This is a genomic window from Microbacterium deferens, assembly GCF_045517775.1.
In the GTDB taxonomy this organism is placed as follows: Bacteria; Actinomycetota; Actinomycetes; order Actinomycetales; family Microbacteriaceae; genus Microbacterium.
The window spans coordinates 447,918-505,588 of record NZ_JBEUWT010000001.1 but is presented as its reverse complement, the minus strand read 5'-3'; the positions used below and the strand labels follow the sequence as shown (position 1 = coordinate 505,588).

Annotated in this window: 53 protein-coding genes and 2 tRNA genes (2 of these 55 cut by a window edge); 27 read left to right on the top strand and 28 right to left on the bottom strand. The window is 67.5% G+C overall.

All coding sequences use genetic code 11. The features are described from left to right. Positions 1-613 carry the final stretch of an ATP-dependent helicase gene (locus ABTU82_RS02565; protein WP_407171530.1) on the top strand. It extends 1,145 nt beyond the left edge of the window, so only the last 613 of its 1,758 coding nucleotides appear in the window; its start codon lies beyond the left edge, outside the window; it ends in the stop codon at positions 611-613. A 775-nt stretch (positions 614-1,388) separates the two neighbouring features. On the opposite strand, the gene ABTU82_RS02560 is transcribed toward ABTU82_RS02565, so the two are convergent. Next, a complete protein-coding gene (locus ABTU82_RS02560; protein WP_407171529.1) occupies positions 1,389-2,798 on the bottom strand; it encodes a zinc-dependent metalloprotease in 1,410 nt (469 codons plus the stop codon). Positions 2,799-2,922: 124 nt separating this feature from the next. Between ABTU82_RS02560 and ABTU82_RS02555 the strand changes: the two genes are divergently transcribed. Further along, a complete protein-coding gene (locus ABTU82_RS02555; protein WP_407171527.1) occupies positions 2,923-4,047 on the top strand; it encodes a YlbL family protein in 1,125 nt (374 codons plus the stop codon). A 57-nt stretch (positions 4,048-4,104) separates the two neighbouring features. Further along, a complete protein-coding gene (locus tag ABTU82_RS02550) occupies positions 4,105-7,029 on the top strand; it encodes a UPF0182 family membrane protein (RefSeq protein ID WP_407171525.1) in 2,925 nt (974 codons plus the stop codon). A gap of 171 nt (positions 7,030-7,200) precedes the next feature. Here ABTU82_RS02550 and ABTU82_RS02545 read toward each other — a convergent pair whose 3' ends face one another. From ABTU82_RS02545 to idi, 7 genes are read right to left on the bottom strand one after another with little or no spacing between them, the layout of a single operon-like run. After that, positions 7,201-8,091 (bottom strand): prenyltransferase, encoded by an 891-nt coding sequence (locus ABTU82_RS02545; RefSeq protein ID WP_407171524.1) that lies wholly within the window; start codon positions 8,089-8,091, stop codon positions 7,201-7,203. Beyond that, positions 8,088-8,396 (bottom strand): lycopene cyclase domain-containing protein, encoded by a 309-nt coding sequence (locus tag ABTU82_RS02540; RefSeq protein ID WP_407171523.1) that lies wholly within the window; start codon positions 8,394-8,396, stop codon positions 8,088-8,090. The genes ABTU82_RS02545 and ABTU82_RS02540 overlap by 4 nt, the downstream gene beginning before the upstream one ends. Continuing rightward, positions 8,393-8,728, bottom strand: coding sequence for a lycopene cyclase domain-containing protein (locus ABTU82_RS02535; RefSeq protein WP_407171521.1), 336 nt, complete (start codon positions 8,726-8,728; stop codon positions 8,393-8,395). The genes ABTU82_RS02540 and ABTU82_RS02535 overlap by 4 nt, the downstream gene beginning before the upstream one ends. A gap of 4 nt (positions 8,729-8,732) precedes the next feature. After that, positions 8,733-10,280, bottom strand: a complete 1,548-nt coding sequence (gene crtI, locus ABTU82_RS02530) for a phytoene desaturase family protein (protein ID WP_407171518.1) — start codon at positions 10,278-10,280, stop codon at positions 8,733-8,735. Continuing rightward, positions 10,277-11,140 carry a phytoene/squalene synthase family protein gene (locus ABTU82_RS02525; RefSeq protein ID WP_116646259.1) on the bottom strand — a complete coding sequence of 288 codons (864 nt, stop codon included), beginning with the start codon at positions 11,138-11,140 and terminating at the stop codon, positions 10,277-10,279. Before ABTU82_RS02525 ends, crtI begins: the two co-directional genes overlap by 4 nt. Beyond that, entirely contained in the window at positions 11,137-12,207 is a 1,071-nt protein-coding gene (locus ABTU82_RS02520) for a polyprenyl synthetase family protein (protein ID WP_407171513.1), read from the bottom strand. Before ABTU82_RS02520 ends, ABTU82_RS02525 begins: the two co-directional genes overlap by 4 nt. Further along, entirely contained in the window at positions 12,204-12,755 is a 552-nt protein-coding gene (idi, locus tag ABTU82_RS02515; RefSeq protein WP_407171511.1) for an isopentenyl-diphosphate Delta-isomerase, read from the bottom strand. The genes ABTU82_RS02520 and idi overlap by 4 nt, the downstream gene beginning before the upstream one ends. A gap of 72 nt (positions 12,756-12,827) precedes the next feature. On the opposite strand from idi, the gene ABTU82_RS02510 reads away from it, so the two are divergent. After that, positions 12,828-13,298: a MarR family winged helix-turn-helix transcriptional regulator gene (locus ABTU82_RS02510; RefSeq protein ID WP_407171508.1), complete on the top strand. Its 471-nt coding sequence runs from the start codon at positions 12,828-12,830 to the stop codon at positions 13,296-13,298. An 11-nt stretch (positions 13,299-13,309) separates the two neighbouring features. On the opposite strand, the gene ABTU82_RS02505 is transcribed toward ABTU82_RS02510, so the two are convergent. The 3 genes from ABTU82_RS02505 to ABTU82_RS02495 all read right to left on the bottom strand — a co-directional run bounded on the left by ABTU82_RS02505 (position 13,310) and on the right by ABTU82_RS02495 (position 16,786). Further along, positions 13,310-13,849, bottom strand: coding sequence for a hypothetical protein (locus ABTU82_RS02505; protein ID WP_407171505.1), 540 nt, complete (start codon positions 13,847-13,849; stop codon positions 13,310-13,312). 998 nt (positions 13,850-14,847) lie between these two features. Beyond that, on the bottom strand, positions 14,848-15,684 hold the full coding sequence (locus ABTU82_RS02500) for a DUF6988 family protein (RefSeq protein WP_407171504.1): 837 nt from the start codon (positions 15,682-15,684) through the stop codon (positions 14,848-14,850). Positions 15,685-16,558: 874 nt separating this feature from the next. Further along, positions 16,559-16,786 (bottom strand): helix-turn-helix domain-containing protein, encoded by a 228-nt coding sequence (locus ABTU82_RS02495; RefSeq protein WP_407171502.1) that lies wholly within the window; start codon positions 16,784-16,786, stop codon positions 16,559-16,561. A gap of 105 nt (positions 16,787-16,891) precedes the next feature. On the opposite strand from ABTU82_RS02495, the gene ABTU82_RS02490 reads away from it, so the two are divergent. Next, a complete protein-coding gene (locus ABTU82_RS02490) occupies positions 16,892-18,610 on the top strand; it encodes a hypothetical protein (protein WP_407171500.1) in 1,719 nt (572 codons plus the stop codon). Between the two features lie 561 nt (positions 18,611-19,171). Here ABTU82_RS02490 and ABTU82_RS02485 read toward each other — a convergent pair. Further along, positions 19,172-19,792, bottom strand: coding sequence for a dual specificity protein phosphatase family protein (locus tag ABTU82_RS02485; protein ID WP_407171497.1), 621 nt, complete (start codon positions 19,790-19,792; stop codon positions 19,172-19,174). Between the two features lie 113 nt (positions 19,793-19,905). Between ABTU82_RS02485 and ABTU82_RS02480 the strand changes: the two genes are divergently transcribed. After that, the gene (locus ABTU82_RS02480) at positions 19,906-20,544 is read left to right on the top strand and encodes an RNA polymerase sigma factor (protein WP_407171494.1); all 639 of its coding nucleotides are present in this window, start codon (positions 19,906-19,908) and stop codon (positions 20,542-20,544) included. Positions 20,545-20,559: 15 nt separating this feature from the next. On the opposite strand, the gene ABTU82_RS02475 is transcribed toward ABTU82_RS02480, so the two are convergent. The 8 genes from ABTU82_RS02475 to ABTU82_RS02440 form a co-directional block, all read right to left on the bottom strand. After that, positions 20,560-21,135, bottom strand: coding sequence for a hypothetical protein (locus tag ABTU82_RS02475; protein WP_407171492.1), 576 nt, complete (start codon positions 21,133-21,135; stop codon positions 20,560-20,562). Between the two features lie 20 nt (positions 21,136-21,155). Next, entirely contained in the window at positions 21,156-21,416 is a 261-nt protein-coding gene (locus tag ABTU82_RS02470; RefSeq protein ID WP_407171489.1) for a helix-turn-helix domain-containing protein, read from the bottom strand. A gap of 25 nt (positions 21,417-21,441) precedes the next feature. After that, positions 21,442-22,494, bottom strand: a complete 1,053-nt coding sequence (locus ABTU82_RS02465) for a tyrosine-type recombinase/integrase (protein WP_407171488.1) — start codon at positions 22,492-22,494, stop codon at positions 21,442-21,444. Positions 22,495-22,822: 328 nt separating this feature from the next. Then, positions 22,823-24,364 (bottom strand): SIR2 family protein, encoded by a 1,542-nt coding sequence (locus tag ABTU82_RS02460; RefSeq protein WP_407171487.1) that lies wholly within the window; start codon positions 24,362-24,364, stop codon positions 22,823-22,825. A 119-nt stretch (positions 24,365-24,483) separates the two neighbouring features. Beyond that, a complete protein-coding gene (locus ABTU82_RS02455) occupies positions 24,484-25,455 on the bottom strand; it encodes a hypothetical protein (RefSeq protein WP_407171486.1) in 972 nt (323 codons plus the stop codon). Beyond that, positions 25,455-28,007, bottom strand: a complete 2,553-nt coding sequence (locus ABTU82_RS02450) for a coiled-coil domain-containing protein (RefSeq protein WP_407171484.1) — start codon at positions 28,005-28,007, stop codon at positions 25,455-25,457. The genes ABTU82_RS02455 and ABTU82_RS02450 overlap by 1 nt, the downstream gene beginning before the upstream one ends. 243 nt (positions 28,008-28,250) lie before the next feature. Further along, on the bottom strand, positions 28,251-29,222 hold the full coding sequence (locus tag ABTU82_RS02445) for a DNA-methyltransferase (RefSeq protein WP_407171483.1): 972 nt from the start codon (positions 29,220-29,222) through the stop codon (positions 28,251-28,253). Positions 29,223-29,486: 264 nt separating this feature from the next. Beyond that, positions 29,487-29,560 (bottom strand) — tRNA-Met (locus ABTU82_RS02440). Positions 29,561-29,653: 93 nt separating this feature from the next. Here ABTU82_RS02440 and ABTU82_RS02435 point away from each other — a divergent pair. Together ABTU82_RS02435 and ABTU82_RS02430 are read left to right on the top strand one after the other, a co-directional pair. Next, on the top strand, positions 29,654-30,160 hold the full coding sequence (locus tag ABTU82_RS02435; protein ID WP_407171481.1) for a DUF6328 family protein: 507 nt from the start codon (positions 29,654-29,656) through the stop codon (positions 30,158-30,160). Continuing rightward, positions 30,157-30,963 carry a carbon-nitrogen hydrolase family protein gene (locus tag ABTU82_RS02430; protein WP_407171479.1) on the top strand — a complete coding sequence of 269 codons (807 nt, stop codon included), beginning with the start codon at positions 30,157-30,159 and terminating at the stop codon, positions 30,961-30,963. The genes ABTU82_RS02435 and ABTU82_RS02430 overlap by 4 nt, the downstream gene beginning before the upstream one ends. Here ABTU82_RS02430 and ABTU82_RS02425 read toward each other — a convergent pair whose 3' ends face one another. Beyond that, positions 30,964-32,166 (bottom strand): aminotransferase class I/II-fold pyridoxal phosphate-dependent enzyme, encoded by a 1,203-nt coding sequence (locus ABTU82_RS02425; RefSeq protein WP_116646264.1) that lies wholly within the window; start codon positions 32,164-32,166, stop codon positions 30,964-30,966. Positions 32,167-32,264: 98 nt separating this feature from the next. Between ABTU82_RS02425 and ABTU82_RS02420 the strand changes: the two genes are divergently transcribed. Further along, on the top strand, positions 32,265-33,842 hold the full coding sequence (locus tag ABTU82_RS02420) for a S1C family serine protease (protein ID WP_407171475.1): 1,578 nt from the start codon (positions 32,265-32,267) through the stop codon (positions 33,840-33,842). Between the two features lie 63 nt (positions 33,843-33,905). Here ABTU82_RS02420 and ABTU82_RS02415 read toward each other — a convergent pair whose 3' ends face one another. Continuing rightward, positions 33,906-35,246, bottom strand: a complete 1,341-nt coding sequence (locus ABTU82_RS02415) for a maltokinase N-terminal cap-like domain-containing protein (RefSeq protein ID WP_407171473.1) — start codon at positions 35,244-35,246, stop codon at positions 33,906-33,908. A 9-nt stretch (positions 35,247-35,255) separates the two neighbouring features. Beyond that, positions 35,256-36,233: a hypothetical protein gene (locus tag ABTU82_RS02410; RefSeq protein WP_407171472.1), complete on the bottom strand. Its 978-nt coding sequence runs from the start codon at positions 36,231-36,233 to the stop codon at positions 35,256-35,258. 113 nt (positions 36,234-36,346) lie between these two features. Between ABTU82_RS02410 and ABTU82_RS02405 the strand changes: the two genes are divergently transcribed. From ABTU82_RS02405 to ABTU82_RS02395, 3 genes are read left to right on the top strand one after another with little or no spacing between them, the layout of a single operon-like run. Continuing rightward, positions 36,347-38,074, top strand: a complete 1,728-nt coding sequence (locus tag ABTU82_RS02405) for an ATP-binding cassette domain-containing protein (protein WP_407171470.1) — start codon at positions 36,347-36,349, stop codon at positions 38,072-38,074. Positions 38,075-38,085: 11 nt separating this feature from the next. Continuing rightward, positions 38,086-39,609 carry a hypothetical protein gene (locus ABTU82_RS02400; RefSeq protein WP_407171468.1) on the top strand — a complete coding sequence of 508 codons (1,524 nt, stop codon included), beginning with the start codon at positions 38,086-38,088 and terminating at the stop codon, positions 39,607-39,609. 40 nt (positions 39,610-39,649) lie between these two features. Next, positions 39,650-39,916, top strand: a complete 267-nt coding sequence (locus ABTU82_RS02395) for a DUF3039 domain-containing protein (RefSeq protein WP_116646268.1) — start codon at positions 39,650-39,652, stop codon at positions 39,914-39,916. Positions 39,917-39,918: 2 nt separating this feature from the next. On the opposite strand, the gene ABTU82_RS02390 is transcribed toward ABTU82_RS02395, so the two are convergent. Further along, positions 39,919-41,244: a nicotinate phosphoribosyltransferase gene (locus ABTU82_RS02390; protein WP_407171467.1), complete on the bottom strand. Its 1,326-nt coding sequence runs from the start codon at positions 41,242-41,244 to the stop codon at positions 39,919-39,921. A 59-nt stretch (positions 41,245-41,303) separates the two neighbouring features. On the opposite strand from ABTU82_RS02390, the gene murI reads away from it, so the two are divergent. The 5 genes from murI to ABTU82_RS02365 all read left to right on the top strand — a co-directional run bounded on the left by murI (position 41,304) and on the right by ABTU82_RS02365 (position 45,509). Continuing rightward, a complete protein-coding gene (gene murI, locus ABTU82_RS02385) occupies positions 41,304-42,188 on the top strand; it encodes a glutamate racemase (RefSeq protein ID WP_407171465.1) in 885 nt (294 codons plus the stop codon). A 60-nt stretch (positions 42,189-42,248) separates the two neighbouring features. Next, positions 42,249-42,995: a ribonuclease PH gene (rph, locus tag ABTU82_RS02380; RefSeq protein WP_116646270.1), complete on the top strand. Its 747-nt coding sequence runs from the start codon at positions 42,249-42,251 to the stop codon at positions 42,993-42,995. Then, positions 42,985-43,599 (top strand): RdgB/HAM1 family non-canonical purine NTP pyrophosphatase, encoded by a 615-nt coding sequence (gene rdgB / locus ABTU82_RS02375; protein WP_116646271.1) that lies wholly within the window; start codon positions 42,985-42,987, stop codon positions 43,597-43,599. Before rph ends, rdgB begins: the two co-directional genes overlap by 11 nt. Positions 43,600-43,638: 39 nt before the next feature. Beyond that, positions 43,639-44,517, top strand: coding sequence for a glycosyltransferase family 2 protein (locus ABTU82_RS02370; protein ID WP_407171463.1), 879 nt, complete (start codon positions 43,639-43,641; stop codon positions 44,515-44,517). Positions 44,518-44,585: 68 nt separating this feature from the next. Beyond that, complete coding sequence (locus ABTU82_RS02365; protein ID WP_407171461.1) at positions 44,586-45,509, top strand: cation diffusion facilitator family transporter; 924 nt, start codon at positions 44,586-44,588, stop codon at positions 45,507-45,509. Between the two features lie 2 nt (positions 45,510-45,511). On the opposite strand, the gene ABTU82_RS02360 is transcribed toward ABTU82_RS02365, so the two are convergent. Further along, positions 45,512-47,992 carry an ATP-dependent DNA ligase gene (locus tag ABTU82_RS02360; protein WP_407171459.1) on the bottom strand — a complete coding sequence of 827 codons (2,481 nt, stop codon included), beginning with the start codon at positions 47,990-47,992 and terminating at the stop codon, positions 45,512-45,514. Positions 47,993-48,259: 267 nt separating this feature from the next. Here ABTU82_RS02360 and ku point away from each other — a divergent pair, with 267 nt between their 5' ends. Continuing rightward, complete coding sequence (gene ku / locus ABTU82_RS02355; RefSeq protein ID WP_116646787.1) at positions 48,260-49,132, top strand: non-homologous end joining protein Ku; 873 nt, start codon at positions 48,260-48,262, stop codon at positions 49,130-49,132. A gap of 18 nt (positions 49,133-49,150) precedes the next feature. Here the strand turns inward: ku and ABTU82_RS02350 are convergent, their stop codons facing one another. Together ABTU82_RS02350 and ABTU82_RS02345 are read right to left on the bottom strand one after the other, a co-directional pair. Beyond that, positions 49,151-49,930 (bottom strand): DedA family protein, encoded by a 780-nt coding sequence (locus ABTU82_RS02350; protein ID WP_407173279.1) that lies wholly within the window; start codon positions 49,928-49,930, stop codon positions 49,151-49,153. A 54-nt stretch (positions 49,931-49,984) separates the two neighbouring features. Further along, a tRNA-Leu gene (locus ABTU82_RS02345) sits at positions 49,985-50,066 on the bottom strand. Between the two features lie 180 nt (positions 50,067-50,246). Between ABTU82_RS02345 and ABTU82_RS02340 the strand changes: the two genes are divergently transcribed. After that, positions 50,247-51,377, top strand: coding sequence for a zinc-binding dehydrogenase (locus tag ABTU82_RS02340; protein ID WP_407171456.1), 1,131 nt, complete (start codon positions 50,247-50,249; stop codon positions 51,375-51,377). A gap of 111 nt (positions 51,378-51,488) precedes the next feature. Here the strand turns inward: ABTU82_RS02340 and ABTU82_RS02335 are convergent, their stop codons facing one another. Further along, the gene (locus ABTU82_RS02335) at positions 51,489-51,929 is read right to left on the bottom strand and encodes a winged helix-turn-helix transcriptional regulator (protein ID WP_407171453.1); all 441 of its coding nucleotides are present in this window, start codon (positions 51,927-51,929) and stop codon (positions 51,489-51,491) included. 251 nt (positions 51,930-52,180) lie between these two features. Between ABTU82_RS02335 and ABTU82_RS02330 the strand changes: the two genes are divergently transcribed. The 8 genes from ABTU82_RS02330 to ABTU82_RS02295 all read left to right on the top strand — a co-directional run. Continuing rightward, positions 52,181-52,537, top strand: a complete 357-nt coding sequence (locus tag ABTU82_RS02330) for a nuclear transport factor 2 family protein (RefSeq protein ID WP_116646790.1) — start codon at positions 52,181-52,183, stop codon at positions 52,535-52,537. 106 nt (positions 52,538-52,643) lie between these two features. Further along, on the top strand, positions 52,644-53,801 hold the full coding sequence (locus tag ABTU82_RS02325) for a TadA family conjugal transfer-associated ATPase (RefSeq protein WP_240606766.1): 1,158 nt from the start codon (positions 52,644-52,646) through the stop codon (positions 53,799-53,801). Beyond that, the gene (locus ABTU82_RS02320) at positions 53,798-54,655 is read left to right on the top strand and encodes a type II secretion system F family protein (RefSeq protein WP_116646277.1); all 858 of its coding nucleotides are present in this window, start codon (positions 53,798-53,800) and stop codon (positions 54,653-54,655) included. The genes ABTU82_RS02325 and ABTU82_RS02320 overlap by 4 nt, the downstream gene beginning before the upstream one ends. Further along, positions 54,652-55,518: a type II secretion system F family protein gene (locus ABTU82_RS02315; protein WP_407171451.1), complete on the top strand. Its 867-nt coding sequence runs from the start codon at positions 54,652-54,654 to the stop codon at positions 55,516-55,518. Before ABTU82_RS02320 ends, ABTU82_RS02315 begins: the two co-directional genes overlap by 4 nt. A 79-nt stretch (positions 55,519-55,597) precedes the next feature. Then, the gene (locus tag ABTU82_RS02310; RefSeq protein ID WP_407171449.1) at positions 55,598-56,488 is read left to right on the top strand and encodes a hypothetical protein; all 891 of its coding nucleotides are present in this window, start codon (positions 55,598-55,600) and stop codon (positions 56,486-56,488) included. A 55-nt stretch (positions 56,489-56,543) separates the two neighbouring features. Further along, positions 56,544-57,140, top strand: a complete 597-nt coding sequence (locus ABTU82_RS02305) for a hypothetical protein (protein ID WP_407171447.1) — start codon at positions 56,544-56,546, stop codon at positions 57,138-57,140. 175 nt (positions 57,141-57,315) lie between these two features. Further along, positions 57,316-57,624: a hypothetical protein gene (locus ABTU82_RS02300; RefSeq protein ID WP_407171444.1), complete on the top strand. Its 309-nt coding sequence runs from the start codon at positions 57,316-57,318 to the stop codon at positions 57,622-57,624. A 10-nt stretch (positions 57,625-57,634) separates the two neighbouring features. Then, positions 57,635-57,671, top strand: the 5' portion of a protein-coding gene (locus tag ABTU82_RS02295; protein ID WP_407171441.1) for a hypothetical protein. Its footprint extends 239 nt past the window's final position; the window shows 37 of its 276 coding nt (coding positions 1-37); it begins with the start codon at positions 57,635-57,637; its stop codon lies off the right edge, out of view.

Here is a 57,671-nt window from a genome sequence, read left to right as displayed (position 1 = left end):
CCAGTCGGAGGTACGGCAGGCCGTCATGGCGCTGCGTGCGGCCTCGGTCGCCCCGCTCGAGACCGGGTTCGTTGCAACCGTTCGCGACGTGCTGCGCTCGCTCGGCCTCACCGATGAGGCGCCGCCCGCGGGAGGGGCGCTCCGAGACGCGTGGGAGGCGCGGGCAGCCCTCCTGCGCCTCGCCGAGGAGGCCCCGGCGGAGACGACGCTGCGCGACTTCACCGACCAGTTGCTCGCCCGAGCGAAGGACCAGCACGAACCGGCCACGCGCACGGTCACGCTGTCCACGCTGCACGCGGCCAAGGGCCTCGAGTGGGACCACGTGCACCTCGTCGGCATGAGCGAGGGGTTCCTGCCGATCTCGTACGCGAGCACGTTCGAGGCGGTCGACGAAGAGCGCCGGCTGGCCTACGTCGGCATCACGCGGGCCGCGCGAACTCTGTCGGTGAGCTGGTCGCGGTCGTCGGGGCGATCCGAGCGATCGCCGTCGAGATTCCTTCAAGAGATCGGCAACCGCACGCTGCGTGCGGCGGATGCTGCCGCCACCGCCGGTGGGGGGAGTCGACGCGCAGGCGCACCGACGAGCGCACGGGGCCGGGGTCGGGCTCAGTGATCAGGTGCAGGGCGACGCGCGCGGCCTCCGAGGCGAGCACGGACCCGGCGACGGGGGAGTGCCGGGCGACCAACTGCGAGGCGACCAGCGGCCAGGCGGCGTCGGCGTCGCGCGCATGAGCGTCGCCGCAGGCGAGACAGGCGGTTCGGCCGGGTTCGATGACGGGGCCGACGAGAGCGCCGGCCCCGTCGAGCATGAGCGGCAGATGGCGCACGTCGTCGCGCATCAGGGCTGACGCCCGGCGCGGCTCGACGAGGTGCGTGGCCAGCAGCACGACGGTCGTCCGAGGGGGCGGCGCGGCAGTGGCCGTGCCCGCCCAGGGGCGATGTTCGGCGGCGGCCCCGGCGCGCCGCATCGCGGCCACGACCCTGTCGACGTCGTTGGACGGCACGTCGTCGCTCGCCTGTACGACAACCGGGACGGGCGGCGGGTCGTCACGCAGCACGGGCTGCAGCTCGGCGAAGAATGCGTCGGCGCGTTGCTCGTCGACGTTGTGAGAGCGCAGGAACGCGTGAACCCCGGAGGGCGACGCACCCCGCGTGAGCTGGTCGACGAGGAGCTCCTCCCACGGCTCGGGCTCGTCGAGCCTCGCCGCGTCATCGACGCCGAACTGCAGGCACGTCGCGCTCCGCCAGAGCGGGGGGTGGGCCGGATCGATGCGGAGCATGGCCCGATTGTCCCGCGCCCGCCGCCCCGCGCCCCCGCGCTGTCCACAGGCTTCGGCCCGCGAACGCCGCGGGCTCAGGCTGGGGAGGAGAGCGCGGGACCGACCGTCTCAGACGGGTCGCGGGTCTTCGGGGTGGTCGCCGCTCGGGCCGCCGTCGTCGTCGCCCGATGACGTGGCGGCGTCGTCGGTGCGATCGTTCTCCTCGGCGAGCAGTTGAGCGAGCGCGTCGTCCATCGCGTCCTGTGCGGGCAGCTCGCCCCGAGCGGTGGCCTGCAGCCGGGCGACGAGCGCGGCGGGATCGTCGATGTCTTCGGCGGTGGGCATGAGGTCGGGGTAGTCCCAGAGCGCGTCGCGTCCGGCCACGCCCGCAGCATCCGTCACCGCCCGCCACATCGCTGCGGCCTCGCGCATGCGGCGCGGGCGCAGCTCGAGTCCGACGAGCGACTTGAGCGCCTCCTCGGCGGGTCCGCCGACGGCGCGGCGACGACGCACGGCCTCGGCGATCCTGCCCGCGGACGGGAGCCGGGAGGTGGCATCGTCGGTGACGACGTCGACCCAGCCCTCGATCGTGGCGAGGAGGTTCTCGAGTCGCACGAGAGCCGCCGTCTGGGCCTCGGAGCGCTCGGGGAGGAGCGCTCCCGTTTCGAGCGCGCGACGCAGCTCGTCGGGCTCGGACGGGTCGAAGCGCGACGCGAGGTCTTCCAGGGCGCCGGTGTCGACGTGGATGCCGTGTGCGAAGTCGCGCACCTGCGCGATGACGTGCAGGCGCAGCCATTTCGCGTGGCGGAAGAGCCGGGCGTGGGCGAGCTCTCGGGTGGCGAGGTACAGCGCGAGCTGGTCGTCGGGGATCTCGAGATCCCGTCCGAAGTCGGCGAAGTTCTGCGGCAGGATCGCCGCGTCACCGGCCGGCATGACCGGGATCCCGACGTCGCCGCCGCTGACGACCTCGGTCGCGAGGCGTCCGACCACCTGGCCCAGCTGCGTCGCGAACAGCGATCCGCCGACGGCGCGCATCAGACGGCCGGCGTCGGCGATCATGCTCTGCATGTCGTCGGGCGCCTGCTCGCTGAGCGCGGCGGTGAGGGCGTCGGCGATGCTGGTGGCCACCGGCTCGGCGAGCTCCTGCCAGACCGGCAGCGTCGCCTCGACCCAGGCGCCACGCGTGATGGTGCGGCCAGGGGTGGGCAGGTCGGCGATCGTCGTCGCTTCACCGAGCCACAGCGCGGCCAGCGAGAAGGCCTGATCGAGGTCGCGTCGCTCACCCGTCGTGACGCCGAGGTCGCTCTGATTCGCGATGTGCAGGGCCTGGCGCTTGGCGAGGTCCCACGAGATGCCGTCGTCGGAGCCGGCGAACGCCCCCTGGAGCTGCTGCATCATCTGCTGCATCATCGCGGGGTCGATCTGCATGCCCGAGAGGCGGGAGAGCTGCTCGGGGTCGATAGCTCCGGTGTCTCCCGAGAGCAGCCGCCGCAAGAGCTCCTGGAACTCCTCTTCGGGGTTCCGGTCGTCGTCTGCCACTTCAGCCGCCTTTCAGCCGGGGGATGTGCGTGCGATCTACGCTAGTCGCACGGATTCATCGCACTCCCCGGCACGGCCATCGCCCTGTACGCCGGTCGCGAACGACCAGGCAAGGTAGGTCCCTGTGACGCTGTTCGACGAGAACACGACGGTCGAGCCTGCCCCGCGTCAGCGGTGGGGGCGGCGGACGACCGCGGGGGCGTGGGCGGTGTGCGTGGCGCTCATCGTGTTGCTGGTGATCAGCTTCCTGCCCACCGCCTACGTGATCCAGCAGAAGGGGCCGGTCTACAACACGCTCGGCACCGCGCAGAACGCCGATGGCGAGGACGTGCCGCTGATCTCGATCGAGGATGCCGAGACCTACCCGACGGCCGGCTCGCTCGACCTCCTCACCGTGCAGGTGGTCGGAAACCGGGAGCGCACCCCCTCCTGGTACGAACTCGCCGCCGCGTGGTTCGATCCGTCTCGCGCCGTGGTTCCCATCGACAGCATCTTCCCCGCGGGCCAGACCACCGAGCAGCGCAACGAGGACAGCGTGCGGCTGATGGTCGACTCGCAGAAGGAAGCCACCGCCGCCGCACTGAACGAGCTCGGCTACGACGTGGAGACCCACCCGTCGGTGTACTCGGTCTCGCCCGGCTCGGCCGCGGACGGCCTGCTCGAGAAGGGCGACCTCATCCTCACGGTCGACGGCGAACCGGCGTCGCAGCTGACCGACGTGTCGGATCGCATCGCCGCCGGGGGCGGAGACCCCGTCGAGATGACGATTGAGCGCTCGGGCCAGGAGCAGGCGGTGGAGATCACCCCGCGCCAGGAGGACGTCAACGGCGAGCAGCGCTGGATCGTCGGCATCCAGCTGATGACCGACTTCGACTTCCCGATCGACGTCGACCTCCAGCTGAACAACGTCGGCGGCCCGAGCGCGGGCATGATGTTCGCGCTGGGGATCATCGACGTGCTCACTCCCGGCGAACTCAACGGCGGGCAGCAGGTCGCCGGTACGGGCACCATCGACGCGAAAGGCGTCGTGGGCCCCATCGGGGGCATCCGACAGAAGCTGTACGGCGCCAAGAATGCCGGGGCCCAGTACTTCCTCGCACCGGCGACCAACTGCAACGAGGTCGTCGGCCACGTGCCCGACGGTCTCCGGGTGTTCTCCGTCGCCGCGCTCGACGACTCCCTCGCGGTGCTCGATGCGATCCGCGACGGCGGCGATCTCGACGCACTCGCGACGTGCGAAGCATCCTGACCGTCTGACCTGAAGGGTCACGGCATTCCCCCAGAACCACGCGCCTAGACTGGGAACGTGACCACGACCTCGACGCCGAACCAGGCCACGCCGAATCGTTCCCGCCGAATCATCACCATCTCGCTGGCGGTCATCGCCGCTCTGGTGGTGGGGTTCTTCCTCTTCGCGAACCTCTACGCCGACTGGCTGTGGTTCGACCAGCTCGGGTTCCTCGGCGTGCTCACCACCCAGTGGCTCGGCCGGGTCGTGATGTTCGTCGTCGGCTTCCTCGCGATGGCCGTTCCGGTGTGGGTCGCGATCCAGCTCGCCTACCGGCTGCGACCGGTCTACGCGCGCCTCAGCTCGCAGCTCGACCGCTACCAGGAGGTCGTCGAGCCGCTGCGTCGCCTGGCGATGTGGGGGATCCCGGTCTTCTTCGGCTTCTTCGCGGGCTTCGCAGCCTCGTCGCAGTGGGAGGTGACCTGGCTGTGGTTCAACGGCGTCGCCACGACCGTCACCGACCCGCAGTTCGGTCTCGACACGGGCTTCTACCTCTTCGCCATGCCCTTCTACGGTGCGGCGCTCGGCTTCGCCTCGGCCGTCATCCTCATCTGCCTGCTCGTCACGGCGGTCGTTGCCTACCTGTACGGCTCGGTGCGAGTCGGGCAGCGCGAGCTGCGGATCTCGAAGGCGGCGCGCATTCAGCTCGCGGTCCTCGCGGGTCTCTACCTCCTCACGCAGGCGGCGAGCCTGTGGCTCGACCGCTACCGCAGCCTCATCGAGGCGAACGACCGCATCACGGGCCCCGGCTACGTCGGAACCCAGATCGTCATCCCCGGTCAGACCATCCTGGCGATCATCGCGGTGCTCGTGGCCGTGCTGTTCTTCGTCACCGCCGTGATCGGTCGCTGGCGGTTCCCGCTGATCGCCACCGCGCTGCTCGTCGTCTCGGGCCTTGTCATCGGCGTCGCGGTGCCGTGGGTCATCAACACCGTGCAGGTGCGCCCCAACCAGCTCGCGCTGGAGAGCCAGTTCTACCAGCGCAACATCGACATGACCAAGCAGGCCTACGGCATCGACGGTCTCGAGAAGCAGAACTTCCAGACCGAGACGACCGCCGAGGCCGGGCAGCTGCGCGAAGACGCGGCGACCACCGCGCAGATCCGCATCATGGACCCCGCGATCATCGGGCCGACCGTCCGTCAGCTCGAGCAGTACCGCGCCTACTACCAGTTCCCCGGCGTGCTCGACGTCGACCGGTACGAGATCAACGGTCAGATGCAGGACACCGTCGTCGGCGTCCGCGAGCTCGACATGACGCAGCTCGGCGAAGCGGCCTCGTGGCAGAACACGACCACCGTCTACACGCACGGCTACGGAATGGTCGCCCTCGCCGGCAACGAGCGCACGACCGACGGAGACCCCGTCTTCCTCGAGCAGGGCATCCCTGCCACCGGGTTCCTCAGCGACCAGGAGGACTTCCAGCCTCGCGTCTACTTCGGCGAGCAGTCGCCCGAGTACTCGATCGTCGGCGCGCCGGCCGACACCGAGCCCGTCGAGCTCGATTACCCCATCGGCGCCGAGAGCGGAAACGTCACGCGGACGACGTTCGACGGAAACGGCGGCCCGAGCGTCGGCAACGTCTTCAGCCGTCTCATCTACGCCTTGAAGTTCCAGTCGGAGCAGATCCTCTTCTCCGACTCGGTGAACGCCGATTCGCAGATCCTGTACGACCGTGACCCGCTCCAGCGCATCAGCAAGGTCGCGCCCTACCTGACCCTCGACAGCGACCCGTACCCCACGGTGGTCGACGGTCGCATCAAGTGGGTCGTCGACGCCTACACGACCAGCGCGAGCTACCCCTACTCGAGCAGCGTCAGCCTGTCGCAGGCGATCGCCGACACGAACAACACGCAGCCGCGCTTCGCACTCGACAACATCAACTACATCCGCAACTCGGTCAAGGCCACCGTCGACGCCTACGACGGCTCGGTGACCCTGTACGCCTGGGACGAGGAAGACCCGCTCCTGCAGGCATGGCAGAAGGTGTACCCCACCACGGTTCAGCCCATCTCGGCGATGTCGGCAGACCTGATCAGCCACGTGCGCTACCCGACGGATCTGTTCAAGGTGCAGCGCGAGAAGCTCGGCATCTACCACGTCGACGACGCCGGCTCGTTCTACCAGCAGGACAACCGTTGGGCGACGCCCGACGACCCGCAGAACGAGACGCGGTTCCAGCCGCCGTACTACCTGACGATGCAGATGCCCGGCCAGGAGGAACCGACGTTCTCGATGTTCTCGAGCTTCATCCCCGCCTCGCAGGGCAACGCGCGCAACGTGCTGACGGGTTATCTCGCGGTCGACGCCAACGCCGGCGACCAGGCCGGCGTGAAGTCCGCCGACTACGGCAAGCTGCGCCTGCTGGAGATCGACTCGGCGACCACCGTTCCCGGCCCCGGTCAGGTGCAGAACACGTTCAACTCCGACACGGCGGTCTCGTCGCAGATCAACATCCTGTCGCAGGGGCAGTCGGAGGTGCTCAGCGGAAACCTGCTGACACTCCCCGTCGGTGGGGGTCTGCTCTACGTGCAGCCCGTGTTCGTGCAGTCGTCGGCGGGCACGCAGCTGCCGCAGCTGCGACGCGTGCTGGTGGCGTTCGGTGACCAGATCGCGTTCGAAGACACCCTGAGCGAAGCGCTCGACGTGCTCTTCGGCGGTGACTCCGGTGCCGACACCGGCGACGAAGAGGTGACGCCGACCACGCCCGACGGCGGGGCCACGCCATCGCCCACGCCGAGCCCGGGCGAGACCTCGTCGCCCGAGCCGACGACGCCTTCGACCCCGTCGTCCGACTACCAGGCGGCGCTGCAGCAGGCCCAGCAGGCCATGCTCGACCGTGACACCGCGTTGCGCGCCGGTGATCTCGCCGCGTTCGGCGAGGCCGACGAGCGGCTGACGGCTGCCGTCGAGCGCCTGATCGAACTCGGCGACCAGGGCTGATCCGCGAGAAGGCCCCGCCCCCGATGCGTTCGGGGGCGGGGCCTTTCTACGCGCCCGATGACCGGGAGACCCGTTCTCCGCGCCGAGACCCGGGCATCATGTCGGGGTCTCGGCGCGAGGAAGCGGTCTCGCGGTCAACGTGGGCGCGGGGCCGGGGCGAGGGGCGCGGGGTCAGGCCGAGAGGAGGGCCCACCAGATGAGCAGCAGCGTCGCACCGAAGCCGGCGAGCTGGTTCACCCAGAGGAAGCGCCGCCAGCCGCGCGTGGCCGTCTCCGCGGTGTCGTCGGTGACGCCACGGAACGGCCAGACGACCACGAGGTAGGGCACGACGAGGAGTGCTGCGAGAGGACCGGGCCACGCCGAGGCGAGCATGACGAGGCCGGATGCCGCGTAGCACCCGATCGCGAAGCGCACGGTCCAGCGCGCCCCGCGAGCCGTCGCGATCGAGGAGATGTCGGCGGCGCGGTCGGCGACCACGTCTTGCACGGCACCGAACGCGTGGGAGGCGATTCCCCACAGAGCGAAGGCGACGATGATGGCCGCGAGTTGCCAGGTCCACGTCGCGCCCGCGAGCACGAGGCCGTAGACGGCGGGGGAGAAGAAGTGGATGCTGCTGGTCACCGAGTCGGCGAACGGCCGCTCTTTGAGCCGCAGGGGCGGTGCCGAGTAGAAGACGACGAAGAAGAGGCTCGCGGCGAGCACGAGCCACGACAGCGCGGATCCGACGACGACGAGGTACACCACGAACGGCAGGCACGACAGCGCCGCCGCCCACAGGGTGATGCGGTGCATCCGGCGGTCGAGCACCGCTCCGTGGGCGCCGCCCTTGCGAGGGTTGCGCAGATCCGACTCGTAGTCGAAGACGTCGTTGACGCCGTACATGGCGAGGTTGTACGGCACGAGGAAGAAGATCGTGCCGATGACGAGCGTGAGGTCGATCTCGCGCACGACGAGAAGGTACGCCGCGGCGAACGGGTAGGCGGTGTTGATCCAGCTGACCGGGCGCGACGAGACGAAGAGCTCGCGCACCACCCGCGCGGGGGTGAGGGCGGGGGAGGTCACGCGGGGTCCTTCCGGCGGGTGAGGAGTGCGAAGACGGCGGGGATCAGAAAGGCCGCGCACACGGGGTAGGAGAAGTCCTCCAGCGGGGCGAGTCCGATGCGGAGCCCGCTCAGGTGCTCAGGTGGATAGGTGAACAGGTCGAGGGCGATCATGACGTTGTCGAAGATCGCTGTCAACACGACGAGGACCACCGCGCCGAGAGCGGATGCGGCGACCCGGCGGCCGAATCCCGGACGGACCGCGCTCACCGTCGTGACGACGACCGTGAGCACGACGAACGGCAGGATCAGCAGCGGGTACGTCACGAGTGCTCCGTCCGCGCGCGACGGCGGCGCAGCATCCGTTCGGCCGCCGCCCAGGTGACGAGAGCGAGATAGCAGAGGAAGGCGAGGAAGACGGGCTCCTCGATCGGCAGGTGCGGAGCCAGCTCGACACCGATCAGCAGCGGACTGTCTCCCTTGACGAACACGCCCGTGGCAATGCCCACGAGATCCCACACGACGAAGAAGAGCGTGCCGACGACGACCGTGATCGCGGTGCGCGCCGGCGCATCGCGGATGACGAGCCGCGACCGCACGTCGATCGCGGCGATGCCGCCGAACGAGAGCAGGATCGCGAGGAGGTACAGCCCTGGCACGCGATCACACCGCCGAGCGTGCGGGTTCGGGCAGAGGTCCGGGTGAGGAGTCGCCGCGCAGGCGCTTCACGACGAGCTCGGCCGAGATGAGGCACATCGGCAGGCCGATCCCGGGGAGCGCCGATCCGCCGGCGTACGACAGGCCGGCCACGCGGCGGGAGGCGTTCTTCGGGCGGAACATGGCGCTCTGGTTCAGGGTGTGCGCGAGGCCGAGGGCGTTGCCGCGCCAGGTGTGCAGGTCGGTTTCGAAATCGCCGGGCGAGATGGTGCGCCGCACCACGATGCGCTCGGCGAGGTCGGGGATGCCGCAGGTCTCGGCGATCTGAGCGATCACCTGGTCTGCGGCCGCCTCGATGAGGGCATCGCCGTCGCCGTCGACCCCGCCGTGTCCCAGCGAGGGATCGGAGGGCACCGGCACGAGCACGAAGAGGTTCTCGAAGCCCTCGGGGGCGACGCCGGTGTCCGTGGCGCTGGGACGGCAGACGTAGAGCGAGGCCGGGTCGGGGATGCGGGTGTCTGTGCCGAAGATGGCCTCGAAGTTCGATCGCCAGTCCTCGGTGAACACCAGGGTGTGGTGTGCGAGCTGGGGGAGCTCGCCCCGCACGCCCAGGAGCACGAGGAGGGCGCCGAAGCTGGGGATGCGCTTGTCCCACCACTTCTCGGGGTAGGTGCGTTCTTTTTCGGCGAGGAGCTTGGTCTCGGTGTGATGCAGGTCGGCGGTCGACACGACGTGGTCGGCGGCGATGAACCGGCCGTCCTCGAGCTCGATGCCGGTGACCTCGCCGCCTTCGGTGACGATGCGCGACACCTCCGCCTTTGTCTCGACGCGCGCGCCGCGGGCGCGTGCGAGGCGCTCGATCGCGGCGATGACCTCGACGAATCCGCCGCGCGGGTAGAGCACGCCGTCGTCGAGGTCGAGGTGACTCATGAGGTGGTACAGGCTCGGGACGGCGTAGGGCGAGCCGCCGAGGAACACCGCGGGGTACCCGAGGATCTGCCGGAGGCGACGGTCGGTGAAGCGCTTCTCGATGTGGGACGAGAGGGTGCGAGCGAGCAGCGGCAGCAACGTCGGCAGTCGCTTCAGGAGCGCGGGGTCGCGCAGCCCCTCCGTCGTCGTGTAGGGGTCGTAGAGAAAGCGCGAGACGGCCAGCTCGTACGCATCGGCCGCCGAGTCGAGGTAGGCGTCGAGTTTGCCGCCGGCGCCGGGCTCGATCGATTCGAACAGCGCGGTCGACGCTTCGCGCCCGGAGACCACGTCGACGGGGACGTCGTCGCCGCTGTAGATGCGGTAGGCCGGGTCGAGCCGTACCAGGTCGAGTTCCTTTTCGGCCGAGGTGCCGAGCAGGTGGAAGAAGTGGTCGAACACCTCGGGCATCAGGTACCAGCTGGGACCGGTGTCGAACCGGAAGCCGTCGCTCGACCACGATCCGGCACGACCGCCGAGTTCGGAGCGCGCCTCGAGGAGTACGACGTCGTCACCCTCCTCGGCGAGAAGCGCGGCGGTCGCCAATCCGGCGATACCGCCGCCCACGATCACGGTCTTGCGGGTCATCGGGAGGCCTCTCGAGCTTTCATCATGGCGCGCAGGGCGATGGTCGCCTTCGCGGCGTCGGGCACACGCACGCGCGGTGCCCCGGGTGTGGTCGCGCGCAACCTGCGCGACAGTTCGGCGAACAAGTGGTGAGCCGTCCAGACCGCTCCGCGCACGTCTGCCGGCAGGCGGGGGATGACCGCAGCGGCGGCAGCCAGGTCGGCGTCGATCCCGTCGAGCACGTGCACCCGTCGGACCGCGTCGGCCGCGCCGTTGAGGTAGTCGCGACCGAGGCGTCCGGCGTCGTCGTCGAGGTCGCGGAGGAAGTTCACGTCCTGGAAGGCGCGGCCGAGGCGCCGGGCGCCGTCGACGAGCTGCTCGTCGGGCCTCCCCTTCGGCGTCGCATCGGCATTCACGAACACCTGGAGGCACATGAGCCCCACGACCTCGGCCGACCCGAACACGTAGGCGGCGTGTGAGGCCTCGTCGTGTTCGACGACGTCGAGGTCGGTGCGCATCGAGGAGAAGAACGGCTCGACGAGGTCGGCGGTGATCTCGCCCGCACGGGCCGACCGCGCGAAGGCGTGGACGACGAGGTTGGCGCTGAAGCCCGATGCGATCGCTGCGAGGGTGTCGCGCTCGAGGGCGTCGAGCACGCTGCGCTGCTCGTCGCGGCTGAGCCCGGCATCGCCGGCGGGTCCGTCGACGATCTCGTCGGCGACGCGTACGAGCGCGTAGATGTTGCGCACGTGAGGACGCACGCGCGGACCGAGCAGGCGGCAGGCGAGCGCGAACGATGTCGAGTACCGGGAGATGACCGCCGCGGCTGCGTCGTCGGCCGTACGGTCGTACAAGGCCAGGCCGGTCGGGGCGTGGCTCACGGGATGCGATCCTGTACGGCGTCGGCGAGCTCGAACAGCATCGCCCGCGTCGAGTCGGGGAGAAGGGATGCATCGACCGCGCCACGTGCCGAGTCGAGGGTCTCGACGACGAGCGCCTCCATCCGCGCGCGTGCGCCGGACGCCGCCAGTGCCCGCTGGGCCGCGCGGATAGCGACCGGACCGGTGTGCGCCTCCGAGAGGGCGTCGGCGACCTCCGGCCAGTGCTCGCTCTGGCGCGCGAGTGCGATCAACGGCGTCTGCTTGGCCTCGTGCAGGTCGCCGCCCTCGCGCCGCCCCGCGACCGCGGCCGACCCGAACGCTCCGATCAGGTCGTCGACCAGCTGGTAGCCGAGACCGAGTTTCTCGCCGAAGCGACGCAGCGCCCTGCGGGACTCGGTCGGCGCGCCGGCCAGCACCGCGCCGGCCTCGAGCGGGGCGGAGAACGAGTACACCGCGGTTTTGTTCGCCGTCGCGAGAAGGATCTCGTCGGCATCGAGCAGGTCGCCCTGCGTGACGGAGTTCTCCACATCGGCCAGTTCGCCGGCGGTGGAGACCAGCACGGCCTCGTCCATCAGCTCGAACAGGTCGCCACGCGTGGTCGCGTCGAGATCGGCCAGAGCGACCGTGCGCGTCGCCTCGTGCAGCAGCAGGTCGCCGGCGAGGATTCCGGCGGCGTCACCGAGCAGAGCCGCGCCCGCAGCATCCGCTCCTCGAGTGGTACCCCGCGCGCGGAACTCGCCCGCGATGTTCAGCGCACCCCGGCGGTGGGTGTCGTGGTCGATCACGTCATCGTGAACCACGAACGCCGTGTGCAGCAGCTCGAACGCGGCAGCGACGGGGAAGAGGGCGGGGGTCTCGTCGGCGCTGCCGCCGAGGGTCTCGAACGCGGCCACGACGAGCGCAGGCCGGAAGCGCTTTCCTCCGCTGGTGGCGCGTTCGATCGATGCGGCCAGCGCATCGACGACAGGATCGACGGCTGCGGCACGTTCGCGCAGTCGCCGAAGGCTCGCATCGATGGCGGCGTCGATGCCGGCTCGGGCGAGGGGAGCGTGGGGCAGGGTGATCACGGGGCTCGGAGGCTATCTATCTGGTGGGCGAGGAGAGGGAGTTGCTCGGCCTGGAGGACGAGCCACGGGCTGAAGGCCCACGGCGTGGCGATGATCGATGAAGCGAGATCGAGGGGGTCGACCCAGCGGGTGTCGACGACCTCGTCGGGGTGGGGTTGCGGATCCACCGTGGTGAACGCGGTGTAGACCGGGCAGATCTCGTATTCGACGATTCCGGAGGCGTCGATGGCGCGGTACCGGAAGTCGGGTAGGGCGAGCTCGACGTCGTCGATGGTCATCCCCAGCTCGAACGCCGCGCGTCGATGCACCGCGTCGACGATCGCCTCGTCGGGCTGAGGGTGGCCGCAGAACGAGTTCGTCCACACTCCCGGCCAGGTCTTCTTGCTCAGAGCGCGGCGCGAGACGAGGACCTGCCCGACGCTGTTGACGATGTGGCAGGAGAAGGCGAGGTGGAGAGCGGTGTCGGTCCCGTGCACAGAGCTCTTCGGCGCTGTTCCGATCGGGTGGCCGTCGTCGTCGACCAGCACGACGTACTCGGTCTCGCTCACCGTGCCTCCATTTTGCTAGATTAGCTAGCGACTTCATTCGAGCATACAAGCGGTACGAGGAGAGTGTCCACAGTGACCGACCGGGTCTCCGAGCGTACGCCGACCGATGAGAGCGTGCGCGCAGCGCTCGTCGCCGTGCGCGCTCTGAGCGACGCACTCGATCGGATGCACGGAGGGATGAAGGACGACATGGACATGAACGCGAGCGACCTCGCGGCGCTGCGTATGTTGATCGTCCGTGAACAACGGGGTCAGTCGGTCAGCCCTCATGATCTGGCGCGTCATCTGCGCATCTCGACCGCGTCGACGACCAAGCTCCTCGACCGCCTCGCCGCGTTGGGGCACGTCGAGCGACGGCCGCACCCGCATGACCGCCGGGCGCGGATCGTGGCCCTCACCGAGGCTTCGCGGCGCGAGTTCTCCCGGCACTTCGGTGCCCACCTCGGAGCGATGCGGGACGTCACAGCCCGCTACTCCGATGGCGAGCTCGAGGTGATCGCGCGTTTCATGGGCGAGCTGGGAGAGGCCGTCGACCCGAGCTGACCGTCGGCCGGTCAGAAATACGCGATGCGCCCTCGAGGCAGCATCCGCGTCTTGTCGTGCAGGAGGACACGAAGGTTCCACGCCACCACTCGGGGGGCGCGCAGCGGAGCCGCGACCACCTCGGTGGGTACCGCCGAGCCGCCGACGGGCGTGGCTCGGTCGATGGGGGAGGCGCTGCCCGGAGCCTGCGAGATCGCCGTCGGGGTCTGCCATGTGCGCGATCGCTCGGCGCGAGCGTCGATGACGGACTGCGGTGTCCGCGTGTCCAGCGGTAGGCCGCCGGGGTAGCGGTCGTACACGGTCGGCGGCGCAGGCACGCCGGTGTAAACCGGTGCGGGCGTCGGATTCAGCGGACCCGGGGGAGTGAACTCGCCCTCCGGAACCGTGGACTGCTGCTCGGGGACGCCTCCCGCGGGGAGGCCGGGAATGTCCTCGACGGGGATCGGGGTGGCGGGCTGCGCCACCGCCGGTGCGGCGATGACCATCGTCAACGCAAGAACCGCTGCGGTGACGGCTGCCGCAGGCGAAGCGGCACCACGGATCTTCTTCATGCGGTTCCCCCCGGGCACATGTGCCGACGTCCGGCCGGGGTCAGCGTAGCAGCGCCGAGGGTGCCATCCACGAGGTGCCCCGGTTCGGGGCGCGTTCCTCGCATCGGGGCGCGGGATTACGGGCCCCGAAGGAAGAAGGGCGCCCCGAACGGGCGGAGAAACACGACCGCGAAATGCCAGAAGCCGCTTCCGGATTTCTCCGGAAACGGCTTCTGATCTGTTCCTCTTTGTTGCGGGGACAGGATTTGAACCTGCGACCTCTGGGTTATGAGCCCGGGTAACTGTTGTTCGAAGCGTTTCGGAATGCCCGCGAAAGCCCGCAGGGGCAACGCGCTGGGGGTCAGAACGGTTCCAGCTTGTTTCAGCTTCTTTCGGCGCGTTCGCTGCGGGAAGTAGTCAGATAAGTAGTCAGTACGTTCCCAGTCGCTCTATGGACCCGAGTACACGCACACTCCGGCCAAGTTCGGGCCTCACCTCGCCCTACCGGCATTCCGGTCCTTCGTCAGCTCCGGATAGTCAGCGGTGTTGCGCACGTGAGGACGCTGTCCATCGTCCGGCGTAGCCGTATCGCATGGCGACGCGAAGCGCCGTTGACGTGGGTCGATCGTGTGTCCACTTCCGCACATCCGCGGGAGGAGAAGGAAGGCAGCATCGGCGCCGCGACAGCCGTCAGCGGCCGGCCTTTGCGCGAGCCATGTCCACACTCTGCTCGAGTCGGACACGATGAGGCTGGTCACCTGGAGGACCGCGAAAGCTGCGCCAGCGCTTGAGGCCCAAAGGCCTTGAAGGCGCTGACGGGCGATCTGCATGCGCTGCTGGATGAGCGACGGTTGGGACGATCTCTGACTGTCGTCGGGGTTCGTAGTGGGCACGCTTGCATCGCCCACGTGCCGCAGCCTAACGACGTCCCTCAGTTCGCGTCGATTGTTGACCGCTTTCAGGTTCGAGATGACGCCCAAGAGGATCGGGTAGAGGACACCACGTTTTTCGGTCCGGGACTATCGGGAGGCCGCTTCTCGCTTCTTGCGTCGGGTGGCCGCGTGTCGTTTCCGGTAGACGTCGCTGAGGGCAATCTCGGAAGTGATCTCGAGTTGCGTCGCTGCGTTGCGGAGAGTGCGTCGGTAGCTGAGATTCTTGCTGAGGTATGACACCGCCCGTCCGCTCCAGACCATGGCTGCGTTGGTGAGGAACTGGAGGAAAGCGCTGTCGAGGGCGGTGTCTGGCTGCTGGCGCGGTGGCGGCATCACTTCTCCGGCTTGCGGAGGGGAGAAATATAGGTCTACGACGGGAACCCCTGCGTGGCTCAGAGAACTGAGCACCCTGTAATAGACGTAAGCGTCCGATCCTCCAGGGGCGAGATCCTCGCAGATCAGATCGAATCGCCGGACGTTGTCAGCGGAGCCGAGGTAGGCGCTCATGTCGGTGTCGGCCACGTCGACCGACCGATCGCGAAAGGTCCCCGTCATTTCACGCTCTAGCGTTGACTGCAGGCTCTTCTGCTGGCGCGTGTACTCGTGCATGAACGCTTTCACGCCGTCGTCATTCTCGCTTTGGACCAGCCACGTCGCGGTCAACGCACACTCGTAGACAAGTCGGACAAGCGGCACTGCGGGATTGCTGTGTCCGCTACTGAGGAGTACATCGATAGCCCGTGCCGTCTCGTGCACGTGTCGGGTGAGACCGATCACGCATTCCATCCGCGCGACGTCGGTCGTCGTGATCTTCTTCCCTGATCGCGCACGCGGCTGAGATATCTGTGTGGGGTGCCCTTCCGCATCCCACGCGTTCAACAGCCTGCCGGTGAGGTCTCGCAGTTCGGCTGCGTCGAGGGTCATAACGGAACCCTACGGTTCGGCGGCGCGCCTTTGACGGTGTGCGACTGCAAGAGGAGGCGCCAGGAATCCTCGGTCCTTGTTGCCACTAGTCGAGCAACTGCCCCGGTTTCGCATGTATCCCGCCCGCTGTAGGTGCCCGCGAGCCGCCCGCCAAACGCAACAACCCGAGTGTCCGGTCGGGGATCGCCTTACGTTCCAGTTTGACGTGCGTGATGGCCCTTAGCGCGACCGCAATAACCGGCGAGCTCAGGATCAGCTTGGCGTACCGCACAGGCGTCCGGTAGTCCATTCCGGTGAACCGCGCCTATGCGGTCCCACCCAGCAGGAGCCTCCCTCCTGAACGGCTACCCGCTATTAGTGTTCGTGTGCATGGGTTTCAGTCACGCGGGCCAGGCTGTCGCCTCGGTGATTAGGCTCCGACCACCCGAGTTGGTCTCGTGCAGCTGTGGTTGGTGTACTTGAAGCACTACTCCGCACAACAGTCAGGTCGCAACGCACTGGCGGCATAACACTAAATTTGTGCTCCCCTACGAGAAGCGTCCAAAAGCCTCATCGGCAGGTGCCACGCAATCCGAGACGGTAGTCGGTTCCCGGCCTTGTTGCCGTGGTTGTCAACAGCTAGAGCAATTGCGCCTAGTCGCCCGGCTAACCGCTCCGCCTTGCGCAGATCCTGACCGTTCGCTGTTACATGCCGAGGTTGGTCGTCCCTCGCCGTAGCTGTGAGCCCCGTCGCCGAGTGGCGGCATAGGACACACGTTCGCGAGCCTCCGAGGGGACTTGACGGTGCGAATCGACCTCTCAGTCCTCTTAAGGGCGCATGGACCTGTTAGTGGCGGCATGACATGACATGTGCACACCTCAAGCAGGCACAGGGCTACTGGACGTCTTGGAGAAGGAGCTCAGGCTTCACCTTCAGGGCGCGGGCCAGAAGGATGTACTTCGAGATGCCGGTGTCTGATTCGCCGCGTTCCATGCGGGCGACCTGGGCCACAGCAACGCCCGATGCGTGGGCCAGCGATTCTTGGGTCATTTCACGACGCGCACGCTCGGCTCGGATGTTTCTGCCGATCTGCTTCAGCACTGCCGTGTCGCTCTCTGCCATCGAAATAAGCCTGATGGGGAGTGAAGATCTACCACAGAGCGGATGCGATGTCGTATAGATCAAATATGTTGTCTCCCGTTCGTACTCAACCCGGGGGGCTGCACGATGACCGACGACTTCAATATTGATGAACGAACGTCCGAGCAGCTGATGTGGGTAGCGGAGCAACTTGGCCTCGATGCCGCCACGCTGCCGACTAACGAGCTGGTCGAGGCGGTGCTAGCAACGCCCGGGGGCGAGCGCCTCCTGGTTGAGGCTGACCACACCCTGGACCGCGGTCTTCGGGCGCTTTTCGTTGGGATGTCCCGTGACGACGGGTACATCGATCACGGACCGGACTGGATCGAGTTCCTGAGTCGAGACGCTCATGTGATAGCCACCGTCAAAGGTGGTCTTGAGCAGTACGGAGTCCTGAGCGTGCAAGCTCACCTGCTGGACGGAGATCATGGGCAGGTATCCGCGGCGGACGTTGAGTCGTGGGTCGCAGCGCAACCGCAGCCCGTCCTCGGGTTGCTGTCCGCCTCCCGAGTGGAAGCGGGGGACGGCCCGGGAGAACACCGACCCTTGCTCTCGGTGGATCTGCGCGTCGACGGTGTGACGAGCGAGTTTCTGACCGAGCTCATCGAGCCGTACTCCCAGGCCTGGGTGAATCGGGCAGTAGCTGTCGGTACCGCGGAGCTGGTGTTCGGCCCCGACGGGGAGCCGTACCGCGTTCCGTCCCCTGAGGGCATCGCTCCCCGAAATGCCTGGCTTCTCATGGGCAGTGAGGCAAGTTTCCTTTCGCCGGAATTTCTCGCAAGTACACGCCGCGCTGCAGATGCGGGTCTCTATGCCACGATGTGGACCGCACCGAAGAACGGCGAGGTAGGGGATCTGGCGGTCCTCTACTTCGCCGCACCGCGAAAGGCTGCGTACTTCGTGACGAGGCTTGCGTCCAGGCCGTTTTGGCGGACCGACGTGTCGGCCGCCGCGGACCGACCTGTCGTCCGGCATCAATGGTGGGCGTGGATAACGCCGCCGATCGAGATCAAAGCCATCCCGTACAACGCACTTCGTGAAGCAGCAGGCGGTTACCTCACACTGAAAGGGCGATCCGGGCATTACCTGAGTGCTGACTCGATCTCCAAGCTTGCCTTCACGGCTGCCAACGCCAAGCAGCAAGCTGATGTCGACCGCGTTGTGAAGGTGCCGGTTGGCATGTTGGAGCTGCCAAGCCCTCGCAGTACGTCGTTCGATGAATGGCGGCAGATACCGGGCGCGTTGCTTCCGCTGGAGGCAAAGGTGTCGGAGCACATAGTGGGCCCCCTCATCGATTTTCTATGGGACGCCCCGTACGCGTCGGATCAGCATCCGCCTACCGATCGCACCTTGGGGCCGGCGCTCTTGCCCGAGTACCGCGTCCCATCTGGGTACGTGGACTTCGTTGTCATGTACGGCGGGCCACCGACCCCAGCGCTCGCGGTCGAGGTGAAGCTTGCCGCCGTGCTCCCTCCATCGGGGCTGTGGGCCGATTCTGAGGACTTTCAGCAGCTAACCCGGTACATGGCGGATCTGGGTACACCAGGCCTTCTGGTGGATGCACAGCGAGTTCTTCTCGTGCGGCCTGGGGCCGACGCCCCATATGCCGAGATCGTGCGCACGGAGGCGACATGGGAGGACATCGAGCAAATCCGGCATCTGCTGCTGAAGGGCTGGGCGGGGGAACGTGCCGAGGTTGTGACGGGTGAGTCGCTCCGCGTTTCCCGACGGGTTGTGCGTCGTGGCCCATCAGTGCCGACGCAAGACGCCTCACAGGTGCCCCACCCGCCTGAGGGGCGCGAGTAGGTTCAGGTTCGCGAAGGCTCGGAGTGGGTTTCAAAGTATGACTACAAAGGGCGGCTCGCGTCGCTGACGCTTGCCAGTGTCGATGACACGGTGGGGCACCGCTTCGCATCCGTCATGCTCAGCGAGCCTCTTAGCGCCCCGAATGGCACCTTCTCGGTGTTCGCCACGTGGGGCCACTGAACGCCAGTTGTGACGAAGATCGTCGCGGCGTTGGACGACGACGGGGCGCTGCTCGAGCCTCATCCCGACTTCCGTGATGAGTTCGTCGGGAGCTACACGCTGTGGCCCCACAAGCCTGTCGGGGAGCGCTTGGGATTCGCCCACTGGATGGGCGCGCAGCAGGGATGGCCCTTCGATGGCCCGCCCCGATCGTGGGCAGACGCCAAAGGCTTGTCGCACCATCGGAAGCCGATAGACGCTTAGCGACCAGATCTGTTTCCACGCGGCTGTTCACCGGTGTTTGGTGCGAAGGCGTCTGACCCGACTGCACCCCCACGCGCGCTAAGGGTGCATCTGCCGTCAGCTGATCAGGCGGTGTCGGGATGCATCTGGTGTCTAGCTTTAGGCCGGCTCGACGAAGCCGCCCTTGTCGCTCCGTCGCGGCAACTGATTGTCGATGCGCCACTGGCGGACGCGGTCGATCTGCGCCTGGACTTCTTCGTGCGGTGCGCCGATCTTGCTGAACCACCAGTGCACTGCATCTTCGGCATACCCGATTCGTGCGATCGGTCGGGATGATCTGATGTGATCCAGCGCTTCGACTGCATCCCAACCTTGCGCGATCAAGATGGCATACGCGATCGACGGGCCGCGGTTGATGCCGGCCTGGCAGTGCGCCAGGACGACGTGACCCTGATCGATCTGTTCCAGGGCATATTCGGTTCCGTCATCGAACCAGCTGTCGGGCATGCGCTGTCCGGCGTCCTTCACGCCGATGTGTAGATAATCGATCTGCGGCTTTGCGTCCGTAACCCATGCAATGTCGTCGCGTTCGTAGCGGCAGTCGATGATGGAATCGATCCCTGCGCTGCACAGCTCCTCGAGCTGACTCCGTGCGGTCGCTGGTGCGGTCGGGTGCAGTTCCCCGCCGATCCAAAGGGATTCGGTGACGCGGACAGCGTCCGCTACTTGCAGCGGGTGTTGCCCGCCTCCGTCCGGGCCTTGAACTTGTGTGAATGGCACGTGGGTCCCCTTCCGTGGGCTTCTGAAGGGACATACGTGCCCAGCTGGCAGCGGGGGACACCCGGGGCGGCATTTGTCGTTAGAACGTCATTTGATGGCGCTACAGTGCCACCGTGGCTTTGACAGACGACTACCGCCCCCGCGGTCGGCAAGGAACCGACGTTGCGGCGCTTCGTGCAGTTCAGGACGCTGTGACCCGGCTAGTCCGCCGTAAGTGGTCCGGCTGGTCCGTCGCAGATCGTGAAGACCTGGAATCGCTTGTGCTGGAAAAATACGTTGCTGCATTCGGGCGTTATGGCTTGCCGAACGATCTGGGTGGCAACGCGGCGATCCCAATCGCCTGGCTGATGAAGGTCGTACACAACACCGGGATCGATGTTTTCCGCAAGCATGAAGCGCGCCCTGCGGTCGTCGTGGACTTCGCAAACCAGGACGGCCCGGATGTGGAAGCGCGGATGCGCACGGCTATCGAAGGCCGCCGTCGTCTATCTGTTGCCGTAGCTGACCGGGTGGACCTTCAAACTGCTTTGCACGCCCTTGGGGACGCCTACCCCGCGGACCTGGACCTGATCCGCTGGCGCTTGATTGAAGACAAGACCGTGGCCGATGTCGCTGCGCTTGCTGGGAAGTCGGAAGAAGCAGCGAAGAAGGCGATCCAACGTGCGGTCGTTCGGTTGCGTGCCCTGCTGCAACAGCCACACGCTGTAGACGCGGACGTCCTGCCGGTCCGTCGGGTTGCGCGTCGCGCGTAGACATTCCTTTCCGCCTCAGTCGAAGATGTCCAGCTCCTGTCGCTCGATCTCTCGCTGGGCCTCCGGGGTCAGTTTTCGTCGAACAGGGACACGTACTTTGCGGACCGGCTCACTGACCCGGTCTGGTCTTCTGTTCTCTTGATGATCTTCCGTTGCAACTTCACGTTTGCTCTTCTGGTGTTGGTGACCGCCATGCGTGCCGTGGTGAGCACCAACCGGGGTTGTCTTCGCTGACCGACGTGGGGGACTGGTGGGTGCCGACACGGCTGGTGTCGGCGGTTGACGTCGCTCTGCCGCGTTGGCAGCCGCCACGGGGTTGTTCGCTGTTGCAAGAGCTTTCAGCGCGGCGTATCGGATCGAGTACCAGGTGACGTCGCCTGGGTGTTCTACAACTCTGATCAAGCCGTGTTCTTTCAGAAACTTCACGACCTTTCGAAACCGCCAGTCCGTCAAACCCGTGCGCCGCATAATCAATCCGCGCGATCCGAATTCGCGGTGTTGGTGGTGGCTGGTGATGTTCCACAAGAATGCCTTCTGGTCGCTGGTGAGGCCCACTGCGTCGCGGATGGCTGCGCTGAGCTGCCATGTCATCGGTTTCGCCGCCTCGGGACTCACTTGGTGCCTCCATTGCGACTCTGGCGGGCGACGAACTCGTCCACGGACTTGTTGGAGACGAGAGTGCGCGAGCCGATTCGGACGGGCTGGATTTCCCCTGCAGCGATGAGCCGCCAGATGGTGGTGCGGCTGACTCCCAGTCGGTATGCGGCTTCGTCTTGTGAGGCAAGCTGTGGTCGCTCCCACGAGGAGCGGTCGCGTCGTGGGACGGTCGACGTGGCGATTGGCGGGAACGGTGCGTGAGGTGTGTAGTCCATTTGAGTGTCCAATCAGAGGGCGTGGTTAAAGCCCTAAGGCCTGGGCGACTTTGACAGCCGCGGCGCGGGCCGCATCGTCAGTAACGTGGCCATAGGTGTCGGCGGTGATCTGGATTGATGCGTGCCCGAGGTTGGTGCTGACCACCTTCAGGGCCACGCCGCTGAGCAGTGCAGCGGTCGCGTAGGTGTGGCGCAGCGAATGCACCGTGACCCCATCCAGGCCCGCCTTTGCGGCTGCTTCCCGGACCGTTCGCAGGACGTTTTGGGGTTCTACAGCGCCGCCGTCAGCGGTCATGAACACAAAGCCGCCGTCGCGCCACACGTTCCCGGCCCGAAGTCGCTCGGACGCCTGCACCGCCTTACGGCGGCGTAGCAGATCCACCATGGCGGGGGACAGGGCGACCGTGCGGCGGCTGGCTTTGGTCTTCACACCGGACACCACTAGCTGGTTGCCCCGTCGGGTCAGCGAGCCGTGGAGCTTCGCGAGCGCATTGTCGAGGTCTACGTCGCTCCAGCGGAGGGCCAGTGCTTCACCCCGGCGAAGTCCTGTGCCCAAGATGAACCGGAGGACGTTTCCATAGCGGTGGGATTCTGCTGCATGAAGCAGTTGCGTAACTTCAACGGCGGTGAGGAACCGTGCTTCGTGACGGCTGACCCCGGGCTGCCGGATTCGGTGCGCCGGATTGTTCGCCAGCAGTCCATTGACAACCGCGTCATCCAGGGCTTTTCGTAAAGTCGTGTAGCAGTTGCGGCGGGTTGACTCTGCCTTCTCGGCAGCCTTCATCTTCAGCAGCAGCCGGTTGATGTCGTTGACGGTCAGGCTCCCTAAAGGGACCTGCCCGATCGTTGGAACAATCCAGGCGCGGCAGTAGCCGGCGTGCATGATCTTCGTTGACTCGGCCCTGTCGCTCAGCAACAGATAGGTCTCGGTCCACTCGCCCAGCCAGTCAGCCAACGTCCGCGTCGCATCCCGGACCGGACCGCCCGCTTTGACCCGGGCACGCGCTTGATCCGCCTTCGCCCGCGCGTCTGCCTGTGTCCTGCCGTAGAAGAACTCGCGTTTCCCGTTCAGCGTCACTGTGACTGCGTACCGGTTGTCTGCCCGCTTGGTTAGACGTCCTGCCATGATTCCCCCTTGTGCTTGATGCGTTACAAGGGGATACGGGGCAGCGTCTGGAAACGGGACACTCGACAGTCGCCGATGGGGTCGCGAACGTAGTCAATTCGGTAGTCAGGGCACAGAATCAGCGCTTAACGCGCTCCGGGGTGGCTCCACAAACAAGCATTTGATCAGGGGTTCAGTGCGGATTTGCGGTGACGTGCTGGTCCGTCGACCTGTGGGTTGGATGCCCAGATAGGTCGTGCACACGTAACCCAGGTTGAGTCGCCACGATCAAAGATGTGTGTCAGGGCGTGGATGTCCCCGTGCTACCGATCGCGCCAGCAGTTGACCACTTTTTACCGACTGTCGAATGAAGTTGGCGGAAGAAATCGTCGGCGGTCCAGGTGATGATGCGGTCACCGGGGTCGTTCACCGGGAGTTGTTGATCACTCCAGCCCTGGAGGCGGGACGCACGGATGAACGCAACCACGTTTGGGTCGGCGAATGGCGATACCCATCGTTCTTGAAACTTATAGAACGTCGGATCTTTCCACACCGGGTCCAAATCGCGATCCCGCATGCTGTACCCGACGTACCACCACGGTCTGAACTGGTTTCGCTGCATAGCGGCGATCAGGCTCTGTATCGCGGCAAATCGAGCATCGTTTAGACCGGCGGACGTGCGGCTGATATTGGCGACGATGGTGTCGGGCTTGCCTATGTCACCGTGCATCTTCAGAAGGGGTACAGGTCCTCCGACAGCCAAGTACTCTTCGAGAGCTTGGGGAAACCGGCCCAGTTCTTCTTCGGTCGCGAAGGTCTGAATGTCATCGGATTTGCAGCGCGCTTCGATGACCTGATCGAAGTTCACAGTCACCAACACGAGTCGCTGCCTGAGGGCAACAAGTTGGCTCAGTGGATCATCAACAGGAGGGTCTGCACGTATCGCCGAAACTATCCGATCGTGCTGCTCAGCGAACTGCGCCAGAGAACTGGAGAACCGCTGCGATTCCTCCTGTTGCTCATGCTCGAGGACCATCTCGAGTGTGAGTGTCTCTACAAAAGAGTCTTCGCCGAGCGATTTTTCAAGATCTGTTAGCTGCTCGGCGTCTAGAAGGCTTTTCCACCAGTCGTGAGCGACGGCATCAAACGTGCTCTCATCTACAGGCCGGTCCATCAAGCGGCTGAGAACATCGTTACGAAGCTTGTCGCCCGAAGGCAGACCGAACCCGACGCTTGCCCCCGCACCTAGGAAAAGAACGAAGAGCGGCATCGCATCCGCTCGCTGTCGGGCGACCGTTTGGAGTGAAAGAGCGGACCTGGTCCAAGGGTGACGCCAAGCAATACCGTCCGCGGTGACACGAGCGAGCAGGCTTGGGTCGCCGCTGCAGTGTATTCCCGGCTTGATCTGACCCTCGCACGAAAGCACCATGACGGTCCCCGACGCCATCGCGAGCAAAGACGGCAACTGCGTTATAAGGCCCCAGATCAGTTCTACGTGGTCGTATTCGAGTGAGGTCTCCGAGTACGCGAAGGCGACGAGTTCGGACTCTCGGAGTCTCTCGCCGCACAGCGCGGTCGCTATGTCCCTGACAGTCTTCTGTGCGGCGTTTGCGGCTACGTACTCTTGAGCTCCGACAACGCGCGCGCGGTCACCGGTAATCTCCAGGCGTAACTCAGCATCGGGGTACTCGTCGTTGTACTTCTGGAGAAGGGTAGCTAGCGCAGGAGCCATGGCCGGGGCCTCACGCGCTAGATCTCCGCATGCTACCCAGTCGAGGCCAGCACCGAAGGAATCGATCAGTACGCCATCCTCCGCCTGCACAACTTCGTTGATGAGTGGCATCCACTTCGCGCGTTCCGCTAACCAGACGGCCATCAAACGTGAACTGTCCGTCGACGCTCGCGCATTATGAGCGGTCAAGGAGGTGCGTAGCCAGTCAAGGACGTCCGCAGTGTTTACGCTCACTTGGGGGCTCCTTCAACGGCCCAACCGACGAGTTCTTCCCGAAGGCGACGTGTGTACGAGGGGCGCTCGAAAGCAATGTTGAGGCCACTCAACACAGGACGAATTGCTTCGTACGCGGAGAGCGCACTGTCGATTGCCAACTCCACCTCGGGGCGGCCGACGAGAGCCTCACGGAGGCGGAGACGGGCGGCCAGTTCCCATTCGGGGTCGATCCAGATCCCCTCACTCCCTTGGTGCAGTCCCTCTCCTAGTCGTCTAGCGAGTTCCCCGAGTGCCCAGCCTCGATAGAGATCCAGGCCTCGTTCGCTCGCCTTCTCCCGGCGTGAGAGCGCGTGCGCGAACGCGAGGGTCGGAAACGCGATGGCGCGAGAAATTTCCTCCGACTCAGCTGCATTCCGCGGCGGGGGCAATCGCCGCGTTCGATCCGTGTTGCGATTGACGAGCAACACGAACAGCAGGCCGGCGGCAGTCGGCCTCAAGGTTGCCGTTTCTCCCTGAAGGAGGTCGGTAACCCCCCGGAGGCGTTGCTCGTTCCAGGTCTTGTACACCGTCGCAAGTGTCTTCAAAGCGTCCAGGCGCGATCCGGCGGGAAGTCTTGTTCGGTTGTCCTCTGGGTAGTCCCCATGCGCAAGTTGGAGGAGCCACAACACCACTACGCCCTCAGGGGTGACCAACCATCGATCTCGTCCCACCGACAGCACAAGCTGATCAGTCGAGGGCAGGGGAGTTATCGACAGTCGGGGGAGCAGGCTCACCTCGTCGCGAAGCCGCTTGCCGCTCGCGATCGGATCGAACCAGCGCTTCAGCGCTTTGAGACGGTGCTCGAGACCTTCAATGGAGACCCCAGATGCGTCCGAGATTGAAACAGTAGAGGTGCCAAGTTGTGCGTTCAGAACGGTGGCGAGGAATGACTCCAGTTCCCCCGATTGGTCGCGCGACATGTCTTCCTGCACGCCGAATAGTGACATCAGCCCGCCTCGGCCCGGTGGACGAGGGATTCAACGACGTAGTCATGCCCAACAAACTCGGCGGCGGCCATCCTGGCCTCAAACTCGGTGTCCGTGTCGCCATTGGGAAGCATCACGACAACCTGGTCAGCGATAGTCCCGAGCACGTCAGTCTGCACGTATCGCATGAGTTGCCCGAAGCGATCGCGAGCGACGAATGCGCCGAACTCGTCAAGGAAGATGAGAACGAACTTCGCCTGGTCCTTCAGCGCCCTGAGGGACTCCAGTTTCGCACGGGTGTAGGCAAAGACCTGCTCGCCAGAGGAGAACGCCTCCAGCGGGCGGCGACGACGCTTCCCTTCCTCCGATCGCCAAATCACGGATCGCGCGGTTAGGTCGTACTCGACATCCGCGGCGTTTTCGAATAGTTCGCGTCGGAGCACGTCCTGCGAGAGCAGGTGGCTCACTTCAGCCTCAACCCAGGTTCGGAGGATGCGGCCGCGGCCCGACTCGTCCAGCTGAAGGAATTGCCACGGGCGGGTATCGGTGTGGACCAGCCGAGGGGATAGTTCGTGAGATTCGCGGATGATGAAGGCTGCTGCGAGACCCCATCGGTCCCGCACGGTTGACGCGGCGTCTTCAAGGCGGTCCGCTAATTCCCGGAGCTCGGCCGCAAGCTCTAGGGCCGACTCCTCATGTGGGAACAAAGTCGGTGCGTAAGGCTCCGCCCGCATGCGCTCGACCAGAGCCGGCAAGTCCCGCAATGAGGTCCCGTGATTGCCAAGCCAGGTCTCCGCGGCCTCCCGAAGCTCCGCCCTGTCCTCACCCGCGAGCAGTGAGTCCACGAAAGTCGCGAGATCGCTACGCAGCGACCGTATCGAGACGCGAACTTCTTCTTCGATCTGCGTACTAGCAGAGAGCTCCTCGACAATCTGGCGCTGGGCGGCAGAGCAGTCATCGAGTTGCACCGTTGTCTGTTCAAGAAGCGTTGGTAGCTTCTCCGACCACCGTTCATCTACAGCGACGACGCCGTGGCGACCTATTATCTCAAGATTGCGGTCGACGACGTTGTCCACCTCGGCTCTGAGCTCGGAGGGAGCGATGAGGCGCTGATCCAATGGTTCCTCGGCGGCAGTCAGGTTGTTATCGCCGTCCTCGTCGTCCTCGTCTAGCAGGCGGTCCGCGTTGCCAGCAACAGACTCTAAGCCCGCAGCAGCGCGGAGGCCCAGTAACGCTGATAGGGCATCACTAGTGGCCCGGACTAACTGGTCTCGCTGTTCCGCCAGGTCGTCAAGCAGCGCTTCACGCTCAGCGCGGTCAGAGGCTGAAGCTTCAAAGAAGCGCTCCAAAGCGGCCTCGATTTCTTCGAGGTTCTCCCGCTTTCGATCCGCGACCCGCATGACCTCCCCGACCGACGAAAGGAGGCTAATCCGACTGTCATTTCGCTTGATTTCAGCTTCAATGCGAAGAACCGCTTCGGACTTGGGCACATCACGCAGGTTCTCGCGCCGACGGCCGAGTCCGCGTGCGAGTTCGCCTACTGTGACGTCGTGATCTAGTTCCGCAACCACTTCGCGGTGAAGATCCGACGGCAGCTCGAGCAAAGTGCGTTCCAGAGAACCGGCAGCATCTCGTATGGTCCCGGCCGCGAACAGCGTCTTCTGCTCGTCTCGGAGCTGGAGCCGTCTTTCCTGGGCATCCGAGAGAAGACGTCGTATGCCAGACATGTCCGGTCGCGAGTCTAGGTCGAGCGCACGAAGCACGGTGTTCTGATCAAACTGAGCCCGCGTATGTGCGTCTCGGCGAAGTCGCACCCTCCTCGTCAGCTGCTCAAAATCGCCTTGTGCTCCGGGGTCTCGTGAGCCGCGCGCCTCGAGCAACTTTGCTTCAGCCTTGGCAATGCGTTGTTCCAGCTGGTTCCGTTGTGCCCAAGCCTGCTCGTACGTCTCATTTAGCTGTTGAGAGTCCGCGATGCGAGCTAGCGTACGAAGGCTTTCTAGCGTGGCCTCGATGGCGTCGGACCGCTGGGCAGTGTCCTGGGCTGTCCGTATCAGTTCGCTACGGGTAGCAGCAAGCTCATTCAAATTTGCGATGAGCGAATGAGCGCGGTTGGCCGGATCATCGACTTCGAAACGATACTTGTCCCACGTCTTTGACCACGCGTCCGTGATCTCCGAAACCTTCATCCGTTCCGTCTCGACGTCTTTCGCGGTCTGGAAGAGCGCGAGACCGATAGTTTCACTCAGCGTCTCGTCTCCGGCAATTCGACGCACTTGCAAGATGGATCGGATTTCCTCCCAGCTCGCGGGCTCTCCATCGATCCGCACCTCGCCGGGATTCGCCACAGCTGATAGCTGATTATTGGGGTCCCATTCGCTACTGTCGAGCCGAACGCTGATGGACTGGGAGCCGATGTCGTCAATCTGAATATTGACCACGCCTAGCTGCTCGACAAGGCTGCTCCAAGCGAGTGGCAGCCCGACGTACGGCGGTTCGCCCGCAACTAGCTCGAGCAATCTTGCGGCGAGCGACTTGCCGATGCCGTTGCGGCCTTCGAGTTTGGCGAGCGACAAATCTGGAACTTCTGAGATGACGCGCAGACTGCCGTTCGAAGTTGAGAACCTGACGCGCACTAGATACCCGAGCGCGTGTTGAGGAGTCGCGCCAGCATGCTTGTGGCGCGTCCAGGTAGCGGTTCTCGAAGCTCGTCCAGCACCAATGTCATTGCGTCACCTGAGAGATCCGATCGCGCGGAGTCGACGACCTCTGCTCGAGACAGCTCAGCGATGACGTACTGCAGAGTCGTCCTCGTTCTGTCATCCATGCTTTGGGTCCTCCAAGATCCGGCGCTCCTTGGCTTCGCGCACGCGTCGTCGGGCCGCCTGTGCATAGGCGGTCGAGAGTTCAATACCGTGAGCGCGCCGTCCGCTCTCGACAGCCGCTTCGAGCGCGCGACCTGTCCCGCAGAACGGATCGAGCAGCAACCCACCTGGCGGACAGGACGATTCGATCCGCGGGCGAACCAAATCCTTGGGGAAGGTTGCACTGTGCCCGTCAGAGCCACGATGGGACGCGACCCGAACAACATCGTTGGCGCCGGGCTCAACCACAGAGGCGTCGTAGTAATACTTGGCGCGCCCGCTGGATGGGCGCAGCACGAAGTGGAAGAAGTGCTCGTGAGATAGACGGAGGCGGTCAGAGTTCGCGCGCGGGGGTACCCCGGTCTTGGCCCAAATCACGTCGTTTCGCAGGATCCAGCCAGCTTCCTGCATCGCGATTGCAAATCTCGCGGGGATCAGAAGGAGCTGTTTGTCGATGAGCTCCCCGCCGGATGGCGTTTTGCGCCTTGTTCGGCCGCCAGCCCCAAGACCCTGCCGGCCGTCTGACCTGATGCTTGACCACCTAGCGAAGTAGGTGTCGCCCAGGTTGACCCAGATGCTGGCGGAGGCCTTCAGGGCGGGCTTAAGCCGCTCGAAGATCTCGACTAGATGGCCGACAAACCATTGAGGGTAGGGTTCGAGCCCGAGCACGCCCCCGTTGGAGCGGTACCAGTCATAGCCGGGTGCGTGCGACGGAAGATCGCGTCTATCGATCGAAGGATGCGCTGACGCCCACTTCTCTAGTACTTCCTCGTCGTGAACATGGCCGTAGGAGCGTAGCCCCCAATATGGGGGGCTTGTAACCACGCAATCGACTGATGCCGGAGCCAGGACGGCGACCCTATCGAACGCGTCACCAACCGCCACAGTGGGCAGGGGCTGATGGACGTGCCCGCTCTTCGCTTCCATGGGAGTAGCGGTTCCCGCCTGACGCTGTCTGGCCGAGCCCATTCGACCTCCTGCGCAGTCGGCAATCAAAATCTCCAAGACTCTATCGGAGTCCAGCTGCAGCGTAGGAGAGGTTTGGACGATGCTTCGGGTCGTACATAGGTCTCCCCGCCTTCCAGCTCCTACAAGGCAACCTGTAGTCAAGGACGTAGTCAAACACTTGCCTATGCACCAGAAGCCGCTTCCGGATTTTCCGAAAGCGGCTTCTGATCTGTGTTTCTTCAGTTGCGGGGACAGGATTTGAACCTGCGACCTCTGGGTTATGAGCCCAGCGAGCTACCGAACTGCTCCACCCCGCGGCACAAGAAGTTAGCCTAGCACGGGATTCGACCGGGTGCACATCGAGGTGGCGGGGCGTTGCTCCGAGAGGGGCGACACGACAGGATCGACGGGTGAACGATCGCCGTGATTCCGCGCTTCCCGACAGTGACGAAGGCCGCGATGAAACCGTCGAAGAGCGTGCGGATCGCCGGTGGATCGAGGTGCTGCAGGAGCTCCGCGTGCTCCAGACGGGCACGCAGATCCTGACCGGGTTCCTTCTCGCCCTCGCTTTCCAGCCGGTGTTCGCCGATCTCGGCGCCGGTCAGCGCGGCATGTACCTGGTGCTGGTGTCGCTCGCCGCCCTCAGCGCCGTCATCGCGCTCGCACCCGTCGCCCTCCACCGGATCGTCTTCCGTCGGCGCGTCAAGCCCGAGGTCGTGTACTTCGGCCACGTCGCGCTCATCGCCGCGCTCGCCGCGGTGAGCCTGCTCCTCGCAGGCGTCGTAGCGTTCGTCTTCGACGTGATCATCGGTGACGGTGCGGCGTGGGTGGCGGGGATCGCGCTCGGCGCGGTGATCCTCGTACTGTGGGTCATAGTGCCGACGGCGATTCGTCGGTGGGGGAGGAACACGCAATGAGCCACCGATCGGTGGGTGTCGCGGTGGCGCAGTTCGCGCCGTCGGCCTCGAGGGAGGCGAACCTCGCGGTCATCGTCGAGTTGACCGAGCGTGCCGCGTCGCGCGGTGCGCGGGTCGTGCTGTTCCCCGAGTACTCCAGCTACTTCGTGGATCCTTTCGACGAGACCCTCGCGGCGAATGCCGAGGAGATCGACGGGCCGTTCGTCGCCGCTCTCACCCGACTCGCCTCCGCTACGGGCGTCGTGGTGACCGCGGGCCTCCTCGAGAAGAGCACGGACGGTCGACGTGTGCGCAACACCGTCGTCGCGGTGGGGCCCGACGGTCCGCTCGCGGTTTACCGCAAGCTCCACCTCTACGACGCGTTCGGACAGCGCGAGTCGGACTGGGTCGAGCCCGGCGAGATCGAGACGCCTCAGACCTTCGAGGTCGGCGGACTGCACTTCGGACTGATGACCTGCTACGACCTGCGGTTCCCGGAGGTCGCCCGCACGATCGTCGACGAGGGCGTGGATGTCGTGCTCGTCGCTGCCGAGTGGGTGCGGGGGCCGCTCAAGGAGCACCACTGGCGCACGTTGGTGCAGGCGCGCGCGATCGAGAACACGGTCTTCGTCGCGGCATCCGACCACCCGCCGCCCCTCGGGGTGGGGCACTCCCTCGTCGTGGATCCTCAGGGCGTCGCGATCGCCGCAGTCGGCACGACGACCGATGTCGCCGTCGCGCACCTCGACCTCGACGCGGTCGCCCGGGTGCGACGAGTGAACCCCGCGCTGGAGCTCCGGCGCTTCCGCGTCGTCGCCGGCTGATCAGACGCCGAGGAGCGACAGCCGACGGGATGCTTCGTCGAGCACATCGGCGCGTTTGCAGGCGGCGAAGCGCACGAGCGTGGCGTAGTCCGCCCGATTCTCGGGGCTCGCGAAGGCCGTGAGCGGGATGCCCACGACGCCCGCGCTCTCCGGAAGGGCACGACAGAAGTCCGCCGCATCCGTCGCCCCGAGGGGCGCGGCGTCGGCCACCGTGAAGTACGTGCCGCGGGGTGCCGAGACGTCGAAACCCGCGGCGGTCAATCCGCGGCCGAGGATGTCGCGCTTCTCGCGGAGCGCCGTCGCGATGCCCTCGAAGAAGGCGTCGGGCAGCCGGAGCCCGGTGGCCACTGCCGGCTGGAACGGGCTGCCGTTCACGTAGGTCAGGTACTGCTTCACGGTGAGGATGGCGGAGACCAGCGGCGCCGGGCCCGAGATCCAGCCAATCTTCCACCCGGTGACGGAGAACGTCTTGCCCGCGGAGGAGATGGAGACCGTGCGCTCCTCTGCGCCGGGGAGGGTGGCGATGGGCACGTGCGGCGCATCGAAGACGAGGTGCTCGTACACCTCGTCGGTGACGATGATCGCGTCGTGCCTCTCGGCCAGCTCGACGATACGTCGGCGCACGTCCGGGGTGAAGACGGCCCCGGTGGGGTTGTGGGGGTCGTTGACGAGGATGACGCGCGTTCGGTCGCTCACGGCGGCAGCCAGCCGGTCGAGATCGGGCTGGAAGTCGGGCCACCGCAGCGGCACCGGCACCAGCCGGGCGCCGGCGAGAGCGACCGCTGCCGCATAGGCGTCGTAGTAGGGCTCGAAGACGACGACCTCGTCGTCCGGTCCGTCTAGGAGAGCGAGGAGCGTGGCCGCCAGCGCCTCGGTCGCGCCGGCGGTGGCGATGATGTCGCGCTCGGGGTCGAGGTGCAGACCGTAGAAGCGTTGCTGGTGTTCGGCGACCGCCGTGAGCAGATCGGGGAACCCGCGCCCCGGGGCGTACTGGTTCACTCCGTCGGCGATCGCCCGCATCGCCGCATCCAGCACTTCCGCCGGTCCGTCTTCGTCGGGAAAGCCCTGTCCGAGGTTGATGGCACCCGTGCGGGCCGCGAGCCCGCTCATCTCGGCGAAGATGGTGGTACCGATCGTGCCGTCCGCAGCACGGAGTCCGGCCCCATCTGCGGTCCGCTGCCAGGCCCCGGGAATCTCTCGCATCCTGCTCACGCTAGTCGCATAGACAGAGCCCATCCGCACCATATGAAACGCACAGCAACTCGCCCCAAGCTGAAAGTCGCTTGGCAGAAGGAGCAATCATGAGTGAGACACAGGGCGACCGCCCCGACGAGAACGCCGCGACGCCCGCGCCGCACACTTCCTCCGACGCGACGCCGGCGCCGCCGACCGGCGCGACGCCCGCGTCGGCAGGCACCCCCGCGCCCGCCGTACCGCCGGTCCCGACGACTCCGGCGTCGGCCCACACGCCGGCGGCGCCCGTCGTTCCCGCGTGGTCGGGACAGCGCCCGCCGCAGCCGCCCCACCCGCAGGGCCCCTACGGCGGTGCCCCCCAGCAGCCGGCCTACGGCGTGCCTTCCCGTGAGGGCTACGCGGGCCAGCCGGCCGGCCAGAGCTTCGGAATCCCGTCGCAGCCGACCCAGCCCACTCTGCCGCTGCACGGCGCCACCGACACCGCTCCGCGCAAGAAGTCGAACGCGGGCAAGGTCGCCGGCCTCATCGTCGCTGCCGCACTCGTCGGCGGTGCCGCCGGCCTCGGCGGCACCTACGCCGGCCTCAGCCTCTGGGGCGGGTCCGACGCGACCCCGGTCGCGGGGGCGTCGACGGTCACGGTCAACGACACCGAGAACGTGAACCAGACCACCGGCATCGCCGCGAAGGTCGTACCCAGCGTCGTGACGATCAGCGCGACCGGCGGCAGCAGCGGCGGCACCGGTTCGGGCGTCATCCTGAGCGCCGACGGCTACGTCGTCACCAACACCCACGTCGTCACCCTCGACGGGGCGACGGGAGACGCGGCCATCCGCGCGACGACGTCCGACGGTCGCGTGTACAACGCCACGGTCGTCGGCACCGATCCCACGTATGACCTCGCCGTGATCAAGCTGACGGATGCTTCGGGCCTCACACCGATCGAGATCGGCGATTCGGGCGATCTGAACGTGGGCGACGAAACGGTCGCGGTCGGTGCCCCCCTCGGACTGTCGAACACGGTCACCACGGGCATCGTCAGTGCGCTGAACCGCTCGATCGAGGTCGCGTCGTCGGCTGCTCCCCAGGACGACCAGCCCAGCGAGGGCGGCCCCGGCGAGAGTCCCTTCCAGTTCGACTTCGGGCAGGGCGGGCAGGGCTCGACGCCGTCGTCCGAGACGATCAAGATCGCCGTCATCCAGACGGATGCGGCGATCAACCCCGGGAACTCCGGTGGCGCGCTCGTCGACGACCAGGGCCGTCTCATCGGGATCAACGTCGCCATCGCCTCCGCGGGCAGCTCGTCCGGCGGCGGTCAGGCCGGTTCGATCGGTGTCGGTTTCTCCATCCCGTCGTCGGTCGCCGAGCGAGTCGCGAACGAGATCATCGAGAACGGCTCGGCGACACACGGTCTGCTGGGCGCGTCGGTGCAGTCGACCTCGACCGTGGCGAACTCCACGATCGAGGGCGCCTACGTGGCGAGTGTCACCGACGGCGGCCCCGCGGCGGCGGCCGGGCTGCGCTCGGGCGACATCGTCACCGCGTTCAACGACCTCCCGATCACGAACTCGGTCGATCTCACCGCGCAGGTGCGCGCCGTGGCCGCCGGGAGCGACGCGACCGTCACCTACGTCCGCGACGGTCAGACCCGCACCGCGAACGTGACGCTCGGTTCGTTGGGCTCCTGAGCCATCCCACGAACAAGGCCGCCCCGCTCGAAGCGGGGCGGCCTTCTTCGTGCGCTCGGGGGGTCACACGTCGCGGGTGAGCCGCTCTATCGCCGACAGGGGGATCGACAGCCAGTCCGGGCGGTTGCGCACCTCGTAGACGGCCTCGTAGACGGCCTTGTCGAGTTCGAATGCGCGCAGGAGCCGCTCGTCGGCCGAGGGTCCGCCCGCCGCGGCGTAGCCCCGCTCGAAGGCGGTGACCGCCGCTGCCGCCCACGCGCGCGCCACGGTGGGGTCGACCCCGAGTCGTTCGACGGATCCGGCGACGTAGTCGAACGACCGCAGCATCCCGGCGACGTCGCGCACCGCGAGGTCGGGCATGCGCCGAGCCGTGATCGGTCGCAGCGGTTCTCCTTCGAAATCGAGCAGCACCCAGCCGCGACCCTGCACCTCGAGCACCTGCCCCAGGTGCAGATCGCCGTGCACGCGCTGGAACGGGGGCCACGGTGCGGTCTGCGCCGCCGCGTAGACCGCGCGGATGGATGCGGCGAACCGCGCAACCGCGGGGATCTCGGCCACCGCCGTGGCGAGCCCGTCTTCCCAGACCGCCGCGACGCGCCGCCGATCGGAGTCGTCGGCCTCGTGTGTCGGCAGGATGCGCGACAGCGTCAGGTGCACGTCGGCGACGGCGGCCCCCAGGGCCGCGGCGCGATCGGCGAAGGCGACGTTCTCCTGCGCGGCGGTGAGCGCGACGCGCCACGCGTCTTCGACGTCGTCGAGGAACTCTTGCGCGAACGCGAGCGATCCCGACACCACGTGCTCGGGGTTGCCCGGGTCGCGCCAGGCGCCCTCGAGCGATCCGATGGCCCGAGGAACCGACGACGACCCGTTGTCTGCGAGGGCGGTCTGCAATTCGATGTCGGGGTTGAGTCCGGGGTGCACCTGCCGGAAGAGCTTGCAGATGACCGCGCTTCCGCCCCCGTCGGGGCGGAAGATCAGGGAGGTGTTCGATTGTTCCGCCCCGAGCACCGACGCGGAGGCGGTCGGTGCGGTGGGCGGACGCCGTGCCGCGGGGTGGCTGTCGAGGGGTCCGTCGACGCCGCTGACGCGACCGCCGGCCGTCACCGACCGGTACAGCCACGCCGCATAGGCGTCGTCGGTCGCACCGTCGACCAGCACCGTGCCGTCTTCGAGGTCGCCCACGATCCCCGTGTCGGGGCGGGTGGAGCGGACGACGAGGGGCACCTGGTAGAGCACCGGGGTCTCGGGCGCGTCGTCGGCGACGAGGAGCACGCGGACGCGCGCGGACTGCTCGTTCGCGACATCCCACTCGGCGACGAGTCGAAGGCGCGGAGTGCGACCTTTCGAGGCGTACCACCGTTGGGCGGGCATCCAGTCGGTCAGCGACTGCAGGGTGCTGTCCATGGGGCGGGGTTACCTTTCGTCGGTGTTCTCCGGTACGACGGCGCCGTCGACGGTGTCGTCGGCCTCCGCCGAGGTCGTCGATTCGATCTCTGTGCGCTTCCGGCGGGGGATCGCCCGCCGACCGACCGATCCGATTCCGCGCGCGGTGCTTCCTGCGGCCCCCGCGATCGCGCTGCCCACACGTGCGACGCCGCTCGCCGCCGAGTGCTCGACCCGCTTCGCGCCCGGCCTGGGCTCGACGACGGCGGGGACGGTGAGCGGGGGAGGACCGAAAGCCCGCCGCGAGCCGACCAGCACGCGCCGGCCGAGGATGTGGTTTCCGGCACCGCCGACGACCGCGCCCACTCCGAACGGCAGCGCCTTGCCGAGGAACGACGCGCCGCCGCGAGCGGCGAACTGGTGCACGAACGTCGTCTTCAGACGATCGACGAGCGGGCCGATGGCTGCGCGGGGAAGCGTCTTCGTGATCATCTGCCCCCAGTACCCCGAACGGTCGGGGCCGCGACCTGCTGCCTGCCCGGCGAGCTGCGCGAGCAGGTCAACGCCCTCGCGTCCGAGCATCAGGGTGAGCACGAGCGCCCGAGCGCGTTCGGGGTCTTCGACGGCGACGCCGTGCACCTCGGCGATCGACTGCGCGAAGAGCGCCGTCGATTCGAGGAACCCGAGGGTCTCCACGCCGCTGAGGGCGAGGGTGACCCCGGTGCCGATACCGGGCACGACGGCGGTCGCGCCCACCGCGGCTCCGCCCGTCGTGACCGCCGCGAGGTAACGACGCTCGAGGATGCGCACGATCTCGAGCGTCGACGCCTGGGGGTGGCGCAGACGGATGCTGCGCAGGTGCGCCAGCACGACGGGGCGCTGGATCGCCAGCACGCGGTCGAGTGCGCGGATGGTCCGGGGGTGCTCGGGGGAGCCGACCGGCGGGAGGCCGCCGTCCCACGGCGCGTCGCCGGGCAACGAATGGATCCGATGCACCTTGTCGCTCACCTGCACGATCCTACGAATGCGAGCCGGAAAGAGCCTGGGGGGTTGCGCCCGAGTACCGGACACCCATGACATTCGCGGCAGGAGCCGGTCGTGACCCTTGGTAGTTTGGACCGATGACAGCATCGCTGCCGAACCCGTTCGAGTCACCGGCCGAAGAGGCCGGAGACCAGAGCGTCGACGGTCGCGACGAACAACCGGCTGCAGCCCCCAAACCTCGCGCGCCGCGGGCCAAGCCCGCGTCGCCGCGGCCGGCCCGGGGCTCGTCGGCGAACAAGGCGAAGACGCCGCGGCGCACGCCGGCCTCGAAGGCGCCGCGCGCCACGCCGAAGGCGCCGGCGACGCCGGTCGACCCGGGGCCGCCGCCGCCGCTGCCCACCGATATCGTCGTGCCGCCGAAGCCGCCGCTGCCCCCCATCCCGCCGTTGCCGGCAGATCTGACGGGCGCTGTCGCCGGCGCGGACACGCGGTCTTCCGAATCACCGTCACCGGTCGAAGACACCCCCGCAGCCGCGATCGAGGCGGATCCATCGGACGCCCCGCCGGTCGAGGACACGCCGGCGAAGCCCGTCGAGGAACGCGAAGAGGAGCGCGCCGACGACGTCGAGCCCGAGCCTGTCGTCGATGCCGAGGCGGTCGCCGAGGTCGAGGCTGAGCCCGAGCCTGTCGTTGACGACGAGGTCGAGGCTGTCGTCGATGCCGAGCCCGTCACCGACGTCGATGCCGAGCCCGTCACCGAGGTCGAGCCGGTCGAGGCCGACTCCGCGTCGGAGCCGAGCAACCCGTCTGACCCCGTCGACGTGGACGAATCGCCCGAGGCAGACGCGATCGCCGACCCCGAACCGACCGGGCCCGAGTTCGCGTCCGTCGATGACGCCGAGCCGGTCGCCGAATCCGCACCCGAGCCCGCTGCGCCGGAGGGTTCCGGCGTCGAGACCGAGGCCCCTCCGGAGACCTCGGCGGTCGACGCATCCGACGAACTCGTCGACGAGGCCCTCGTCACGGACGACGACGAGGGCGCTCTCGCGCCTGCCGTGATCGTGACCGAGCCGGATGACTCTCGCGTCTCGGAGGCGGAGCCCGTGGTTCCCGCTCTGCAGCTGCGCGGTGTGACGAAGGTCTTCGGCGACACGCGTGCCGTCGACGGTATCGACCTGACGGTTCCCGCGGGCTCGTTCTACGGGTTGGTCGGTCCGAACGGCGCCGGTAAGACGACGACCCTGTCGATGATCGCCGGTCTCCTGCGCCCGGACGCCGGCACCATCACCATCGGCGGTATCGATGTGTCGCGCAAGAGCGCGGCCACGAAGAAGCTCATGGGCGTGCTTCCCGATCGGCTGCGCACCTTCGACCGCCTCACGGGCCGCCAGCTGCTCTACTACTACGGAGTGCTCCGGGGTCTTCCCGCGGCTGTCGTGGAGTCGCGCACGACCGATCTCGCCCGGGCGTTCGATCTCACGAGTGCGCTCGGTCGGTCGGTCTCCGACTACTCGGCGGGTATGACGAAGAAGGTGATGCTGGCCGGCGCGATGATCCATTCGCCTCGCCTGCTGGTGCTCGATGAGCCTTTCGAGGCCGTCGACCCGGTCTCGAGCGCCGTCATCCTCGACATCCTCTCGACGTACGTCGAGCACGGCGGCACGGTGATCCTCTCCAGCCACGGCATGGAGCTGGTCGAACGGGTCTGCTCCGGCGTGGCGGTCATCGTCTCCGGACAGGTGCTCGCAGAGGGCACGGTCGACGAGGTGCGCGGCGAGTCGACTCTCGAGCAGCGTTTCCTCGAACTCGCGGGCGGCCTGGGAGACAGGGAAGGCCTCGAGTGGTTGCACACGTTCTCCGACTGAGGATCGCCACGATGCTCGGCGCTCTCCGGGGCGACCGTCGGCATGTCATCCGCGTGGCCGTGGGCCTCGTGCTGCTCGTCGTGGCGACGGTCGTAGGGGCCGTGGCCGTGCTCAGCCTCGCCGATGCGTCCGAGTCGGCGATCGCGGCCGTGTTCGTCTTCGCGGGGTCCGCCGTGACCCTCGGTTTCTTCGTCGCGCCGCTCGTGACCGGTGCGGCCGACCCGCTCGATCCGCGCCGGTTCGCCGTGCTCGGTCTCGCTCCCCGCCCTCTCGCCGCGGTGCTCGCCCTGGCCGGGCTCATCAGCGTGCCCAGTCTCGTGCTCATCACGCTGTCGGTGTGCGCGGCGGTCGTGTGGACGGCGCACGGAGCGTCGTCGTTCGTCGCCGTCGTCTCGACCGTCGCCGGCGTCGCGACGTGCGTGCTCGCCGCGCGGGTCAGCATGGCCGTGGCTGCGCTCGTGCTGCGCGAACGCCGCTCACGTGAGCTGTCGGGCATGTTCCTCGTCGCGATCTTGGTCGTCGTGGTTCCCGTCGGCGTTTTCCTGGCTTCTCTCGAGTGGCGCGGGCAGGTGCCTCCGCAGCTGAGAGAAGCCGTCGCCGTTCTCGGATACACCCCGGTGGGTGCCGCGTGGGCCCTGCCGTCCGCGTCGCAGCCGGCGGCGGCCGCCTGGGGCACCGTGGTGATGGTGGCCACCCTCGTCGCCCTCGCCCTCGCGTGGGTGGCGCTGGTGAGCCGCGCCCTCACGACCACGGAGCGCCCCGTGGCGGTCCGCGAGCGCGGCGGCCTCGGCTGGTTCGCCGTCGCACCGGGAACGCCCGGTGGAGCGATCGCGGCACGGAGCCTGGTTTATTGGCTGCGCGACCGCCGATACCTGGTCAACATCGTGATCGTCCCCGTCGCCGCGGTGCTCGCCGTCGTGCCTCTCCTCGTCGCGGGCGTGCCCTTCGAGGTCGCGGTGCTCGTTCCGGTGCCGATCATGGCGCTCTTCTTCGGGTGGCTCCCGCACAACGACCTGGCGTACGACTCGACCGCCGTGTGGATGCATCTCGCCAGCGCGGTCCGCGGGTCATCCGACCGCATCGGCCGCCTCGTGCCGATGCTGTTCGTCGGCGTTCCGATCCTCGCCATCGCGATTCCCGTCGCCATCGCCCTCCACGGTCGGTGGGCCTTGCTCCCCGCCATGGTCGGGGTCTGCGCGGCGCTCTTCCTCGCGGGGCTCGGCTTGTCGAGTATCACCTCCGCGCTGGCCCCGTACGCCGTGTCCCGGCCCGGGGACAGCCCGTTCCAGCAGCCGCAGCGCGCCGGATCGGGCGCGATGGCGCAGGGACTCGTGCTGCTCGGTTCGATCGCCGCCGCCGGCCCTGCCCTCTGGTGGGGGTGGCTCACGCTCACCCGCGACATCTCCTTCGCGATGCCGTCGATGTGGGCCGGCATCGGTGCGGGCGTCGTGGTGCTCGTTCTCGGGGTGGCGATCGGATCGGCCGTCTTCCAGCGGCGGGGCAGCCGACTGATGGAGTTCGCGGAGTCGACGTGACGGGCCCCGGCGAAGGACCTCCCGACTACACTGGCACCCTATGAGCACGCCTCTCGACAGTCCTGACCAGGGGGGTCTGGCGACCCTCGACCGTGAACTCGAAGAGCTCATCCGCGAGGAGAGCATCGAGCCCGGAGACCATGAGCGGTTCTCGCACTACGTCAAGAAGGACAAGATCCTCGAGTCGGCGATCAGCGGTAAGCCCGTGCGTGCGCTCTGCGGCAAGAAGTGGACCCCGGGGCGCGATCCCGAGAAGTTCCCCGTCTGCCCGACCTGCAAAGAGATCTACGAGAACCTGACGAAGTAGCCTCAGTCGGCCTCGGCGAAGACGGTCGGGATCGCCGGCTCGGAACGGCTGAGCGCCAGACCGCGCACCGGCAGCTCCTCCCGCACGCGCAGGTGGTGTGCGCGGGCAGCGGCCACTCCGGCCGGACCCTCCGCCGCCTCGTCGATCTCCCCGCCGACCACGAGGGGCGCGTGCAGTGCACGCGCGGAGGGATGCGACGCAGCATCCGCGACCTTCTCGAACCCATCGGAGACCACGATCAGCTCGCTCGTCGCGACACCGTCGTCGAGGGTGCGGAACGCGGCTTTGCGGCCGCCCGCGCTCGCCTTGTCGGCCGAGCGCTTCGCCACCGAGACCCACCCGCCGTCGGAGTCCTGCCGCGCGACGAGCTTGTAGACCATGCCGGCCGTGGGGGTTCCCGAACCGGTCACCACCGACGTTCCCACCCCGTAGGCGTCGACGGGGGAGGCCGCGAGAGCGGCGATGGCGAACTCGTCGAGGTCGCTGGTCACGGTGATGCGCGTTCGCGTCGCTCCCAGATCATCGAGGAGCTCACGCACCTGCGCAGCCACGGTGGGCAGGTCTCCCGAGTCGATGCGCACGCCGCCCAGGTCGGTGCCGGCCACGCGCACCGCCGTCGCGACGCCGGTGGGGATGTCATAGGTGTCGACGAGCAGAGTGGTGCCGGGGCCGAGAGCGGCGACCTGCGAGCGGAACGCCTCTTCCTCGGTGTCGTGCAGCAGGGTCCAGGAGTGCGCTGCCGTGCCCATCGTCGGGATCGCCCATCGGAGGCCCGCCGCGAGATTGCTGGTCGCCCCGAACCCCGCGATGTAGGCCGCCCGAGCCGCAGCGAGGGCCGATTGCTCGCCCGCGCGTCGCGAGCCCATCTCGGCGAGCGGGCGGTCGCCGGCGGCGATGCTCATGCGTGCGGCGGCGGTGGCGACCGCCGAATCGTGGTTCAGCACGGACAGCGCGAGGGTCTCCAGCAGCACGGCCTCCGCGAACGTGCCCTCGATCTCGAGGATCGGCGAACCCGGGAAGTAGAGCTCGCCCTCGCGGTAGCCGCTGATGGTGCCGGTGAATCGATAGTCGGCGAGGTAGTCGAGGGTCGTTGCATCCACGACCCTCTCGTCGCGCAGGAAGCGCAGCTCCTCGTCACCGAAGCGGAAGTCGCGCATCAGCGACAGCAGACGTCCCGTTCCGGCGACGACGCCGAATCGGCGCCCCCCGGGGAGCCGGCGGGCGAAGACCTCGAAGACGCAGCGCCGATCGGCGGTGCCGTCGCGAAGAGCGGCGTCAAGCATCGTGAGCTCGTAGCGGTCGGTGTGCAGGGCCGTACGAGCGCTCATCCGGCCACCATACCCGCGCGCCGGCGGGTCGCAGGAGTCGGCGGGTAGGCTGGGGTCCTGTGGACGACGCACCGATCGGGATCTTCGACTCCGGAGTGGGTGGTCTCACCGTCGCCCGGGCGATCTCGGCGCAGCTGCCGCGTGAGTCGATCCGCTACATCGGCGACACGGCGCGCTCGCCCTACGGGCCCAAGCCCATCGCCGACGTGCGCCGGTATTCGCTCGAGGTGCTCGACACGCTGGTCGAGCAGGGCGTGAAGATGCTCGTCATCGCGTGCAACACCGCTTCGGCGGCCATGCTCCGTGATGCCCGCGAACGGTACGACGTGCCGGTCGTCGAGGTCATCGGACCGGCCGTGCGCACCGCGATGTCCACGACCCGCAACGGCCGCATCGGAGTGATCGGCACCGCCGGCACGATCGGGTCGGGCGCGTACCAGGACATGCTCGAGGTGAACGAGCGCCTCACGGTCTTCGCCGAGGCGTGCCCCAGGTTCGTGGAGTTCGTCGAGGCGGGGGTGACCCAGTCGCCCGAGGTGCTCGCCACGGCGGAGGAATACCTCGCGCCGCTGCGTCACGCCGGGGTCGACACCCTCGTTCTCGGCTGCACGCACTACCCGTTCCTCGAGGGCGCGATCTCCTACGTGATGGGTCCCGACGTGAGCCTGGTCTCGAGCGACACCGAGACGGCGAAGGACGTGTACCGGCAGCTGGTGAGCCGCGATCTCCTCGCCGGTCCTGATTCGATACCCACCCACGTGTACGAAGCCACCGGTGCGTCGGCCGACGAGTTCCTCGACCTCGCCCATCGCTTGATGGGACGCGAGGTCACCGAGGTGCAGCTCGTGCAGACCGGAACGATCCCGATCATCGAGGCCCGAGAGGCTGCCCGTGACGACCTTTCGCGCTCGACAGCGTCACCCCGAGACCTGCCGCGACGCTGAGCCGCCGCATCCACCGACCGTGTCCGGAAAGTGGCACATTCCTATCCTGAGGAGAACCGAATGACCGACATCACCCGCGCCGACGGGCGCGCGCTCGACCAGCTGCGTCCGGTCACGATCGAGCGCGGCTGGTCGGCCCACGCCGAGGGCTCCGCGCTGATCTCCTTCGGCAACACGCGCGTGCTGTGCACGGCGTCGTTCACGAACGGCGTGCCGCGCTGGCTCACCGGCAAGGGCAAGGGCTGGGTGACGGCCGAGTACGCGATGCTGCCGCGCGCGACCAACTCTCGCAACGACCGCGAGAGCATCAAGGGCAAGGTCGGCGGACGCACGCACGAGATCTCGCGTCTGATCGGCCGGGCGCTCCGTGCCGTCGTCGACACCAAGGCGCTCGGCGAGAACACGATCGTCATCGACTGCGACGTGCTGCAGGCCGACGGCGGCACCCGCACCGCCGCGATCACGGGGGCCTACGTCGCCCTGGCCGACGCGATCGAGTGGGGACGCCGCAAGAAGTTCATCGCGCAGCGCTCCGAGGTGCTGTTCGACTCGGTGTCGGCCATCTCGGTCGGCATCGTCGACCAGACGCCCATGCTCGACCTCGCCTACGTCGAGGACGTGCGCGCCGAGACCGACATGAACGTCGTCGTCACCGGCCGCGGTCTCTTCGTCGAGGTGCAGGGCACGGCAGAGGGCGCGCCGTTCGACAAGGCCGAGCTCGACCGCCTGCTCGAGCTGGGCGTGAACGGATGCGGCGACCTGCGCGACATCCAGACGGCCGCGCTGGAGACGTCCCTTGAGGGCTGAGGGGGCGGCGCGCCGGGTCGTTCTGGCGACGCACAACCCGCACAAGGTGGAGGAGTTCGCCGGGATCGTCGCGCGGGTGCGTCCTGACCTCGAGGTCGTGGGGTACGACGGTCCCGAGCCGGTCGAGGACGGAGTCACCTTCGCCGCGAATGCGCTCATCAAGGCTCGTGTGGCCGCAGCGCACACGGGTCTTCCGGCCCTCGCCGACGACTCGGGGGTGTGCGTCGATGTGCTGGGCGGTTCGCCCGGCGTGTTCTCGGCGTACTGGGCGGGGCACGCGAAAGACGCCGGCGCGAACCTGCGCCTGCTGCTCGATCAGCTTTCCGACGTCGCCGACCCGCACCGCACCGCGCAGTTCGTCTCCACGATCGCGCTCGTCGTTCCCGACGGCCCCGAGCACGTCGTGGAGGGTGTGTGGCCGGGTCGGCTGGCTTCCGAAGCATCCGGAGACGGCGGATTCGGGTACGACCCGATCTTCGTGCCCGACGGTCAAGACCCCGCTGCGGAGCGCACGGTCGGTGAATGGAGTGCGGCGGAGAAGAACGCGGCCTCGCACCGGGCGCGCGCGTTCGTCGCCCTCGGTCCGCTGCTCGAGACGCTGTAGGTCGAGCAGCGGTTCGACCGCATCCGCTACGGTCTGAACATGGCTGCGACCCCCACCGTCTCGATCGTCATCCCCGCCTACAACGAGGAGGAGACGATCCGGCACTGTCTGCTCGCCGCGATCGAGCAGACGGTCGCCGCCGAGGAGATCGTCGTCGTCGACAACCGCTCGACCGACCGCACGGCCGAGATCGTCGAGGCGATGAGCGTCGCGTTCCCCGAGGCCAACATCCGGCTCGTCCGCCAGGACGCCGAGCAGGGCATCACCCCCACGCGCAACGCCGGGTTCGATGCGGCCACCGGTGACGTGATCGGACGCATCGACGCCGACTCTGCGCTCGCCGCCGACTGGGTGGAGCAGGTCAAGGGCGCCTTCGCCACCGGCGACTTCGACGCCGCCTCCGGCTCGGTCGAGTACTACGACATGCCGCTGCGCGGATTCGGACACCAGGCCGACGACGCGTTCCGCCGCCTGCAGGTGAAGCTCGCCGGTGAGTACGTCTTCCTCTTCGGCAGCAACATGGCGCTCACCAAGAACGCATGGCTGGGCGTTCGCGACGACGTCTGCGCCGACCGCGACGACCTCATGCACGAAGACCTCGACCTCTCGGTGCACCTCGCGAAGAACGGCTTCAAGGTCGGATACGTCTCGGCCATGGTCGCCGGGATGTCGGCCCGTCGCCTCGACGACAGCCCGCGCGATTTCCGCTTCTACGTCGAGCGGTTCGAGCGCACGTACCGACTGCACGGCATTCACGACGTTCGCCTGCTCACGCCCATGGTCGTGCTGCTCGGAACGTATCCTGCGCTGCACGCCGAGCGACGCATCCAGGCCCGCCGAGGCCACGCGGGCATCAGCCTTCCCGAGACCGGCGGCCAGCACCACGCCCAGGCCGCCGCGGCCGCCGTGCCGGACTGAGAATCGTCATCGTTCCCGACAGCGCGGAAGTCCGCCTGGCGGGGGTGCACCGGCTCTAGCCTGGGAACATGCACGATCACGCGAGCCCGAGCGGCGGCCTCCGAGGCGCCAGCAACCGGCGTCTGCTCGCGCTCTCGCTGTCGATCACCGCGATCGTCATGGTCGTGCAGATCGTCGGCGCCGTCCTGTCGGGCTCGCTTGCGCTGCTCGCCGACGCCGTGCACATGTTCACGGATGCTGCGGCCCTCGTCATCGCGCTGATCGCCAGCGCCGTGGCCGCGCGCCCGGCCAACGACCGACGCACCTTCGGCTATCAGCGTGCCGAGGTAGCCGGAGCGCTCGTCAACGGAGTGATCCTCATCGTGCTGGCGGTCTGGGTCGCGGTGGAGGGCGTGCGGCGCCTCCTCGAACCCGCCGACGCCGAGGTGACGGGCGGTCTCATGCTCGTCGTCGCCGTCATCGGCCTCCTCGCGAACGCGGCCGCGATGTGGCTGCTGAGCTCGGCGCAGAAGCGCAGCATCAACGTCCGCGGCGCGTACCTCGAGGTGCTGGGCGATCTGCTCGGTTCGGCGGCGGTCATCATCGCCGCGGTCGTGATCCTGTTCACGGGGTGGATGCAGGCCGACGCCGTCGCATCTCTCCTCATCGCGGCCATGATCGTGCCGCGTGCCATCGGTCTGCTGCGCGAGGTCGCGTCGGTGCTGAGCGAGGGCACGCCGAAGGGGATGCAGGTGAGCGAGATCCGCGAGCACATCCTGTCGACCCCGGGGGTCGTCGATGTGCACGACGTGCACGTGTGGCAGCTCACCCGAGGAGCCCCGGTGATGAGCGCCCACGTCGTGGTCGACGACGACGACTTCCGCGGCGGTCGCGCGGGCGGCATCCTGCACGAGCTGCAGGGGTGCCTCGCGACGCACTTCGACGTCGAGCACTCGACCTTCCAGCTCGAACCCGCCGGCCACGTCGAGCACGACGACGCCCGTCACGCCTGACGTCAGGATTCGCGCACGACCTCGTCGGGGCGTTTGTCGGGTCGCAGGCCCCGCCACCGCGCCTGACGCAGGATGCCTCCCGGTGTGAACTCCGCGAACTCCACCTCGCCGACGAGTTCGGGTCGCACCCACAGGGCGTCGGAGGCGTCGGCGGACGGCACGTCGACGAACGGCACCGCGGTCGTGCGCAGCGGCCGCAACACTTCTTCCAGGCGCGCGATCGTCGACTCGCTGAAGCCCGAGCCGACCCGGCCCGCGTAGGCGAGTCCGTCGGGTGTGGGGACGCCGACGAGCAACGATCCGATCGAGCCCGAGCGCCCGCCCTTACCGGGTCGGATGCCACCGATCACGACCTCCTGCGTGCGGGTGAGTTTGACCTTGAGCCACTCTTCCGACCGCACTCCGCGGCGATACCGCGATCGCGGATCTTTCAGCATCACTCCCTCGAGGCCGAACAGCTCGCTCGTCTCGAGAGCCGCGTCGAGGTCGTCGAAGACGGGGGGCAGAACGACCGGGTCGTGGGCACCCTCGGCCAGCGATTCCAGGATGCGGCGGCGCTCGGCGAGAGGTGATCCGGCGGTGTCTTCGCCGCGGAACGACAGCACGTCGAACAGGTAGAGCTTCACCGGGGTGCGCGGTGCTTCCCGAGCGATCTCGCGCGGTTTCTGCAGGTTCATGCGCGCCTGCAGGAGAGGGAAGCTCGGACGGCCCTTCTCATCGAGGGCGACGATCTCGCCGTCGATCACCGCGGGATCGGACCCGAGACCCAGGTCGGTGGCGCTGAGCTCGGGATACTTCGCGGTGATGTCGGCGCCGCTGCGGGCGCGCAGCCGCAGGCGCGAGCCGTCCCACAGGCCGATGGCGCGGACGCCGTCCCATTTCATCTCCACCCACGGGTGCCCGTCGATGGCCCAGCGCCGTGCCGCGTCGCGGGCGAGGCCCCGCGTCGCCGAGGTCGCGATCATCGGGGCGAGGTCGGAGGCCGGGGGAGTCGTCTGTGCCACCGGTCCGTGATCGTGGGGTTGCTCGTCATCGTCGGTCTCATCGATGGGCACGACGGGTTGGCCTTCGGGTTGGGGCCGGCCCGCCGCATCCGTCTTCATCCGATGCAGCAGCCACGTCGATTTCGCCCCCGTGCCGTCGGTGCGGATGAGGGCGAGGCGCACGCGTCCGAGAGGACCGCCCGCTCGGCCCTCGAGGGTGAAGATGATCTCGTCGTCGCGCCACTTCTCGAGCTCGTAGCGGCCTTCGTCCCAGATCGTCATCGTGCCCGCGCCGTATTCGCCCGCCGGGATCGAGCCCGAGAAGGCGGCGTACTCCATCGGGTGGTCCTCGGTCTGCACGGCCAGATTGTTGCGGCTCGCGCTCGGGGGCACGCCCTTGGGCACCGCCCAGCTGGCGAGGACGCCGTCGCGCTCGAGCCGGAGATCCCAGTGCAGGCGTGTGGCGTGATGCTCTTGGATGACGAAAACGGGGAGGCCCTCGGATGCTGCGGCCCCGAGCGGATTCGACGGCACCGGTTCGGGCGTCTTGCCGGCGGCGCGCATGGAGATGTACTCCGACAGAGGACCGGTATCGGCATGCCGGGCCCCCGCGCGGAAGCCGAGGTCGGCCATCGGGTCACCGGCATCCGCCACGCGGTCCAGCACCTCGTCGAACTGCAGGTGGCGCAGGGCGGGATCGTCGAGCTCCTCCCACGTGCGGGGCGCGGCGACCGTCGGTAGCGAGCGGCCTCGCAGGGAGTAGGGGGCGATCGTGGTCTTCGCGCCGTTGTTCTGGCTCCAGTCGATGAAGACCTTGCCCGGTCGCGCCGCTTTCGCCATCTGGCTGACGACGAGCTCGGGATGGTCGGCCTCGATCGCGCGGGCGAGCTCTTTCGCCAGTGCCGTGATCGCATCGCTGGACTGGTCGCCCGGGAGCGGTGCGTAGAGGTGGATCCCTTTGCTGCCGCTCGTCACCGGCAGAGCCTCGAGCCCCATGCCGCCGAGGATCGCCTTCGCCCACCGAGCGACCTCCGCGCACTCGGCGAGCCCGGTACCGGGTCCGGGGTCGAGGTCGAGCACGAGCCGGTCGGCCGGCCCCCTGTCGCCGTCGGGAGCGAACCGCCACTGCGGTACGTGCAGCTCGAGGCTGGCGACCTGGGCGAGATAGACGAGGGTCGCTCGCTCCGTGACGAGCGGATAGTCCTTGGCTCCGGTCGAGTGGTCGATCGCGCGCCGCGCGACCCACGACGGTGCTCCGGCCTCGAGGTCCTTCGCGAAGAACGACATCCCCGGCTGCGCGTCGGTGCCCACGCCGTCGGGCCACCGCTTGCGCGTGACGGGGCGGCCGGCGACGTGGGGGATGAGGAACGGTGCGATGCGGCTGTAGTAGTCGATCACCTCGCCCTTGGTGGTGCCCGTCTCGGGGTACAGCACCTTGTCGAGGTTGGTGATGCGCAGGCGGCGGCCGTCGATCCGCACCGTCTGCTCGCCGCCCGCCATGGGTCCACGCTAGCCCCGCCGCCGCATCCGCCCCCCGACGCCCTCGATGCGCCGTCCCTTTTCGTCCGTACTCAGGATGAATCGAGGGGCTTGCGGGTCGGATGCCGGAATCCCGGGCCGCCGCGGGCCATGCGCAATTCTCATCCTGAGTTCGTGCACAGCGATCGCGCGCACCCGCCCTGTTCGAAGATCGACGGCGAAGGGCGACGCAAGGCGCAAGGCGCAAGGGGATAGCCGTGACGGGTGTGACTGCTGTTCACTGGGAACATGAGGGCGATTTGGAAGGGCGCGTTGACGTTCGGGCTCGTGAACGTGCCGGTGAAGGTCTACTCGGCCACCGAGGATCACGACGTCTCGCTGCACCAGGTGCACAACAAGGACGGCGGGCGCATCCGCTACCAGCGCATCTGCGAGATCGACGGCGAGGTCGTGCCGTTCGCCGATATCGACAAGGCGTACGACGACGGTGAGCAGACGGTGGTGCTCACGAAGGACGACTTCGATGCGCTGCCGTCGGAGAAGAGCCGTGAGATCGACGTGGTGGAGTTCGTGCCGAGCGAGCAGGTCGATCCGCTCATCCTCGACAAGGCCTACTACCTCGAGCCCGATTCCACCTCACCCAAGGCCTACGTGCTGCTGCGCAAGACCCTCGAGCAGACCGAGCGCACGGCGATCGTGCGTTTCTCTCTGCGCCAGAAGACGCGCCTCGCTGCGCTCCGCGTGCGCGGGGACGTGCTGGTGCTGCAGACGCTGCTGTGGGCCGACGAGGTACGCGAGGCGTCGTTCGCGTCGCTCGACGAATCGGTGCGGATCTCGGCGAAAGAGCTCGAGATGTCAGCATCTCTCGTGGAGAGCTTCGCGAAAGACTTCGACCCGGAGGAGTTCACCGACGACTACCAGGCCGAACTGCGCACGCTGATCGACGCGAAGCTCGAGCAGGGCGACGCGCTCGACACCGCGGCGACGTTCGGCGAGCAGGAAGAAGCATCCGACGGGGGAGAGGTCATCGACCTCATGGAGGCCCTGCGTGCGAGCGTCGAGCGCAGTCGGGCAGCGCGCGGCGGGTCGAGCGACGAGAAGAAGGCGCCGGAGAAGAAGCCGGCCGCGAAGAAGCCCGCGGCGAAGAAGAAGGCTTCCTAGGGGGCGGATGCTGCGGCGTCAGACCTTCGGCGCGTCGCCGTCGGTCGGGGTGTGGCGACCGTGCTCGACGACGTCCTCGTCGAGAGCGAGTTCCTGCGCCTCGGTGCGGTCGGTCACCGCATCGCCCGTGCGCTCCGCCTTCTTCGCCTGGGCGCGCTCGCGCAGGAAGTTGAAAGCGATGAACAGCGCCGTACCGGCGACCGCGATGAGCAGGAACACGTCGATGTATTCGGCGACGAACTCACCCACGCCCGGGATCAGGCTGATGAGGAAGCCGAAGATCGTCAGACCGAAACCCCAGATCACGGCGCCGATGAAGTTGTAGAGCGTGTATTTCCACTTGTTCATGTGGCCGACGCCGGCGGCGATCGGTGCGAACGTGCGGACGATCGGCACGAAACGCGCGAGGATCACCGTGGCCGCGCCGAAACGCTCGAAGAACTCATTCGTGCGTTCGACGTTCTTCCGGCTGAAGATGCCGGAATCCTTGCGCTCGAAGATCGCGGGCCCCGCTTTATGGCCGATGAGGTATCCGACCTCGCCTCCGACGAACGCCGACAACCCGATCAGAAGGCCGACGACCCAGACGTTCACCCCGAACACGCCGTGCGGGGGGTGCGTCGTCGGGTTCGACAGAAGCCCCGCGAGCACGAGCAGAGTGTCGCCCGGGAGCAGGAACCCGATCAGCAGGCCGGTCTCGGCGAAGATGATGAGGCACACCACGAGCAGGGCCCAGGGCCCCGCGGCGTCGATGATCGCAGCCGGATCGAGCCAGGGGATGAGCGCGGAATGCTGGATCACGGATGCCTCGGAGGTGTAGGGCCGATAGGTGGGTGGCCGCTAGGGCCGTTGTGCGGAAGGGGGGACTTGAACCCCCACGCCCGAAGGCACAGGAACCTAAATCCTGCGTGTCTACCGATTTCACCACTCCCGCGGGTGCGATCAGTCTAAATGAGGCGTGCGTACGGATATGGCGGGTGAATTCACGGCGAACGGCGCCGCTCTCGCGCTCCACGATGCTCGGCCGGTGACGCCCAGCGCAGACGGCCCGATCACTATTCAGGCAGCCTGAGACACTGGTCGTCAGACAGTTCTCGATGAGGAGATGTGAACCATGGTTGATGCGCAACGGATGATGCGGGCGGCGGTGCTGCGCGGTGACGCGGCGGCGCTGGAAGTGATGGACATTCCCGTTCCTGTCGCGCGCGCAGGTGAGGCTCTCGTGAAGATCATCGCGTGCGGTGTCTGCCACACCGATCTTCACGTCATGAAGGGCGAGGTCGCATTCCCCCGTCCCGCGGTGCTCGGCCATGAGATCACGGGCACGATCGTGTCGCTCGGCGAGGGCACCACCGACACCCGCGGGCTGTCGGTGGGCGACACCGTCGTGGGCGCGTTCATCATGCCCTGCACCGAGTGCCGGTACTGCCTGCAGGGCCGAGACGACATGTGCGAGAACTTCTTCGCCCAGAACCGCCTGCGCGGAACGCTCTACGACGGTGAGAGCCGGCTGAGCCTCGATGACGGGTCGTTTCTGGCCATGTACTCGATGGGCGGTTTGGCCGAGTACTCGGTCGTGCCGCTGTCGGCTCTTGCGCCGTTGCCCGAAAGCCTCGATCCGGTGACCTCGTCGGTGCTCGGGTGTGCGGCGTTCACCGCCTACGGCGCCGTGCGCCGGGCGGGCGCACTGATCGAGGGACAGTCCGCGGCCGTGGTGGCCGTCGGGGGCATCGGCAGCGGGGTGATCCAGGTCGCGGCCGCCGCGGGGGCCTACCCCGTCATCGCGATCGACGTCGCAGACGACAAGCTCGACGCCGCACTCGCGCTGGGAGCCACGCACGCCGTCAATTCCCGCGAGAACGACGTCGCGGCCGCGGTGCGCGAGATCACGGACGGGCGCGGGGTCGACGTGGCCTTCGAGGCCCTCGGCCGGCCCGAGACCTTCCGTCAGGCCGTCTCCCTGCTGGCCGACGGCGGACGGATGGTCGCGATCGGGATCGCCGCGGGCAACGCTACCGCCGAGGTCGAGATCACACCGCTCGTGCGCCGCGGATACACGATCACGGGTTCGTTCGGCGCCCGTACTCGCGAAGACCTCCCCGCCGTCGTCGACCTCGCCGCGAACGGCGGTTTCGACGCCGATCGTCTCGTGACGCGGCGGTACGCGCTCGCCGACGTCGACGAGGCGTTCCAGGCGCTCGCTCGCGGCGAGATCACCGGGCGCGCGGTCATCGTGATGGGATGAGTGCGATCCCACGGTCGCCCGCGACCGGGGGCTGACGGGGCCGGCCCACCTCGCCCGGGTCTTGGACGCGCGGGTGCGCTTGCGGTGGTTGCGCCTCCGCGTCGGCGTCTGTCAGGTCATGTCTGAGAGGGCATAACGTGCGCGCATCTGCTCGCCCGCTGCGGGGCCGGCGCGGAACGCGAAACGCGGGTCGGACACGGTCATACCGGACACGGGATCGATCGTCTGCGGATCCACTTCGCGTCCGGTTTCGGTGTCGACGAGGATCATCGCCCGTTCGGATGGGGCCAGTTGCTCGTTTCTCCACGCGGCCATCGCCACCAGGATCGGCCGCAGAGATCGGCCGAAGTCGGTGAGCACGTACTCGTGCCGGACGGGCCGCGCCTGGTACGCGCGCTTGGCCAGGATGCCGGTTTCGACCAGGGTCTTGAGCCTGGTGGTGAGCATGCTGGAGGACAAGCCGATGTTCGCCTCGAACTGGTCGAACCGGGTGAAGCCGTCGAAGCAGTCGTGCAGGATCAAGATCGTCCACCACTCGCCGACGTACGACATCGCCGTCGACAGGGGGCACTCGCGGTCCTCGGCTCGGATGTGCGCAGTCACGGGCTCCTCATTTCCGGATGGGCGGTCGGGCCGACGGCGGTTCCCGCCCCGCCAGCGACTGCTAATGTAGCAGTGACAGTGACTGCGAAAACAGAAGTAAGGATGCCGCGGCCGGCGCCCTGGCGCGACACGACGACCGACGACGGAACGACCGGCACCATCTGACGACCACGCCCGCCCCGCGCGAAACGGAGAACATCGTGACTGACATCTTCACCGCCTACGACCCCGAGACCGTGCCGTCACCGGCGGTCGCCTACCTCGACGCACGTGACGAGAATCGTCACGCCGATGCTGCGGCCATGTTCGCACCCGACGCGACCGTCATCGACGACGGGAAGACCTACGAGGGGATCGATGCCATCACCACCTGGATCGAGAGGTCGTCGACCGAGTACGCCTACACCAGTACCCGCATCGGTCAGCAGATCGCCGACGAGACTCACCCGGTCGTGAGGGTTCGACTGGACGGGAACTTCCCGGGCGGCACCGTCACCCTCCGCTACGAGTTCGACCTTCGGGGCGAGTCCATCAGCCGGTTGGTGATCGACGTCTGATCGCCCACCCGTGGTCGGGATCCGGGATGCGCGTGCATGAGGGGATGTATGCGTGCTGTGGACAACCTCGGCCGCCCTGGGCTGCGTTGTTGCCAGGATGCTGGGCGTGAGCTTCGCCATCGCTTCCCCCACCGCGACAGCGGAGGTCGTCGAGCGTGTGCGCGAGCGGCTGCGTGCCGAGGAGAGCGATCCGGCCCGTGATCCGGAGTACGCGGAGCGGGTGATCCGCTCCGAGGTGCGACGGCACAACGACTTCGCCCTCGCGAGGGGGATCCCGCCTGTCGACGACGAGGGGGCGTGCGTGCGCGACGTGCTCGCCCAGCTCACCGGGTACGGGCCGCTCCAGGCGTACCTCGACGACCCCACGGTCGAGGAGGTGTGGCTCAACGCCCCCGATCGGGTGTTCGTCGCGCGCGGAGGGGTGGCCGAGCGGGTGCCGGTGTCGCTCACCGACAGTGCGGTGAGAGACCTGGTCGAGCGGATGCTGCACACGAGCGGTCGCCGCGTGGACCTCAGCCAGCCGTTCGTCGACGCGTCGCTGCCCGACGGGTCGCGGCTGCACGTCGTGATCCCTGACATCACCCGACGGCACTGGGCCGTCAACATCCGGAAGTTCCTCCCGGCCTTCCGCGATGTGGGGCGTCTGGTCGCGACGGGGTCGCTCGCTCCGGAGGCCGCCGACCTGCTCGTCGATGCGATGCGGCAGGGGCGCAGCATCCTCGTGTCGGGGCCGACCCATGCGGGGAAGACGACGCTCCTCGCGGCGCTCGTCGCCGCTTCCGCCCGCTCCCAGCGCATCGTGACGGTCGAGGAGACGTTCGAGCTCGCCATCGATGCGCCCGACCTCGTCGCGTTGCAGGGGCGCCAGCCGAGTCTCGAGGGTGGGGGAGAGGTCACTCTCCGGCGGCTGGTGAAGGAGGCGCTGCGCATGCGCCCCGATCGCGTCGTCGTCGGCGAGGTGCGCGACGCCGAGGCGCTCGATCTGCTGCTCGCGCTCAATACGGGCGTGCCGGGGGCAGCCACGATCCACGCGAACTCCGCGGCGGAGGCCCTGGCGAAGCTCGCCGCTCTGCCGCTCCTGGCCGGACGCAACATCGACGCGCAGTTCGTGCTCTCGGCCGTCGCCCGCTCGGTGCATCTCGTCGCGCACTGCGGACGCGATGCGCGCGGCCGGCGACGGGTGCTCGAAATCGTCACTCCGACCGGGCGGCTCGTGGGCGATGCCGCCGAGGTGCGGTCGCTGTATCGGGCGGGTCGATCGTGACGCTCGTGCTGGGGGCGCTGCTGGCCGGGGGGATGCTGCTGGTCGCGTCGCCGTGGCTGTGGCCGAGCGGGCAGGCATCTTCGGCCCCGGAGCCGGACGGCGCGCTCCTGCGGCTGCTCGAGTCGGCGGGGTTCGCGTCGGTGCGACCGCGCGTGGTCGTCGTGCTGGGCACGGTCTTCGCATTGCTCGCGGCGGCCATCGTGTGGCTAGCGACCGCGGTGCCCGCGCTCAGCCTCATCTCGGGTGCGGCCGCGGCGGTCGCCCCGATCGTGTGGCTGCGCGCCCGGCGCACCCGACTGCTGCGTACCCGGCGCGCGCTCTGGCCCGACGTGTGCGATCTGCTGATCGCGTCGGTGCGGGCGGGCATGTCGTTGCCCGACGCCGTGGCCAGCCTGGCGTTCTCCGCCCCGCCCGCGCTTCGGCCCGCGTTCGCCGCATTCGGCAGCGACATGGCAGCATCCGGTCATTTCGACTCGAGTGCAACGCGACTGAAGACGGCGTTGTCCGACCCGGTCGCCGACCGCATCATCGAGACCCTGCGGATGGCGCGGCAGGTCGGCGGCACCGAGCTGACGGCGGTGCTGCGTGCGCTCGCCGGTTCGGTGCGCGCCGATGCGGCCCTCCGCGGCGAGGTCGAGGCGAAGCAGTCGTGGATCCGCGGGGCGGCCGTGCTCGGGGTCGTCGCGCCCTGGGTGATCCTCGTGCTGTTGGCGCTGCGCCCCGAGGGGTCTCGCGCTTATGCCAGCGGCGAAGGGGTCGGGCTCATCCTGGCCGGGGCGGTCGTGTCGGTGGTGGCGTTCCGCGTGATGCTGCGCATCGGTCGGCTTCCGGAACCTCGGCGGTGGTTCGGGTGAGCCCCGGGCTGCTCACGGAGACGGCCCTCGCTGTGCTGCTCGGCTGCGCGTTCGGGGTGGGGGTGTGCCTCCTGGCCTCACTCGCCCCGCGCGTGAGCGCGCCGAGCCTCTCTCGCCGCATCGCTCCCTACATCCGCGACGTCGTCGACCCGCGTGGTCTCGGCCCGGCCCAACCTCCGACCGCAGGACTACGCGGGGCGTGGGATGACGCACTCGCCCGACTCGGCCGCATGCTCGGTGGGGCGGAGGCCGCACAGCACCGCATCGATCAGGCCGGCTGGGAGACGGATGCTGCGGGGTTCCGCGCGCGTCAGATGGTGTGGGCGCTCGCCGGACTCGGTGCGGGCGGGCTCATCGTCGTGCTCATGGCCGTGGCGGGCACGCTCACGCCCCCTGCGGGTCTCGTGCCCGTCGCGGCTGCCGTGACGGCCGCGATGGCGTGCGACGCTCGACTCACGGGGGCGGCGCACGCGCGCGTGCGGCGGATCGAGGAAGAACTCCCCACCGTGCTCGACTTCCTGGCGCTGTGCCTTGCGGCGGGCGAGGGAATCCTCGACTCGCTCCGGCGGGTGGGTGAGATCGGCTCGGGGGAGCTGACCGCGGAGTTCCGCCGCACGGTGCTCGACGTCGGGACGGGATCGCCGCTGCCCGAAGCGCTCACGGCGCTCAGTCGCCGCATCCGCATCCCCGCCGTCTCGCGATCGATCGACCACATCGTGGCCGCGCTCGACCGCGGCGCCCCGCTCGCCGCCGTGCTGCAAGCCCAGGCCTTCGATGCGCGCGAAGACGCCAAGCGCACGCTCATCGAGCAGGCGGGGCGGAAGGAGATCCTCATGCTCGTGCCTGTCAAGTACGAGATATGAGCTTTCTGAGTGGGGCCGAGACACCCTTACGGAGGGTTTGGCTGAGTTCCAACGAACTCAGACCAACAGGAGCGATCCCATGATGACCCTCGAGAAGCCCGAACCCCAACCCCGATCACTCGCGACGGGGCCCAACGGTGAGACCGCAGAGTACGTCTTCGTGACACCCGAGCTCGCCGCGACGTGGCTCGCCCTCAACGTCGACCGCAACCGGAACGTGAAGAAAAGCCGCATCGGCGGGTACGTGCGTGACATCCAGAACGACAGTTGGGTGATCACGGGGGAGGCCATCAAGTTCGACACGGAGGGCCGACTCATTGATGGTCAGAACCGGTGTCACGCGATCGTCGCTGCCGGTCAGGGTGCGTGGGCTCTGGTGGCCCGTGGAATCAGCCAGGACGCTCTTGTGGTGCTCGACTCGGGCTCAGCCCGCAACACGGGAGACATGCTCGTCATCACGGGCCTAGCGGACAAGGCAGACGCGAAGGACGTGGGCGCCATCGCCCGCCTGCATGTCGCGTGGACGGCCGGCGATGTGAAGCACGCTGCGTCACACATCGGTGGTAGTTCGCAGCTCACGAAGACCGAGATGGCCGAAGCGGTCCTCGCTATCCCGAACATCGAGTTCGCCGCCCGGTACGCGCGCGGCATGTACCGGTACCTGCGTCTCCCGGTCAGTGCCATGGGTGTCGCGTTCCTCGAGTTCAACAAACTCAGCGTCGACGACACCGCCGAATTCTTCAACCGGATCCGAGACGGCATCCAGAACGGCCCCGGAGACCCTTTCCTGACACTCTCGCGCCGCGTGTCCAACGATCTTCAGGCGGGCGCGTCACGGCGCATCCTGCCCGGGCAGGCACTCTTCTATCTTTTCCGCACATGGAACGCGTTCCGCACGAATGAATCGCTCGTGAAGCTTCAGATTGGTTCCCCGCAGGCGGGTTTCACTCCGGTGCCCGCACCTCGGTAATTGGACTGCCCACCACTCGATACACTCACAGACGAATCTCTTGGGGGGAATTTCAATGAAGAAGGCATTTCAAGGCGCATCCTTCGCGCTCGTAATCACTCTTGGTCTCACCGCTTGCACCGCTACGCCGACCCTAGAAGTGACGACAGCGCCGCCTGTTGCGGTCGAGTCGACTCCGACGCCCACACCGACGCTTGAGCCGACGCCTGAAGCTGTTAGAGGCACCCGAGCCAACCCACTGGCCGTGGCAGAGTCACGAAAGATCTCCGAGGCGTCCATGTGGACGGTCGGCGCTTCTTCGGCAACCGAGGTCAACGACGGCTATGTAGTGCTCCCTGTTTCGATCGGAATTGACTGGGCCGCGTATGAGCAGCAGGTGATCGAGTCTGGTGAGACTGTCGAGAATCCGAGCGCCGACCCGTGGGTGAGTCTTAGGTTCGAATTCGTGACTGCCGCCGGTCGTTCATTCACCACCATGGACAACTACTCCGTCAATATCGAAGACGAGCTCTACAAGATCGGAGCTGTCTACCCGCCCGCAGACGCGGTTTCAGGCAGGGTCGCAATCAGCGTCCCGGCCGATCAGGTCGCAGGTGGTACCTGGGTCGTCCAGAACTCGGCCGGCGAGCAACTCTTCATGGCGGTCGACTAATCCAGCACTTCGATCCGCTGCGTGACGCCGGACAGCCGACATGTCCTACTTGCGAGACGGTTCTGCGCGACGACCCGCGCGGCTTCTGTTGCGCCACCTGCAACACCATCTGGCGGGATGTCCCACCCCGGTCTTAGGCTCATCGCCTCGGGCCGGGGAAAGGGACAACTGGCCGGTGGGAACGAACAGACGGTACGCGCACGTCGTCGACAAGCGGATGGACGACCGGATCCTCGGCCAGGTAGCGCGCGACGGCGAACTGCAATGCCTCACGGCCGAGGAGCTCGAGCTGACCCGCTTGCCCCTGACCATCGATCCCCACCCGCAGCCCTGTAGAGCTTGGGTGCGGTTCGGCGCCACGGCCGTGCAGGTCGACGCGAAGATCGACCGGTGGACACCCCGTGCGATTGGTATTCGGTTCATGGTGATGGAGCGGGAGATGCGCACGTGGGTGTGGGCCTCCGCTGTCGAGCGATCCTCGTAGGCTGGTTTGCATGCTGATCGGCACCATCCGTCCCGTCGAGACCCGAA

Coding starts and splice junctions, on each gene's coding strand:
- ABTU82_RS02360 (WP_407171459.1), bottom strand. CDS start 47,992: ATGGCGGGCGGCGAGCAGACGGTGCGGATCGACGGCCGCCGCCTGCGC.
- ABTU82_RS02425 (WP_116646264.1), bottom strand. CDS start 32,166: ATGCGAGAGATTCCCGGGGCCTGGCAGCGGACCGCAGATGGGGCCGGA.
- crtI (WP_407171518.1), bottom strand. CDS start 10,280: ATGACCCGCAAGACCGTGATCGTGGGCGGCGGTATCGCCGGATTGGCG.
- ABTU82_RS02460 (WP_407171487.1), bottom strand. CDS start 24,364: ATGCCACTCATCAACGAAGTTGTGCAGGCGGAGGATGGCGTACTGATC.
- ABTU82_RS02420 (WP_407171475.1), top strand. CDS start 32,265: ATGAGTGAGACACAGGGCGACCGCCCCGACGAGAACGCCGCGACGCCC.
- ABTU82_RS02390 (WP_407171467.1), bottom strand. CDS start 41,244: ATGAGCGCTCGTACGGCCCTGCACACCGACCGCTACGAGCTCACGATG.
- ABTU82_RS02305 (WP_407171447.1), top strand. CDS start 56,544: ATGAAGAAGGCATTTCAAGGCGCATCCTTCGCGCTCGTAATCACTCTT.
- ku (WP_116646787.1), top strand. CDS start 48,260: ATGAGGGCGATTTGGAAGGGCGCGTTGACGTTCGGGCTCGTGAACGTG.
- ABTU82_RS02455 (WP_407171486.1), bottom strand. CDS start 25,455: ATGTCACTATTCGGCGTGCAGGAAGACATGTCGCGCGACCAATCGGGG.
- ABTU82_RS02470 (WP_407171489.1), bottom strand. CDS start 21,416: ATGGACTACACACCTCACGCACCGTTCCCGCCAATCGCCACGTCGACC.
- ABTU82_RS02430 (WP_407171479.1), top strand. CDS start 30,157: ATGAGCCACCGATCGGTGGGTGTCGCGGTGGCGCAGTTCGCGCCGTCG.
- ABTU82_RS02405 (WP_407171470.1), top strand. CDS start 36,347: ATGACAGCATCGCTGCCGAACCCGTTCGAGTCACCGGCCGAAGAGGCC.
- ABTU82_RS02395 (WP_116646268.1), top strand. CDS start 39,650: ATGAGCACGCCTCTCGACAGTCCTGACCAGGGGGGTCTGGCGACCCTC.
- ABTU82_RS02335 (WP_407171453.1), bottom strand. CDS start 51,929: ATGTCGTACGTCGGCGAGTGGTGGACGATCTTGATCCTGCACGACTGC.
- ABTU82_RS02495 (WP_407171502.1), bottom strand. CDS start 16,786: ATGGCAGAGAGCGACACGGCAGTGCTGAAGCAGATCGGCAGAAACATC.
- ABTU82_RS02500 (WP_407171504.1), bottom strand. CDS start 15,684: ATGACCCTCGACGCAGCCGAACTGCGAGACCTCACCGGCAGGCTGTTG.
- ABTU82_RS02475 (WP_407171492.1), bottom strand. CDS start 21,135: ATGACATGGCAGCTCAGCGCAGCCATCCGCGACGCAGTGGGCCTCACC.
- ABTU82_RS02490 (WP_407171500.1), top strand. CDS start 16,892: ATGACCGACGACTTCAATATTGATGAACGAACGTCCGAGCAGCTGATG.
- ABTU82_RS02370 (WP_407171463.1), top strand. CDS start 43,639: ATGGCTGCGACCCCCACCGTCTCGATCGTCATCCCCGCCTACAACGAG.
- ABTU82_RS02310 (WP_407171449.1), top strand. CDS start 55,598: ATGATGACCCTCGAGAAGCCCGAACCCCAACCCCGATCACTCGCGACG.
- ABTU82_RS02445 (WP_407171483.1), bottom strand. CDS start 29,222: ATGGAAGCGAAGAGCGGGCACGTCCATCAGCCCCTGCCCACTGTGGCG.
- ABTU82_RS02365 (WP_407171461.1), top strand. CDS start 44,586: ATGCACGATCACGCGAGCCCGAGCGGCGGCCTCCGAGGCGCCAGCAAC.
- rph (WP_116646270.1), top strand. CDS start 42,249: ATGACCGACATCACCCGCGCCGACGGGCGCGCGCTCGACCAGCTGCGT.
- ABTU82_RS02415 (WP_407171473.1), bottom strand. CDS start 35,246: ATGGACAGCACCCTGCAGTCGCTGACCGACTGGATGCCCGCCCAACGG.
- ABTU82_RS02505 (WP_407171505.1), bottom strand. CDS start 13,849: ATGAAGAAGATCCGTGGTGCCGCTTCGCCTGCGGCAGCCGTCACCGCA.
- ABTU82_RS02340 (WP_407171456.1), top strand. CDS start 50,247: ATGGTTGATGCGCAACGGATGATGCGGGCGGCGGTGCTGCGCGGTGAC.
- ABTU82_RS02400 (WP_407171468.1), top strand. CDS start 38,086: ATGCTCGGCGCTCTCCGGGGCGACCGTCGGCATGTCATCCGCGTGGCC.